The 56,265-nt window shown below is 60.7% G+C and carries 56 protein-coding genes and 2 pseudogenes (1 of these 58 only partly in view); 32 read left to right on the top strand and 26 right to left on the bottom strand.

The features are described 5' to 3' along the window. The 8 genes from E1958_RS08520 to E1958_RS08485 all read left to right on the top strand — a co-directional run. Positions 1–35, top strand: the 3' portion of a protein-coding gene (locus E1958_RS08520; RefSeq protein WP_133511507.1) for a DUF4351 domain-containing protein. 238 nt of this gene lie to the left of the window's left edge; only the last 35 of its 273 coding nucleotides appear in the window; its start codon lies off the left edge, out of view; its stop codon occupies positions 33–35. 2 nt (positions 36–37) lie between these two features. Further along, positions 38–1,231 (top strand): 1-deoxy-D-xylulose-5-phosphate reductoisomerase, encoded by a 1,194-nt coding sequence (ispC, locus tag E1958_RS08515; protein ID WP_133511506.1) that lies wholly within the window; start codon positions 38–40, stop codon positions 1,229–1,231. A 4-nt stretch (positions 1,232–1,235) separates the two neighbouring features. Then, positions 1,236–2,600, top strand: coding sequence for an RIP metalloprotease RseP (gene rseP, locus E1958_RS08510; RefSeq protein WP_133511505.1), 1,365 nt, complete (start codon positions 1,236–1,238; stop codon positions 2,598–2,600). A gap of 155 nt (positions 2,601–2,755) precedes the next feature. Further along, the gene (locus E1958_RS08505) at positions 2,756–3,475 is read left to right on the top strand and encodes an HAD family hydrolase (protein WP_133511504.1); all 720 of its coding nucleotides are present in this window, start codon (positions 2,756–2,758) and stop codon (positions 3,473–3,475) included. Next, positions 3,465–4,568, top strand: coding sequence for a tRNA guanosine(34) transglycosylase Tgt (tgt, locus tag E1958_RS08500; protein WP_133511503.1), 1,104 nt, complete (start codon positions 3,465–3,467; stop codon positions 4,566–4,568). The genes E1958_RS08505 and tgt overlap by 11 nt, the downstream gene beginning before the upstream one ends. A gap of 476 nt (positions 4,569–5,044) precedes the next feature. Beyond that, the gene (locus E1958_RS08495) at positions 5,045–7,144 is read left to right on the top strand and encodes a tetratricopeptide repeat protein (protein ID WP_133511502.1); all 2,100 of its coding nucleotides are present in this window, start codon (positions 5,045–5,047) and stop codon (positions 7,142–7,144) included. Between the two features lie 712 nt (positions 7,145–7,856). Further along, the gene (locus E1958_RS08490; protein ID WP_133511501.1) at positions 7,857–8,150 is read left to right on the top strand and encodes a type II toxin-antitoxin system RelE/ParE family toxin; all 294 of its coding nucleotides are present in this window, start codon (positions 7,857–7,859) and stop codon (positions 8,148–8,150) included. Further along, the gene (locus E1958_RS08485; RefSeq protein ID WP_089724995.1) at positions 8,116–8,508 is read left to right on the top strand and encodes a HigA family addiction module antitoxin; all 393 of its coding nucleotides are present in this window, start codon (positions 8,116–8,118) and stop codon (positions 8,506–8,508) included. Before E1958_RS08490 ends, E1958_RS08485 begins: the two co-directional genes overlap by 35 nt. Positions 8,509–8,832: 324 nt before the next feature. On the opposite strand, the gene E1958_RS08480 is transcribed toward E1958_RS08485, so the two are convergent. Next, positions 8,833–9,930 carry an AAA family ATPase gene (locus E1958_RS08480; protein WP_207787594.1) on the bottom strand — a complete coding sequence of 366 codons (1,098 nt, stop codon included), beginning with the start codon at positions 9,928–9,930 and terminating at the stop codon, positions 8,833–8,835. A 334-nt stretch (positions 9,931–10,264) separates the two neighbouring features. On the opposite strand from E1958_RS08480, the gene nifE reads away from it, so the two are divergent. The 4 genes from nifE to E1958_RS08460 all read left to right on the top strand — a co-directional run bounded on the left by nifE (position 10,265) and on the right by E1958_RS08460 (position 15,802). After that, entirely contained in the window at positions 10,265–13,126 is a 2,862-nt protein-coding gene (nifE, locus tag E1958_RS21970; RefSeq protein ID WP_424945073.1) for a nitrogenase iron-molybdenum cofactor biosynthesis protein NifE, read from the top strand. Between the two features lie 420 nt (positions 13,127–13,546). After that, on the top strand, positions 13,547–13,864 hold the full coding sequence (gene fdxB, locus E1958_RS08470) for a ferredoxin III, nif-specific (protein WP_133511499.1): 318 nt from the start codon (positions 13,547–13,549) through the stop codon (positions 13,862–13,864). Positions 13,865–14,087: 223 nt separating this feature from the next. Next, complete coding sequence (gene nifV / locus E1958_RS08465; RefSeq protein WP_133511498.1) at positions 14,088–15,242, top strand: homocitrate synthase; 1,155 nt, start codon at positions 14,088–14,090, stop codon at positions 15,240–15,242. Between the two features lie 62 nt (positions 15,243–15,304). Then, on the top strand, positions 15,305–15,802 hold the full coding sequence (locus tag E1958_RS08460) for a hypothetical protein (protein ID WP_133511497.1): 498 nt from the start codon (positions 15,305–15,307) through the stop codon (positions 15,800–15,802). A gap of 414 nt (positions 15,803–16,216) precedes the next feature. Here the strand turns inward: E1958_RS08460 and E1958_RS08455 are convergent, their stop codons facing one another. Next, positions 16,217–17,347 carry a transposase gene (locus E1958_RS08455; protein ID WP_133511496.1) on the bottom strand — a complete coding sequence of 377 codons (1,131 nt, stop codon included), beginning with the start codon at positions 17,345–17,347 and terminating at the stop codon, positions 16,217–16,219. A gap of 164 nt (positions 17,348–17,511) precedes the next feature. Here E1958_RS08455 and E1958_RS08450 point away from each other — a divergent pair, with 164 nt between their 5' ends. Both E1958_RS08450 and E1958_RS08445 read left to right on the top strand, forming a co-directional pair. Beyond that, positions 17,512–17,763, top strand: coding sequence for a type II toxin-antitoxin system Phd/YefM family antitoxin (locus tag E1958_RS08450; protein ID WP_089729635.1), 252 nt, complete (start codon positions 17,512–17,514; stop codon positions 17,761–17,763). Then, positions 17,760–18,020: a Txe/YoeB family addiction module toxin gene (locus E1958_RS08445; protein WP_133511495.1), complete on the top strand. Its 261-nt coding sequence runs from the start codon at positions 17,760–17,762 to the stop codon at positions 18,018–18,020. Before E1958_RS08450 ends, E1958_RS08445 begins: the two co-directional genes overlap by 4 nt. 27 nt (positions 18,021–18,047) lie before the next feature. Here the strand turns inward: E1958_RS08445 and E1958_RS21965 are convergent, their stop codons facing one another. Next, complete coding sequence (locus E1958_RS21965) at positions 18,048–18,275, bottom strand: transposase (RefSeq protein WP_424945072.1); 228 nt, start codon at positions 18,273–18,275, stop codon at positions 18,048–18,050. Positions 18,276–18,335: 60 nt separating this feature from the next. Between E1958_RS21965 and E1958_RS08435 the strand changes: the two genes are divergently transcribed. Beyond that, positions 18,336–18,758, top strand: coding sequence for a helix-turn-helix domain-containing protein (locus E1958_RS08435; protein ID WP_089729630.1), 423 nt, complete (start codon positions 18,336–18,338; stop codon positions 18,756–18,758). A 45-nt stretch (positions 18,759–18,803) separates the two neighbouring features. Here E1958_RS08435 and E1958_RS08430 read toward each other — a convergent pair whose 3' ends face one another. Together E1958_RS08430 and E1958_RS08425 are read right to left on the bottom strand one after the other, a co-directional pair. After that, the gene (locus E1958_RS08430) at positions 18,804–19,067 is read right to left on the bottom strand and encodes an RnfH family protein (RefSeq protein WP_133511494.1); all 264 of its coding nucleotides are present in this window, start codon (positions 19,065–19,067) and stop codon (positions 18,804–18,806) included. 207 nt (positions 19,068–19,274) lie between these two features. Beyond that, positions 19,275–19,937, bottom strand: a complete 663-nt coding sequence (locus tag E1958_RS08425) for an electron transport complex subunit E (protein ID WP_133511493.1) — start codon at positions 19,935–19,937, stop codon at positions 19,275–19,277. Between the two features lie 25 nt (positions 19,938–19,962). Between E1958_RS08425 and E1958_RS08420 the strand changes: the two genes are divergently transcribed. Continuing rightward, complete coding sequence (locus E1958_RS08420; protein ID WP_133511492.1) at positions 19,963–20,325, top strand: four helix bundle protein; 363 nt, start codon at positions 19,963–19,965, stop codon at positions 20,323–20,325. Positions 20,326–20,495: 170 nt separating this feature from the next. On the opposite strand, the gene rsxG is transcribed toward E1958_RS08420, so the two are convergent. From rsxG to rsxA, 5 genes are all read right to left on the bottom strand, one after another. Next, positions 20,496–21,134: an electron transport complex subunit RsxG gene (rsxG, locus tag E1958_RS08415; protein WP_133511491.1), complete on the bottom strand. Its 639-nt coding sequence runs from the start codon at positions 21,132–21,134 to the stop codon at positions 20,496–20,498. Next, on the bottom strand, positions 21,131–22,228 hold the full coding sequence (locus E1958_RS08410) for an RnfABCDGE type electron transport complex subunit D (protein ID WP_243725249.1): 1,098 nt from the start codon (positions 22,226–22,228) through the stop codon (positions 21,131–21,133). The genes rsxG and E1958_RS08410 overlap by 4 nt, the downstream gene beginning before the upstream one ends. Before the next feature lie 606 nt (positions 22,229–22,834). After that, positions 22,835–24,301, bottom strand: a complete 1,467-nt coding sequence (gene rsxC, locus E1958_RS08405; protein WP_133511490.1) for an electron transport complex subunit RsxC — start codon at positions 24,299–24,301, stop codon at positions 22,835–22,837. Between the two features lie 140 nt (positions 24,302–24,441). Further along, on the bottom strand, positions 24,442–24,972 hold the full coding sequence (locus E1958_RS08400; RefSeq protein WP_133511489.1) for an RnfABCDGE type electron transport complex subunit B: 531 nt from the start codon (positions 24,970–24,972) through the stop codon (positions 24,442–24,444). Between the two features lie 293 nt (positions 24,973–25,265). Continuing rightward, positions 25,266–25,847, bottom strand: a complete 582-nt coding sequence (rsxA, locus tag E1958_RS08395; protein WP_133511488.1) for an electron transport complex subunit RsxA — start codon at positions 25,845–25,847, stop codon at positions 25,266–25,268. Between the two features lie 255 nt (positions 25,848–26,102). Between rsxA and E1958_RS08390 the strand changes: the two genes are divergently transcribed. The 4 genes from E1958_RS08390 (at position 26,103) to nifA (ending at position 30,941) form a co-directional block, all read left to right on the top strand. Next, complete coding sequence (locus tag E1958_RS08390) at positions 26,103–27,434, top strand: AAA family ATPase (protein WP_208108581.1); 1,332 nt, start codon at positions 26,103–26,105, stop codon at positions 27,432–27,434. Beyond that, positions 27,431–27,892, top strand: a complete 462-nt coding sequence (locus E1958_RS08385) for a hypothetical protein (RefSeq protein ID WP_207787611.1) — start codon at positions 27,431–27,433, stop codon at positions 27,890–27,892. The genes E1958_RS08390 and E1958_RS08385 overlap by 4 nt, the downstream gene beginning before the upstream one ends. A gap of 180 nt (positions 27,893–28,072) precedes the next feature. Further along, complete coding sequence (gene nifL, locus E1958_RS08380; protein WP_243725248.1) at positions 28,073–29,350, top strand: nitrogen fixation negative regulator NifL; 1,278 nt, start codon at positions 28,073–28,075, stop codon at positions 29,348–29,350. A gap of 16 nt (positions 29,351–29,366) precedes the next feature. Then, positions 29,367–30,941 carry a nif-specific transcriptional activator NifA gene (gene nifA, locus E1958_RS08375; protein ID WP_133511485.1) on the top strand — a complete coding sequence of 525 codons (1,575 nt, stop codon included), beginning with the start codon at positions 29,367–29,369 and terminating at the stop codon, positions 30,939–30,941. A 406-nt stretch (positions 30,942–31,347) separates the two neighbouring features. Here nifA and E1958_RS08370 read toward each other — a convergent pair whose 3' ends face one another. The 3 genes from E1958_RS08370 to E1958_RS08360 all read right to left on the bottom strand — a co-directional run bounded on the left by E1958_RS08370 (position 31,348) and on the right by E1958_RS08360 (position 32,930). Next, a complete protein-coding gene (locus tag E1958_RS08370) occupies positions 31,348–31,728 on the bottom strand; it encodes a clan AA aspartic protease (protein ID WP_133511484.1) in 381 nt (126 codons plus the stop codon). Between the two features lie 608 nt (positions 31,729–32,336). Continuing rightward, the gene (locus tag E1958_RS08365; protein WP_089729597.1) at positions 32,337–32,669 is read right to left on the bottom strand and encodes a type II toxin-antitoxin system PemK/MazF family toxin; all 333 of its coding nucleotides are present in this window, start codon (positions 32,667–32,669) and stop codon (positions 32,337–32,339) included. Then, entirely contained in the window at positions 32,670–32,930 is a 261-nt protein-coding gene (locus tag E1958_RS08360; protein ID WP_089729595.1) for an AbrB/MazE/SpoVT family DNA-binding domain-containing protein, read from the bottom strand. It lies immediately after the preceding gene. Positions 32,931–33,528: 598 nt separating this feature from the next. Between E1958_RS08360 and nifB the strand changes: the two are divergent. The 4 genes and pseudogenes from nifB to E1958_RS08340 all read left to right on the top strand — a co-directional run. Continuing rightward, positions 33,529–34,575 (top strand): annotated as a pseudogene (gene nifB, locus E1958_RS08355) (nitrogenase cofactor biosynthesis protein NifB); the annotation flags it as partial. Positions 34,576–34,779: 204 nt separating this feature from the next. After that, positions 34,780–35,064, top strand: a complete 285-nt coding sequence (locus tag E1958_RS08350; RefSeq protein WP_133511483.1) for a 2Fe-2S iron-sulfur cluster-binding protein — start codon at positions 34,780–34,782, stop codon at positions 35,062–35,064. Positions 35,065–35,092: 28 nt separating this feature from the next. Then, on the top strand, positions 35,093–35,440 hold the full coding sequence (locus E1958_RS08345; RefSeq protein ID WP_133511482.1) for a 2Fe-2S iron-sulfur cluster-binding protein: 348 nt from the start codon (positions 35,093–35,095) through the stop codon (positions 35,438–35,440). Between the two features lie 2 nt (positions 35,441–35,442). After that, entirely contained in the window at positions 35,443–36,021 is a 579-nt protein-coding gene (locus tag E1958_RS08340; RefSeq protein ID WP_133511481.1) for a nitrogen fixation protein NifQ, read from the top strand. A 190-nt stretch (positions 36,022–36,211) separates the two neighbouring features. Here the strand turns inward: E1958_RS08340 and E1958_RS08335 are convergent, their stop codons facing one another. The 3 genes from E1958_RS08335 to E1958_RS08325 all read right to left on the bottom strand — a co-directional run bounded on the left by E1958_RS08335 (position 36,212) and on the right by E1958_RS08325 (position 38,081). Continuing rightward, positions 36,212–36,511 carry a HigA family addiction module antitoxin gene (locus E1958_RS08335; RefSeq protein ID WP_089729600.1) on the bottom strand — a complete coding sequence of 100 codons (300 nt, stop codon included), beginning with the start codon at positions 36,509–36,511 and terminating at the stop codon, positions 36,212–36,214. A 9-nt stretch (positions 36,512–36,520) separates the two neighbouring features. After that, positions 36,521–36,802, bottom strand: a complete 282-nt coding sequence (locus tag E1958_RS08330; protein ID WP_133511480.1) for a type II toxin-antitoxin system RelE/ParE family toxin — start codon at positions 36,800–36,802, stop codon at positions 36,521–36,523. A gap of 340 nt (positions 36,803–37,142) precedes the next feature. Continuing rightward, positions 37,143–38,081 (bottom strand): Rpn family recombination-promoting nuclease/putative transposase, encoded by a 939-nt coding sequence (locus E1958_RS08325; RefSeq protein ID WP_133511479.1) that lies wholly within the window; start codon positions 38,079–38,081, stop codon positions 37,143–37,145. Positions 38,082–38,324: 243 nt separating this feature from the next. Here E1958_RS08325 and nifH point away from each other — a divergent pair, with 243 nt between their 5' ends. Further along, a complete protein-coding gene (gene nifH / locus E1958_RS08320) occupies positions 38,325–39,206 on the top strand; it encodes a nitrogenase iron protein (RefSeq protein WP_089729585.1) in 882 nt (293 codons plus the stop codon). Positions 39,207–39,705: 499 nt separating this feature from the next. Continuing rightward, the gene (nifD, locus tag E1958_RS08315; protein WP_133511478.1) at positions 39,706–41,157 is read left to right on the top strand and encodes a nitrogenase molybdenum-iron protein alpha chain; all 1,452 of its coding nucleotides are present in this window, start codon (positions 39,706–39,708) and stop codon (positions 41,155–41,157) included. Between the two features lie 50 nt (positions 41,158–41,207). Here nifD and E1958_RS08310 read toward each other — a convergent pair whose 3' ends face one another. Continuing rightward, positions 41,208–41,390: a hypothetical protein gene (locus E1958_RS08310; RefSeq protein ID WP_133511477.1), complete on the bottom strand. Its 183-nt coding sequence runs from the start codon at positions 41,388–41,390 to the stop codon at positions 41,208–41,210. An 83-nt stretch (positions 41,391–41,473) separates the two neighbouring features. Here E1958_RS08310 and nifK point away from each other — a divergent pair, with 83 nt between their 5' ends. The 6 genes from nifK (at position 41,474) to E1958_RS08280 (ending at position 46,927) form a co-directional block, all read left to right on the top strand. Continuing rightward, positions 41,474–43,045: a nitrogenase molybdenum-iron protein subunit beta gene (gene nifK, locus E1958_RS08305; protein ID WP_133511476.1), complete on the top strand. Its 1,572-nt coding sequence runs from the start codon at positions 41,474–41,476 to the stop codon at positions 43,043–43,045. Between the two features lie 46 nt (positions 43,046–43,091). After that, a complete protein-coding gene (nifT, locus tag E1958_RS08300) occupies positions 43,092–43,307 on the top strand; it encodes a putative nitrogen fixation protein NifT (RefSeq protein ID WP_133511475.1) in 216 nt (71 codons plus the stop codon). A gap of 112 nt (positions 43,308–43,419) precedes the next feature. Beyond that, positions 43,420–43,614 carry a 4Fe-4S binding protein gene (locus E1958_RS08295; RefSeq protein WP_133511474.1) on the top strand — a complete coding sequence of 65 codons (195 nt, stop codon included), beginning with the start codon at positions 43,420–43,422 and terminating at the stop codon, positions 43,612–43,614. Positions 43,615–44,168: 554 nt separating this feature from the next. After that, a complete protein-coding gene (locus tag E1958_RS08290; protein ID WP_133511473.1) occupies positions 44,169–44,891 on the top strand; it encodes a NifB/NifX family molybdenum-iron cluster-binding protein in 723 nt (240 codons plus the stop codon). Positions 44,892–44,971: 80 nt separating this feature from the next. After that, positions 44,972–45,937, top strand: a complete 966-nt coding sequence (locus E1958_RS08285; RefSeq protein WP_243448321.1) for a hypothetical protein — start codon at positions 44,972–44,974, stop codon at positions 45,935–45,937. 51 nt (positions 45,938–45,988) lie between these two features. Then, positions 45,989–46,927: an RpnC/YadD family protein gene (locus E1958_RS08280; RefSeq protein WP_133511472.1), complete on the top strand. Its 939-nt coding sequence runs from the start codon at positions 45,989–45,991 to the stop codon at positions 46,925–46,927. Here E1958_RS08280 and E1958_RS08275 read toward each other — a convergent pair. The 9 genes and pseudogenes from E1958_RS08275 to E1958_RS08235 form a co-directional block, all read right to left on the bottom strand. Then, positions 46,917–48,881 (bottom strand): RecQ family ATP-dependent DNA helicase, encoded by a 1,965-nt coding sequence (locus E1958_RS08275; protein WP_133511471.1) that lies wholly within the window; start codon positions 48,879–48,881, stop codon positions 46,917–46,919. The genes E1958_RS08280 and E1958_RS08275 overlap by 11 nt on opposite strands. 75 nt (positions 48,882–48,956) lie before the next feature. After that, positions 48,957–49,754 carry an amino acid kinase family protein gene (locus E1958_RS08270; RefSeq protein ID WP_165741619.1) on the bottom strand — a complete coding sequence of 266 codons (798 nt, stop codon included), beginning with the start codon at positions 49,752–49,754 and terminating at the stop codon, positions 48,957–48,959. A gap of 284 nt (positions 49,755–50,038) precedes the next feature. Next, positions 50,039–51,346 carry a tRNA (N(6)-L-threonylcarbamoyladenosine(37)-C(2))-methylthiotransferase MtaB gene (mtaB, locus tag E1958_RS08265; protein ID WP_133511469.1) on the bottom strand — a complete coding sequence of 436 codons (1,308 nt, stop codon included), beginning with the start codon at positions 51,344–51,346 and terminating at the stop codon, positions 50,039–50,041. A 156-nt stretch (positions 51,347–51,502) separates the two neighbouring features. Beyond that, a complete protein-coding gene (ilvD, locus tag E1958_RS08260; protein ID WP_133511468.1) occupies positions 51,503–53,350 on the bottom strand; it encodes a dihydroxy-acid dehydratase in 1,848 nt (615 codons plus the stop codon). A 581-nt stretch (positions 53,351–53,931) separates the two neighbouring features. Next, positions 53,932–54,141, bottom strand: coding sequence for a hypothetical protein (locus E1958_RS08255; RefSeq protein ID WP_207787609.1), 210 nt, complete (start codon positions 54,139–54,141; stop codon positions 53,932–53,934). A gap of 19 nt (positions 54,142–54,160) precedes the next feature. Then, positions 54,161–54,397 (bottom strand): type II toxin-antitoxin system MqsA family antitoxin, encoded by a 237-nt coding sequence (locus tag E1958_RS08250; protein ID WP_208108580.1) that lies wholly within the window; start codon positions 54,395–54,397, stop codon positions 54,161–54,163. Positions 54,398–54,408: 11 nt separating this feature from the next. Continuing rightward, positions 54,409–54,621: a DUF4258 domain-containing protein gene (locus tag E1958_RS08245; protein ID WP_208108579.1), complete on the bottom strand. Its 213-nt coding sequence runs from the start codon at positions 54,619–54,621 to the stop codon at positions 54,409–54,411. 239 nt (positions 54,622–54,860) lie between these two features. Beyond that, positions 54,861–55,326: pseudogene (locus E1958_RS21230) on the bottom strand (REP-associated tyrosine transposase). Positions 55,327–55,592: 266 nt separating this feature from the next. Then, entirely contained in the window at positions 55,593–56,108 is a 516-nt protein-coding gene (locus E1958_RS08235) for an SLATT domain-containing protein (RefSeq protein ID WP_133511467.1), read from the bottom strand. Positions 56,109–56,265: the final 157 nt, after the last annotated feature.

The following is a 56,265-nucleotide window of genomic DNA, read 5'->3' as shown; positions in this document are numbered from 1 at the left end:
TCACTGCCAACCGTCTTGACGAAGTTCTCCACTGAGGATGATCGGCATCACCCTGCTTGGTTCCACCGGTTCTATCGGCGTCAGTACCCTGGATGTGGTCGAGCGCCATCGGGAGCAATTTCGCATCGTCGCCTTGACCGCCAACCGAGATGCCGAAGGCATGGCCCTGCAGTGTCGCCGTCACCGACCCGAGTACGCGGTTATGGCGGACCCGGTGGCGGCGGGCAAGCTCCGGTTGCTGCTGTCGGGCATGGCGAAGCCGCCGGAGGTGCTCGCGGGGACAGCGGCCTTGGAGTCCGTAGCGGCCTTACCCCAGGTCGACTGTGTAATGGCAGCGATTGTCGGCGCCGCCGGCCTTTTGCCCACCCTGGCGGCCGCACGCGCGGGCAAGCGTCTGCTGTTGGCCAACAAGGAGGCCCTGGTGGTCGCGGGCTCGCTCCTGATGCGGGCCGTCGCGGACAATGGTGCCAGGATTTTGCCCATCGACAGCGAGCACAATGCCGTGTTTCAGTGTCTTCCCGGGGATTTCCACGGTGGAGGCGATATTGAACACTTGGGCGTGGACCAGATTCTGCTGACCGCTTCCGGCGGGCCCTTCCGGGACATGCCTCTGGAGGAGTTGGCAGAGGTCACGCCCGAGGCGGCCTGTGCCCACCCGAACTGGGACATGGGACGCAAGATTTCGGTGGACTCGGCGACTATGATGAACAAGGGTTTGGAGCTCATCGAGGCCTGCTGGCTATTCGGCACCAATCCCAGCCGGGTCCGGATCCTGGTGCATCCCCAGAGTGTGATCCATTCCCTGGTGCAGTACCGGGATGGCTCGGTGCTGGCACAGCTCGGGAATCCGGACATGCGCACCCCCATCGCCCACGCCCTGGCATGGCCTGACCGGATCGATTCCGGCGTTGCCGCGCTCGATCTACTCGAGGTCCAAAGGCTCGACTTCCGTCCGGCAGATCCCAAGCGTTTTCCCTGTCTGGCATTCGCATACAGCGCGGCAGCTCAGGGTGGCACTTATCCTGTCATTCTCAACGCGGCCAATGAGGTGGCGGTAGACGCATTCTTGAAGCGGCGGATCGGATTCATGGACATCCCGGCCGTGGTCGAAAAGACCCTGCAACAGCTCCCGCGGGAGGGGGTCGAGGGCTGGGAGGTCGAACAGCTGTTGGACGCGGACCAGCGAGCGCGGCGGGTCGCGGAACAAAATCTCGGCGGAGTTGCCGAATAGATCCATGTTGGAACTACTCTACACGGTCGGTTGGTTCATCGTCGCCTTGGCAATCCTCATCGCGGTCCACGAGTTCGGGCATTTCTGGGCTGCCCGCAAGCTCGGGGTCAAGGTGCTGCGTTTTTCCATCGGTTTCGGCAGACCCCTGCTGCGCTATGTCAGCCCCCGCGACGGGACCGAATACGTGCTGGCCGCCATTCCCCTCGGCGGCTATGTCAAGATGCTGGATGAGCAGGAAGGATCAGTCCCCGAGGCAGAGCAGCACCTGGCCTTCAACCGCCAGCTGCTCTGGAAGCGCTTCGTCATCGTAACTGCAGGACCTTTCTTCAACTTCTTGTTTGCCGTTCTCGCCTACTGGGCCATTTTCGTCGCGGGTGACGTGGGCACGCGGGCGGTGGTGGGGACGGTCGCCCCGGGGTCCATCGCAGCTGAGGCCCGTTTCGCCCCTGGGGATGAGCTGCTGGCGGTTGCCAACCGGCCGACGCTGACCTGGGAAGCGGCGGTCTTTGCCCTAATGGCGGAGGTCCTGAATGGCGAGGATCTTGCGGTTCGCGTGCGCGATGAGAGCGGTCTGGAGCTGGTGCGGGTGCTGAACGGCGATGCGCTGGCCGGGTTGCCCGATGACCCGGCGTTGCTCTCGAATCTGGGATTGTCGCCGATGCGACCCCTCTTGCCGGCCCGCATCGGTGAGCTTACCCCAGGCGATCCGGCCGCGCAGGCAGGGCTGCGCCCCGGCGACCAGGTCCGCCGCGTCAATGGCGAGTCGATCGCCCACTGGGGCGATCTGGTCGAGGCAGTGCAGGCACATCCCGGTCAGCCGTTGCGGCTGGAAGTCGAACGTGGCTCCGAACGGCATGAACTCCTGGTGATCCCCCGTGCCGTACAGCTGGATGGCCGGGAGATCGGACGCATCGGCGCCGCAGCGCAAATCTCGCCCCATCTGTTCGACGAGTACCGGACGGAGGTGCGACTGGGGCCCGTCGCGGCACTGAGTGCGGCTATCGGCAAGACCGCAGATATGAGTCTGCTCATGCTGCGTGTGATCGGGCGCATGCTGAGCGGTAAGGCGTCGGTCGAGAATCTGGGCGGGCCGATCTCCATCGCCGAGACCGCGGGCAAGACCGCGAGCTACGGCCTGGGTTACTTCATCAAGTTTCTAGCGGTGGTCAGCGTCAGTCTCGGCGTACTCAATCTGTTGCCCATCCCCCTCCTGGACGGGGGACACCTGCTCTATTTCGCCATCGAGGCCATCAAGGGCAGCCCGCTCTCCGAGCAGGCGCAATTACAGGGGCAGCGGGTCGGACTCGCCCTGTTGGCGGCGCTCATGACCCTCGCCTTCTACGTCGACATCTCACGCTTGTTGGGTTAGCAATCCAAAAAAAAGCGCGACGGAAGTGTCGCGCTTAGGATTACCACCAAAGGAGGATGGAAGAACGCACCGAAATGCCGTGTAGTGTTTCAGTGCATCAGTATCTTCTTAAATTCCGAACTAGCTGTCAAGCCTTATCGGCTGCAAACGACTGGATGGACAAGCTGCCAACCGAGCGTGCCTTCAGGCTCCTGACCATCGACCTCGATGATACCCTCTGGCCCTGCGCACCGACCATTGAGCGGGCGGAAGCGGTGCTCTATGCCTGGCTGGAGCGAACTGCGCCGCGGCTGACGGAGGTCTATGATCAGGAAGCCATGCGCCGCCATCGTCGAGTGCTGATGATGAGCCGGCCCGAGATCGCCCATGATCTCACGGCGGTGCGCCGACACTCCCTACGCGGCCTGCTCTCGGCCTACGGCTATGATATGGCCTTGGCCGATGCTGCCGTGGCCCTGTTCCTGGAGCACCGCAACCGGGTCATACCCTACGCGGACGTGCTTCCCGCCTTGCAGGCCCTGGGCGCCGAATACCCATTGGTGTCGGTCACCAACGGCAACGCCGAGGTAGCCCGCACGCCCTTGCGCGGTCTGTTCGGGCGGTCCCTGACCGCCGCCGATGTGGGGGCCCGGAAGCCGGCGCCGAATCTCTTTCTCGGCGCCCTCCAATGGGGTCGCGTGCCCCCGGAACGGGCCCTGCATCTGGGGGACGATCCCTACCGGGACGTGGAGGCGGCCCGGCGCTTAGGCATGGCAGCGGTCTGGATCAACCGGGGGGACACTCCCTGGCCCCATGAGCTGAAACCGCCTGCTGGTGAGGTAGCGGATCTCGGGCAGCTGCGATGTTGGCTGGAAGACCGTCAGCGTGCGCTTTGAGGTCCTGGCGCAGGATGGGGCGGCAAGGCGTGGGCGTCTGACCTTCGACCGCGGCAGCGTCGAGACCCCCGCCTTCATGCCCGTGGGTACCTACGGCACCGTCAAGGCCATGACGCCGGAGGAGCTGACCGGTCTGGGGGCCCAGCTCATCCTCGGCAACAGCTTTCACCTGATGCTGCGGCCCGGGGTAGAGGTCATCCGCCGCCACGGTGGTCTGCACCGCTTCATGCACTGGGAGGGTCCGATCCTCACCGATTCCGGCGGATTTCAGGTCTTCAGCCTTGGAGACCTGCGCCGGATCACGGAAGAGGGTGTGCACTTCAAGAGTCCGGTAGACGGCAGCCCGGTCTTCCTGATGCCCGAGGACGCCATGGTGGTACAGCGGGCGCTGGGCTCGGACATTGTCATGATCTTCGACGACTGCACCCCCTTCCCGGCGGACGAAGACCGCGTGCGGGACTCTATGCTGCTCTCCCTGCGCTGGGCCGCGCGCAGTCGCGAGGCCCACGGGGACCATCCGGCGGCCCTGTTCGGCATCGTCCAGGGGGGGATGTACGAACATCTGCGCGCGGTCTCCCTGGCGGGTTTGCTGGACCTGGGATTCGACGGCTATGCGGTGGGTGGCCTGTCGGTAGGAGAGCCGCAGGCGGATCGGCTGCGCATCCTGGACTTCCTGTCCGGGCGCCTGCCGGCGGACAGACCGCGGTACCTGATGGGCGTCGGCACCCCGGAGGATATGGTCGCGGCGGTGCGGCGGGGTATCGACATGTTCGACTGCGTCCTGCCGACCCGCAACGCCCGCAACGGCTTTCTGTTTACCGCCGGCGGCGTCGTCAGGATCCGCAACGCCCGCTACCGGACCGACGAGGGGCCGTTGGACCCGCTTTGCGACTGCGCTGCTTGCAGGCATTACAGCCGGGCCTATCTGCATCACCTGGACAAATGTAAAGAGATCCTGGGCGCCCGGCTCAATACCATCCACAACCTGCACTATTATCAAGGGCTCATGCGCGCCCTGCGCGATGCGATCGCGGCGAAGAGACTGGATGCCTTCAGCCATGAGCTCCGAGTCTTGCAGGCCAAAAGCCCCTGACACACCATTTCTCCTTAATTTTCTGTTTATGGTATCTCCTGTAGGGAACGGCCGATCTGCCGTTCTGCAGGCCGTTCGGAACGACGGGTCGGGCGTTCCCCACGAGAGTTGAGGTGAAACGGGGTACACGGGGTTTTTACGACGATGTTGGGGTTCGTTCCTCACCCCCACCTACCGGCAATGTCGAACGTGGTGGCGGACGGGCAGCGGCGGCGTACAGCGGCGTGGACAAAGAAGCAGCCGTAGATTAACCTTTGAAAATACCCACATGATCAAAGTCTGCCATCCAAGCAGAACGGATACCGGCCCAACAGAATTTTTTGCGGGACCTTACCGGAGCACTTCTATCGGGCTGGCATCATTGCCGAGCCGGTGACCATGCCCCTCGACCGAGCGCGCGGCTTTCATTTGCCCTGGGTCCGGCTCTACGCGGACCGCGACGACTTCGGCGCTGACCTCTTCGGCGAGGATGGGCAATGAACGCACCTCCCGTCAGCCCGGCCGTCCAACGCTGGCAGGCGCGCTTTGTCGCCGAGCCCGTCCAGGCCATCGGTGATCTGCTGGCCAACCGTATTTTCCTCGGCCCCTTCGCGCGGGCGCGTCCCTCCGAGGCCCTGGTCCAAATCCTGACACCGGAACAGATCCCGCCGGCGGACCGGGCAATGCGTGAGTGGCTCGGGGCGGTACTCGACGCACCGGCGCGGACGGACCTTCCAGGCAAGCGGTTCGCCGATGCCCTGATCGATGCCTTCCGCGCCGTGCTCCTGGTGCCCCTGCCGGAATCCCGGGCCTGGTGCGCCCATAACCAGGGCCGGCTGCGTGCTTGGCTGCGCGGCTTCTACTTCGGCCGTTCTCGGGACCCGGAGGCGGCACTGCTCGCCGCCCTCACCCAGAATCAAACGGACCGCCGCTTGCTCGGTCTGTGGCTCGGACTCACCCGGCTTGCCGGAGGCGTCCACGAGGACTATGCACGCATCGGCATCACCGGCCTGCGCCTGCTGCCGGCGGACGATGAAGGAACCGTGGAGCGTTCGGTACCGCGGGCCATGCTGCGCGGCGTACTGGACTACGGTGAGGTCCTGGCCCGCCGGGGCGACCTGAAAGGAACCCCCTGGTTCGCCGAGCTGGACTATCTGGCGGGCGTCTACCCCATGAGTGCCGACCAGTGGGGACGGCGCTTTCGTGACCTGATCCAGGCGCGGGACGTCTCCAGCCCGGTGCGCAAGTGGCTGAACCGGCGCTACCCGTCTGCCCTGGAGCCGTCCGATCCACGGCAGACGAAGGGCCTCCTGCAGTCGCCATATCCAGATGAGCTGCGGCCGCTGCTGCGGCAGTTGCCGGAGAATCTCGCGGCCATCAAGTCACAGCTCGAGGCACATTTCGACCAACATCGCCAGTATTGCCGCGAGACCGGGGACAGCTTCTATCTGGTGCGCACTTTCTGCAACCTCGGGGATCGGCTCCTGGGGCCGGACCCGATCTGGGCGCGGGCGCTGGCCCATGAGGCCGCCCGTTGGAATCCGCAGAATCCCTATGCCTGGTCCCTGCTCGCCCGCGCCCTGGAGGCGGAAGGCGACTGGCACCGGGCCCAGGCGGTCTACTGGCACGCCCGCCGGCGCTTTCCGCATGACGAGCAATCTCACAACCAGCTTGCCCATGCCCTGGTCCTGCACGGCGATGTGGAGCTCGGCGAGGCGGTCTATCGGGCGGCCATCCGCTTGTTCCCGGACAACCCCGTTTGCCGCGCCGACCTCGCCCACACCCTGCGTATCACCGACCGCCGGGACCAGGCGGTGGCGGTCTACCGGGAGGCCCAGCAGCAATTCCCACGCGATCCCGCGACCATCTGCGGCCTGGCGGATACCCTGATCGACCTGGCGCGGTTGGACGAGGCAGAGGAAGTCCTGGACCGGGCCGACCAACTCGACTTCGATGAGAAAAGCGCCGCCAAGCTGGACCAGATCCGCCGTCGCCTGCAAGGGGCGCTGGCCGGCGAGCCGGTTCGGCCCGCGCAACCGCGGTCCCCCCACGCGGGTCCCGCCGGCGATCTGGCCGATCTGGCCGACATCACCGGCGAGGACCTCTCCCACGACCCCGCCTTTGGCCGCGCCGTCTTGCTGCGGCGGAGTGGCAACAGCGGTAACGGGGCGCTCGACCGCGCAAAATCGGAGATCGAGACCCTGCCCCCCGGCAGTGTCCAGATCATCGAGACCGGCCTCTGGTATGCCCGGACCGAGGGCTGGCCCGTAGCCGCAGACTGGTTCGATCGCAACTGGGAGCAGTACCCCGGCGACGGTGTGCTGCGCGTACACCGCAACCGCGCCCAGGCCCGCGCCGGGAAGCAGGTGGACTGGACCCTGGAGCAGGCGCGCTATCCCTATCTTGCGACCGTGATCGAGACGGAAATCAACCACGCGCCCCCCGCCCGCATCAAGCATCTGGATGCGGACGCCGAAGACCTCACCGAGGAACAGCGTCAGGATGTCTGGTTCCTGGGCCTGACGGAACGGGGCGATGCCGAGCTACGCGACAGCGCCGAGGAAGACCTGCTCGCCGCCCGGCACCTGGTGGGCTGATGGGTCCTTTTGGCGTGCGGCGGCAGGTATTGTTTTAACTACGAATCACACGAATCGACGCGAATATTCCCAAGGGTGCAAACCTTCCAATTCGCGCAGATTCGCGTGATTCGTAGTTTATGACTAACGCAACTAAGCGTCGTAGCGTTTAAGAGGCTGTCTAAAAAAAGGGCCGTAGCCCAGAGTAGGCGGTAGGCTGGGTTGAGGAACGAAACCCAGCTTTTACGGGCAGGTTTGGTTCGCTGGGTCTCGTCCCTCGACCCAGCCTACCGATTTATACTGCCACACGGCACAATCCGAGCTTTTGAATTTCCCCCTCACCCCGGCCCTCTCCCGGAGGGAGAGGGAGTGAAATGCGCAGATTGTGCCGTGTGGCAGTATAAAATCAATGTGTTAGTTTTTAGACAGCCTCTAAGCGGGATTGGTGCGACGTCCCTTACAGTGTTTGACCACCTTGCTTGACCGCGGGAAGAGAGCGGTAGGTTGGGCAAAGCCGCAGGGACGCGGCGTGCCCAACATTCTGTGTTGGGCACGGACCAGGTCCCCTCCTTCGTCGGGACAAGCCGACCCTTTGCCCAACCTACGAGCTACCTGATCACGGACGATCAGCGCCTAAAGGCGGGATGCGCTGCGCTTTCCTGCCCTACGCGGGTTGCGACGGCAGCAAGTGAGCGAGTTAACGGTTATATTGGTATTCGTTATAATATGATATATGATCCGTTCATTTCAGGATCCTGGTACCGAGGACATCTTCAATGGCTCCAACACGCGGGCCGCGCGGAGGGCTTGTTCCAAGACCCTATGGTCGGTGGCCCGACGCAGGTTAGATCAAATCAATCGCGTCCGCGACGTCCGAGAGCTGGCAATACCTTCGGGGAACCGCCTTGAGCGTTTGTGCGGAGACCGGAGCGGACAGTACAGCATTCGGATTAACGACCAATATCGCATCTGCTTTCGCTGGGAGCGTGGCTATGCGGACGAAGTCGAAATCACCGACTACCACTAAACGGAACAAGACGACCATGAGGCAAAATCGCGGACAGGGGCCTGTGGCGAGGCGGTTGCCTAGTGAGAGGCCCCCAACACATCCCGGAGAGATGCTGTCGGAGGAATTCCTGAAGCCACTGGGGATCAGTCAGTCCGCCCTTGCGATTCGCTTGGGGGTTTCATTCCCCCGGCTGAACGAAATCATTCGTGGAAAACGCGCGGTGACACCAGACACGGCATTGCGATTGGCCCGCGTGTTGGGAATGTCAGCGGACTTTTGGCTTGGGCTCCAGCAGGACTGGGACCTCTGGCATGCCATGCGAAGCGACAAGGCCGTTGAGATTGACAAGTTGGAACCGCTAGGTCGCACTGCATAGTACCCTGTTTTCAAAAACGCAAAAAAAGGACAATTTAGGACAAAAAAAGGACACCCATTTTGTTTGGCCTTCCGAAGAATGCACCCGCTTCGAGGAGCACGAGCTGTGATTTCTCCCCAACGGTCCGAACCAGTGACGGGGGTCGTAAAACAGGTATGCGCTGCGCTTTCCCGCCCTACACGGGCTTATGCAGGACTACGTAGCAAATCGATCGAACGCTTCAGTGTCCTAAGTTGCGTGCTACGCTGATTCTCCCACAATCAACACGGTTGTTTGTGCCTGGCGAACCTTCCGGACCTGTTTACCGCGGCCTCTCGTCACGACTCAGACCCGCGGCACCGCACCGTAAGCGCCGGCCATGTACTTCGCGTAGAGATTGTCGTCCTTGCGTACCCCCTTCATGGAATCGAGGCGCCAGGCCTCGCTACGGCCCCGCTCATCCTTCTCTACCAGCATGACCTGCGGCTTTTGCAACAGGTTCAAGACCTCGGCTGCATGGCAAGTGAAGATGATCTGTGCGTCACGCGGATTGGTGCTCGGACTCAGAAACAGATCCATGATCGGTGAGAGCATGTGTGGGTGCAGATCCGCCTCGAGCTCGTCGATGACCGCCACGCCACCCCTAGCCAGCACGGGCAGCAGGTATGAGAGTAGAACATAGGCCCCCTGAGTGCCGCTCGATTCGAGCGTAAACATTCTCTTGGCCTCCCGGTCATCTACCTTATGCATGCCGAAAGGCATGTGGTACTTAGTTATCTCGGCGCTACCCGGGTTCGTGAACGACGTTTCTTCGATCACGACATCGGACAGTCCGAAATCCCACTCCCGTAATAGAGACACCGCCTGCTCCCACAGTGGAGCCTGCTCGCGGAAGACATTGGTTGCATTGATGATGCGATGAAAATCGTGTTCGCGGCCGGCCCAGACGACGTTCGAAAAGACCGACAGCTTGACCATAGTGCTGGCAAGCTGCACACCGTATTGCGCGGCGGTGGAGATGAGTGAAGCATTCTGCCGCACCTTCTTTGCCTCCGCAGGGGCCATACCGAAGCCCTGCTGCTTGACGACATAAATGCCGTTTCGCCAATCACGCTCGAACACGTAGCTGAAATACCGATTTGTCTTGCGGCGCAGGGATTCATGCAGGACGCGCTCGGGAGTCAGTTCCAGGGCATACCGCCACAGCTCACCTGCAAGCGCGAGCTCGACCTCGAACGAGCCGCGCTGGTCTGCGGAAAAGAAATGCGTCTCGAATGGGATGCCTCCACCCGGAGGTGCCTGAAACGAGCTGCTGATAAACCAGTGAGCGAACGCTAACGGTTTGATCAGATTCGTCTTACCACTACCGTTGGCACCAACGATAGCCATTACTTTCGACAACCGGCCATCGGTAACGCCCGGACCTCGCAGCGTCTTCGGCATACGAAAATCAACTGTGGTCTCGTCTGGGAACGAGAAAAAGTTGCGGAATCTATAGTGGTGCAGCATACCCGGGTCCACGTATTTTTTGGTCTTGATAGACAAAAAATAACATAATTTTGTGATTTTTTATCATTCTTTGAAAAATAGATGGGATTTTGGGTACGAGATTAAGGTGTGGTCGAGGACGTGGATTCCCTACACTAACCACAGTTTCGGGTCCCTTTGGTACAAAGGCTACATTTCCTTGCCCTTTCTTATCCTGAGAAATCAATCGGCTAGCGGTTGGCACGGGCCCTGCATGAATGCCCCCGAAGCATGCAGCCGAGGGGCCTCCATGAAGCGGAAAGACATCGCCATACTGCTCGACGAGCCGGCCCGCACCCACCCTAAGCCGGGAAAGTCCGGCTGCGCCAAGCCAAAGCCGGGGGCCACCGCCGGCGGGTGTGCCTTCGATGGCGCTCAGATCGCCTTGCTGCCCATCGCCGATGTAGCCCATATCGTCCACGGCTCTATCGCCTGCGCCGGTAACTCCTGGGACAACCGGGGGACCCGATCCTCCGGACCCTCGCTGTACCGGATCGGCATGACCACGGACCTGACCGAGCAGGACGTGGTCATGGGGCGGAGCGAGCAGCGGCTTCTACACGCCATCCGACAGGCCATCGACAGCTACCACCCGGCGGCGGTCTTCGTCTACAACACCTGCGTCCCGGCCCTGATCGGTGATGACCTGGAAGCGGTGTGCAAGGAGGCGCAAGGCCGCTGGGGTACGCCGGTGGTGCCCGTGGACGGCGCCGGCTTCTACGGCACCAAGAACCTGGGCAACCGCATCGCCGGGGACACCATGGTCAAGTATGTGTGCGGCGGCCGGGAGCCGGACCCACTGCCGGCGGGTAGCGAACGGCCGGGCTTCAAGGTCCACGACGTAGCCCTGGTGGGTGAGTACAACATCGCCGGCGAGCTCTGGCATGTGCTGCCCCTGCTCGACGAGCTGGGGCTGCGGGTGCTATGCGCATTGTCAGGCGATGCCCGCTTTCGGGAGGTGCAGACCATGCATCGCTCGGAGGTCAATATGATGGTCTGCTCCAAGGCCATGCTCAATGTGGCGCGCAAGCTGGAGGCGGCCTTCGGCACCCCCTGGTTCGAGGGCAGCTTCTATGGGGTTAAGGACGTCTCCCAAGCCCTGCGGGATTTCGCCCGTCTGATCGGCGACCCGGATCTGACCAAGCGCACCGAGCGGCTGATCGCCCGTGAGGAGGCCCGCATCGACGACGAGCTCGTCCCCTGGCGGGAGCGACTTGCCGGACGCAAGGCGCTGCTCTATACGGGGGGCGTGAAGTCCTGGTCCATCGTGGCTGCGCTGCAGGACCTGGGAATGGAGGTCGTCGCCACCGGGACCAAGAAGTCCACGGGGGACGACAAGGCCCGCATCCAGGCACTCATGGGGCGGGACGCGATGATGATCGAGGACGGCAATCCCCGCGTCCTGCTCGAGATCGTGCGTGAGCACCAGGTTGACGTACTGATTGCCGGCGGACGCAACATGTACACGGCGCTTAAGGCGCGCCTCCCCTTCTTAGACGTCAACCAGGAGCGCGACTTCGGCTATGCGGGATACACCGGCATGCTGGAATTGGCCCGCCAGCTGTGCCTGACCATCGAGAGCCCGGTATGGGCGGCGATCCGCCAGCCAGCGCCCTGGGCTCGAGGGTCCGCACCAGAGCATGGGGTCGCAACGGCGCCGCACCCCGTTCAGGACGCCCCCAGGGCCGAGATCGTCAAGCGCAGAAAGGCCCTGTCCGTCAACCCGCTGAAGGCGAGTCCCACCATTGGGGCCGCCCTGGCCTTCCTCGGCTTCCGCCGTTGCATCCCCATGCTGCACGGCTCCCAGGGCTGCGCGGCCTTCGGCAAAGTCTTCTTCGTGCGCCATTTCCGCGAGCCCATCCCCCTCCAGACCACTGCCATGGACCAGGGCAGCGCCGTGATGGGTGCGAACGAGAACCTGGTGGAGGGACTCAAGACCCTGTGCCAGAAACATGCCCCAGAGCTCATCGGCGTACCCACCACGGGACTTGTGGAGACCCAGGGCACCGACATCCGCATGGCCGTGCGCATGTTCCGGGACCAGTATCCCCAGCTCGACGCCATCCCGGTGGTGCCGGTGGCGACGCCGGATTTCACCGGCTCCCTGGAATCCGGCTATGCCCTGGCGGTCGCGGCCGTCATCGGGCAGCTGGTCCCCCGGGCGGATGCTGCCGGGACCCGGCCGGGGCGACGCCCGCGCCAGGTCAACCTGCTGGTGGGTGCCCACTTGACCCCCGGCGACCTGGAGTACCTCAAGGACCTGATCGAGCGCTTCGGTCTGCACCCGATTGTGCTGCCGGACCTGTCCGATTCCCTGGACGGCCACCTGACCGAGCAGGATTTCAGCCCCTTGACGATGGGCGGCGCCCAGGTAGCGGACCTGGCGGTCCTGGGTGATTCAGCGGCGACGCTCGTGGTCGGTGCCTCCCTGGACGCCGCTGCGGATCTGCTGGCCGAGCGCACCGGCGTGCCGGACGCCCGCTTCCCCCACTTGATGGGGCTCGCGGCCGTGGACGCCCTCGTGACCGAGCTGGCACGGATCTCCGCCACACCCGTGCCGGCACAGGTCGAGCGCCAACGCAGCCAGCTCCAAGACGCCATGCTGGACACCCATTTCATGCTCGGTAGATCCCGCTTCGCCCTAGCCGCCGACGCGGACCTGTTGGTCGGCTTCAGCGACCTGTTGGCCTCCCTGGGGGCGGAAACGGTCGCCGCCGTAGCCCCCACCAATACGCCCGCCCTGGAGCGAGTCCGTACCACTAAGGTCGAGATTGGGGACCTGGAAGACCTCGAGCGCACCGCCCGCGAACGCGGTGCCGAGGTACTGATCGGCAACTCCCACGCCGCTCCCACGGCGGAGCGTTCAGGTTTGCCCCTGCTGCGCGCCGGCTTTCCACTCTACGACCAGGTGGGCGGCTATCAGCGCCTCTGGATCGGCTACCCGGGGACCCGCCGGACCCTGTTCGATCTGGCCAATATCCTGCTGTCCCTGGAGAGGGGTGAAATCCGCCCCTATCACTCGCGCCTGTCCCCAAAATCGGAGAAGGGGTGGAGGGAAGGGGACACACAGGTGACCTGCAACTTGGAAGCCGTCGCAAAGGAAGCGGCCTAGGGGGTGTTCTCAATTAAAACAGAGGGTCTCTCGTTCCCACGCGCCGCGTGGGAACGCGGAAGCTCCGCGCCGCGGAGTGCCTCGGAAACTCGTAGCCGCTGCTGCATGGGCCTGATGTGCTTGATTTTCATGAGGATTCAGCTCAATTGAGAACGCCCCCTAGGATCCCTTGAGGGACCCGAGTCTTTACAAATGAGTCAAGTTTGTGCGCTGCATAAAAAATTCCGGTTGTCATTTCGAGCGCAGCGAGAAATCCTTGTCCCGACGGAGGAGGGATCTTGTGCGCCGGGAGCTTCTGCAAGCTAAGAAGATCCCTCGCTACGCTCGGGATGACAATTCCCTTCGGTCGAGATGACAGCTCCCTTGAGTTGTTCACGCCTCGTCGGTCTGAGGCGATGCCTCGTTAGGAGTGGAACAGCCATGAATACCATAACCGGTGTCACCCACGGCGGGGCGGAATGGATCCCTGCCTTCATTACCGATCTTAACCAGGCCAACTGCATCGGCTGCGGACGCTGCTTTAAGGTGTGTCCCCGGGACGTCTTCGAGCTCCTGGATCGGGACGACCTCGATTTGGATTTGGATGCAGGCGACGATGACGACTACGACGACTTCTCCGACGATACCAGTATGGTCATGGGTTTGAAGGACCCCATGGACTGTATCGGCTGCCAGGCCTGCTCCCGGGTGTGCCCGAAGAAATGTCTCAGTCACGCGCCCCAACCGGTCGCCGCCTAGTACGGCAGTGCCGATAACATGGAATCGTTTTTTGCCGCAAATGAACGCGAATAAACGCAAAGTGGTCGCAAAAGATCAGATTGTCTTTTCTATCCGCAGATTACGCAGATTCTCACAGATTGTTTCGTTTTTAATCTGCGAGAATCTGCGTAATCTGCGGATAGATTGAAGCGATCGACTCTTTTTTCCCATACTCAATCAGGGCCTCGGCGGTTCCGCAGTAATGCAGCACAAATCCGCACAAGTCACCATCAACGACACCACCCTCCGGGATGGTGAGCAGTCGGCCGGCGTGGCCTTCTCACTCGCCGAGAAGCTCGCCATCGCCCGTGGCCTAGCCGGTCGCGGCGTTCCCGAGCTGGAGATAGGCATCCCCGCGATGGGCGCGGACGAGCGCGCGGGTATTCGCGCGCTCGTGGAGCTGGGACTTTCGGCCCGCTTGATGGTCTGGGCGCGGATGTCGTCCGGGGACATCGACCAGTGCCGTGACCTCGGGGTCGATCTGGTCGACCTCTCGCTGCCGGTGTCGGATCAGCACCTCAGCCGCAAGCTCGGCAGGGACCGGCCCTGGGCTCTGGAACAGATCCGGCGCCTGGTACCGGCGGCCCGGGAATTGGGGCTAGCCGTCTGTGTCGGTGCCGAGGATGCATCCCGGTCGGACCCCGGATTTCTCCGGCAGGTGGCTGCGACGGCCCAGGAGGCGGGTGCCCAGCGGTTTCGGTTCGCGGACACCATCGGCCTGCTGGACCCCTTTTCCACCTGCGCCCGTATCCGCGACCTGGCCGGAGCCTGCGATCTCGAGATCGAGATGCACGCCCACGACGACCTGGGGCTCGCCACGGCCAACACCCTGGCGGCGGTGCGCGGCGGCGCTACCCATGTGAACACCACGGTCCACGGCCTCGGAGAACGGGCCGGAAACGCCGCCCTGGAAGAAGTGGTGATGGGTCTGAAACACCTGCACGGAGTGGCCTCTGGCGTAAACCTCTCGGGCTTCGACGAGCTGTCACGCTTGGTTGCCACCGCCTCGGGCCGACCGGTCGCCTGGCACAAGAGCCTGGTCGGGGGCGGTGCCTTCACCCACGAGGCCGGGATCCACGTGGACGGCCTGCTCAAGGATCCCCGCAACTACCAGGGCATCGACCCGGCCGAGCTGGGTCGCAAACACCGCCTAGTGTTGGGCAAGCATTCGGGCAAGGGGGCCGTGCGCCGGGTCTATGCAGAGCTGCTGGACTTGGAGCTGGAGCCGGAGCAGGCCGAGCAAGTGCTGTCCCTGGTCCGCCGCTTCGTCACCGGGACCAAGCGCACCCCCCACCTCCTCGACCTGCAACGCTTCCTCGCGGAAATCAATCACCCCCAGGTAGCCCACTGCCATTAACCTAGCGAGGCTTTGCCTTGGACCGACGAAAAATGGACTTTTTGCCGCAATAGGCACAGATTATGGATCTACTGGATTTCGATGGCGAGGCGCTCTATTTCGAACAGCCGCTGAGTCAGCAGGTCAAGCAGCTGCTCGCACAAGCGGCACTACAATACGGCGAGGCAGCGGCGGAGCACAGCCTGTTGCAGGCCTATTTCCTGGAACCCGAGCACCTGACCGTACTCGTTGCCCTCTACCGCTACTTCTTCTATGGCCACCGCTACTCGGAGGCCCTCATGGTTGCCGATCGAGCCATCGCCGTGACGGCAACCCAACTGGGGTTGTCCACCGATTGGCGTACCCTATCCAGGGACGATCTCGAGCGTGCCGTACCAGTATCCATGACCCTGACCCGCTTCTTGCTCTGGGCGCTGAAAGGCTCGGGATACCTCAAGCTGCGTCTGGACGACGCCCAGGGAGCCCTGGAACGGTTCGAGAAGGTAGTGGAAATGGACACCAGCGATCGTCTCGGCATGGAGGCATTACTCAGGCTCGCGCGCGAGAAGGCTAGTACCTAGTTTCGACTGATATTGCAGATTCATTCCCAATACTGGAAACAAAAACCACGAATGGACACGAATATTTCCATCGGCCCTAATAGCCCCTCTCCCACCGAGAGAGTGTCGCAAAAGTCCCTCTCCCGGCCAGGAGAGGTGTTGGGGAGAGGGGATTAAAACAGGAAATCCCTCCCCTTTGGAGGGTGTTGTAAAAGGGTAGGGCGGGAAAACATAGCGCATCTTTGTTAATCATCTCGATTTGTTGCCTGCTCCATTGAAAACATAACGGCATGGCTAGCCGGTCCAATACCGCGTGTGCTGATGACTTGAGCCAAGCTCCTGAGCTCAATGCGCGGCACTGGGTCGGGCTGAGCCATTTGTTAGCCGACGGTTTTCATTGTCTTACGACGAACGCTCCGCTAGCCACCCTTCCAACTAAGCTTGGTTCAGTCGGGGAACTTGAATGGACGCGCCGGCTGAACCACACGAGGCGCGTGCAGCCTGGATACCACGCAGATATTTGGTCTGGCACCGGGCACAGAGATTCACGAGTGATGCCGGTGCGCCGACTGCCGTTCCAAACGCCTTGAGAAGACGCTCGGAATAGCCGATAAACCGCTCCCCGTCGATACCCAGCCGGACGAGAATCTTGGGCTCTCGTGCCTCAATGTATCCAGGCTTATCCGCGCGTAACGCCCGGCCTGTCCAATCGACCAGCTCCAGGTAATCCTCGAAGGCAAAGGGTACCGCCCAAGGGGTCTGCGCCGTGGCATCGAAGGGCATCAGTGGGGCCGGGGGTAAGACCTGCGTCTCGGCCTCCGATCGTAACCGCTCCCCATCGAGTGTTGCGAGTGTTGTGTTGGGATCTGAATCTTTAACGGTTACGGTCTCCTGCGAGCCGGCTTCGGACCCAGCTTCTTTCGGCAACCCGCCGACACGCTCCTGAATCGAAGTGTAGTCCGAAGCCTCCGGCGTCTCGGCCAGCCCCGCCCGCACCGGATTCAGATCCACATAGGCCATCGCCGCCAGCAGCGCCTGCTCATCGAGCAGCGCCTGACTCTTGAAGCGACCCTCCCAGAAACGCCCCTTCACCCCATCCTCGGCATTGGCCCGGCGGGCGATGTGCTCGTTGAGCGTGCGCATGAACCAAGACAGATCGTGCAGCCGAGCCCGATAGACCGCGACCAGCGCCTCGACCTCGGCGATCTCCACTTGGCTCATCTCTACTCGTGACGCCGAGAGATAACGGGTCACCAACAGCGGCCCGGTGAAGAGTGCCGTCCAGCGCCGCAGCACCTCCTCGATCGACCACCCCAAGGCCCGTTCGCGGTCAATGCGCACCACGATGTGATAGTGGTTACTCATTACCACATAGGCAGCTACATCGATGGCAAACAGAGTGGCAAGCTGCTGCATGCGTTCGACGATCCAGCCGCGACGATGGTCGAAATTCAAACCCGAAAACGGGTCCTCACCACACAGGAAGGCACGGCGCACGCAACGGCATACACAGTGATACCAAGGAGTGTCCTCAAGGGAGACGAGGACTGAGCGGGGAGCGGTCATGATCGGACTCCTGGTTGAGTGCTAGCTCAGTGGGAAAATTGGGTCAAACAAAATGGGTGTCCTTTTCTTCTTTTCTTAAAAATGTGTCCGAGTTGACGGTCTTGTTGTGTGCTGCTACATTTCCTGTACAATATCGCGTACCCATTGATGCAAGAGAGGTTACTATGGATACCATAAGTTACACCGCAGCACGCGCTAACCTAGCGAAAACTATGGAAAAAGTGTGCAATGACCACGATCCCGTGATTATCACTCGAAAGAGAGAATCCCCTGTCGTGATGGTTTCTTTAAAAGACTTCCAGGCTATGGAAGAAACTGCATACTTACTCCGGTCTCCTGCAAATGCTCGCCATTTGCTAGAGTCGATTGCGGAGCTTGAGGCAGGGAAGGGTACTGAGCATGAGTTAATAGAATGAAACTCACTTTTTCCAGTAAAGCTTGGGAGAACTACCTGTACTGGCAAAAAACCGATAAAGCCATACTTAAACGGATTAATGCCCTGATTAAGGATATTCAGCGTGAGTCTTTTGAAGGCATTGGTAAGCCTGAACCTTTAAAGCATGGTTTGTCGGGCTATTGGTCTCGACGCATTAATGATGAACATAGGCTTGTATATAAAGTTTTAAATGACCACATTTTTATCGCCCAGCTTCGCTATCACTACGAGTATTAATGCACATTAACGGCTTGGCTCAGGCGCCTAATACCGTGGGGCACTGAGCTTGAAAGTTGATGAGGAGCTGGATTGCGGCATCGGTTCGCCTGCAGGCGAATGATCTGTGAAAAACGATCCATCAATTGAGCCTGGCCCCTTTCCTGTTAGGTACTTTCCCTTGAGATACTGGACTGCCCTCGACACCGACAGCTGCGGAGGGATTCCGATCAGCATGTGAACATGGTCGCGATTAATTGATCCTGCATAGATCACCTTTTTCGGAACGCACAAGCAATACGACGATATTGATGCACAAACGATCTGAGGTGATCTATGGAAATTCGTCCTATCAAGTCCAAAGCTGATTATCAGGCCACGCTCAAGGAAATTGAATCGCTCATGTCTGCTGAAGCTGACACGCCTCAAGGTGATCGTTTGGACGTCTTGGTTACGCTGGTTGAAGCCTATGAGCGGATTCATTATCCGGTTGCCTTTCCAGACCCCGTTGAAGCCATCAAATTTCGCATGGAACAGCAAGGCCTTACCGTTGATGATCTCGTGCCGGTCATCGGTCGAAAAAACCGCGTATACGAAATTCTGACCCGCAAGCGTCCGCTGACCCTCCGAATGATCGAGAGGCTGCATGAGACCTTCTCAATCCCGGCAGAAAGTTTGTTGAAACACAGTTCTCAGAGTAAGGGTATGCCACATAAATTCGGGAAATATCGCCTAACAAAAAATACAGCTGACACTTGAAGGTGATCGGAAGGGCCAGCAGTGGAACCAAATTCAGTGTGACGATTATTCCGAATCCCGCCGCTCCACGGTCTCCGGGTCGGCCGTGATCGGGCAATAGATCTCGATCCGGTCGCCTTCCGCAACCTTGGTGGTCAGCTTGGAGAGCTTGCCGAAGATGCCGACGCGCTGGGTGTCCAGGTCGATCTGAGGAAACCGGGCCAATAATCCGGAGTGCTCGATGGCTTGTTGCACGGTGCTGCCGTCGGGGACCTCCAGCTTCAACCACACTTTTTCAAACTTGTCGGCGTAGGCGACACCCACGTTCATCGTTGTAACTCCAGTTCGTAGGCTGGGTTGAGGAACGAAACCCAGCTTTGCTGGCTCCCACGCTCCAGCGTCGACAAGCAGCTAGTACCCAGTTTCGACCGCTGTTGCAAGTTCATAGTATCTGCTTGCTCACACGCTTGGTTCACACGCTCCAGTGCGGAGACTAGCAATATCGAGCGAAACTATGTACTAGTCCCTCAAGGGATCTTAACCACTCCCCTTTCCCGTCGCCTTCAGGCTTCCTCGCTCCAACATGCGCTTGCCCGCGAGGAGGAAGCCCAGGGCGATAAATCCGCCCGGTGGCAGGATGGCGAGGAGGAAGCCGTGATAATCCGGGATCAGGGTCAGCTCGAGAAACGCCAGGGCGTCGCCCAGCATCAGCGCGGCACTTTGAAACAGGGTGCCGTTTCCAATCAGCTCCCGCACCGCCCCCAGGACCACCAGGACTAGGGTAAAACCGATTCCCATCATGAGGCCGTCGACCAGGGCCGGCAGCACTCGGTTGCGGGAGGCGAAGGCCTCCGCGCGCCCTAGGATGGCGCAGTTGGTGACGATTAGGGGGATGAAGAGCCCCAGGACCCGGTGCAGATCATGGACCCAGGCGTTCATACCCAGGTCCACCAGGGTCACCAGGACGGCGACGATGAGTACGAAGATGGGGATGCGCACCTCGGGGGTGATGAGGCCGCGGATCAGGGCCACCAGGACGCCGGAGGCGACCAGGACAAAGGTGGACGCGAGCCCCAGGCCCAGGCCGTTGGTCGCGGTCCCTGTCACCGCGAGCAGTGGACAGAGCGCCAGGGATTGGACGAGGACGACGTTGTTGTCCCAGAGACCGGCGCGGGCGATGCGGCCATAATCGGTGCTCATGGTCGGGCTCCTGGAATGATGAGTGATGAATGAAAAGCAAGGTATTCTTGAACGAACCAAGGCATTTGCGCTGAGAATTATCCGGCTTTACTCGTCTTTACCGAAGACGGTAGAGGCACAGGTGATTGGAAAACAAGTTCTTCGTTCCGGCACATCAGTGGGCGTACAGGTTCGGGAAGGTAAAAGGAGTAGGTCGGATGCCGAAATGATCAGTAAGACCGAAGGTGCACTTCAGGAATTGGAAGAAACAATATATTGGCTCGAACTCCTCGTGGACTCTGGCATCATCAAGGCCGAATTGCTTGCCGCCTTGATGGCAGAGGCCGACGAATTAACGGCAATATTGGTTACAAGCGCCAAAACAATCAAGAACCGAAAGCGCAAATGACTCATTCCTCCATCCCAATGTCGTTAAGTTAAGCCGTCATTCTGCCAGGGAGTGGCGGAATCCAGTCACAGGGATGTGAAAATTCTCCTGATTTTCAGAGCCTTTCGGTTTCGGTAATCCCGGTCGAATTGGCAGCATTGCCTTAACTTAATGGCATTGTCCCCCATCCCTCACTCATCATTCATAACTCCGCCGACCAACAGGGTATCTCGGTGATCGCGAAAGAATCGCAGGCCGTCCTTGACGGCGCCGACGACCGCCCGGGGGGTGATGGTGGCGCCGCTGAATTGATCGAAGTCGCCGCCGTCCTTTTTCACCGCCCACCGCTCTGCGGGCGGGTTGCCCAGGGAGCGACCGTTGAAGCCGAGGGTCCAGTCGTCCCGCTGCACCTCAATCTTGTCCCCCAACCCCGGGGTCTCGGCATGTGCCAATACCCTGACGCCCAGGATCTCGCCCTGGGTATCGAGTCCTAGGATCAGCTCGATGGGGCCGGCGTAGCCCGATCTGCTGACACGGAAGGCGACTCCCGTTACCAGGCGGCCACGTCGGGCACGATAGACGGTAACCTCCTCGCCCGTTGCTCGGGTGAGGGTCAGGGGATGGGCGAGGAGGTCGTTGTCGTGCATCCCGGCCGGGATCACCTGACCGAGCGAAGTCAACAGGTCCTCTGCCCGGCGTTGCTCGATGGCGTCTCTGGTGGCGAGGTTCCCGATGACCAGAAGCACGGCGGCGAGCATGGCGGCCACGCCCAACAGACCGGCCTGGTAGGCGAGCGGTTTGGGGGCGCTCGGTGCGGCGAGGGTGCTCATCGGACCCGCTCCGCGTCGTCGCCGGGTTCCAACGGGGCCCCCTTGCGATCACGCCCGTAGATGCGGGGCCGCACCCAGTGGTCGATCAGCGGCGTACAGGCGTTCATCAACATGACCGCGAAGGCCACGCCTTCCGGATAACCGGACCAGGTGCGGATGATGAAGACCAACAGGCCGCAGCCGGCACCGAAGAGGAGCTGTCCCCGGACCGATAGGGGCGAGGTCACCAGATCGGTGGCGATGAAGAAGGCCCCCAACAGGGTGGCCCCTGAAACCAGGTGCAGGACGGGATCGGCGAAGCGGCTGGGATCGAGCAGGTGCAGCAGGCCCGCCGGCAGGGCGATGGCGCCCAGCATGGCGACCGGGATGTGCCAGGTGATGACGCGCATGGCGAGCAGAAACAGGCCGCCCAGGAGGATCAGCAGCGCCGAGGTCTCACCCAGACTGCCGGGGACGGTGCCGATCGTCCCGCTCAAGGCGCTGTAGTCAGCCGGCAGGCCCTGGGGCAGGCTCAGGCCCTGCCCGAGCTCGTTGCGGATATGTCCTAGAACAGAGGCACTGGTGACGGCGTCGAACCGGGCCTGGGATTCCGCGGCGCCGAAGGTGATGTCCAGGCCCGCCGCGAAATCGGGGGCCGCGGCCGAAAGGAGCGGGGTAGGGGCAACGAAGGTCGTCATCTCCAACGGAAACGAGATCAGCAAGGCCACCCGTGCCACCATGGCGGGGTTGAATAGGTTCTGGCCGATCCCGCCGAAGATCTGTTTGGCGACCACGATGGCGATCAGGCTGCCCACCAGGCCGATCCACCAGGGCGCCCAGGGCGGCAGCGTCAGGGCCAGCAGCCAACCGCTCAGCAACGCGGAGCCGTCCGTCAAAAAAGGCCGTACCGGCTTACCGGCGATCCGCAGACAGACGGCCTCGGCAATGACGGCCGCCGCGATCGTGACCAGGAACAGAAAGATGGCGGGCCAGCCGAACTGCCAGAGGCCGAATAGGGTCGCCGGCACCAGGGCCAGCATGACCAGGCCCATGGTCCGGGAGACGCTCGCGCCAGCGTGGGCATAAGGCCCGGCGACTAGATAATGGTCGCTCACGCCGCCGACTCCTCGCCGGCCGGCTCCACCGCGGCCTGTGCCCTAGTACCTAGTTTTGACCGATGTTGCAAGTTCATAGTATCTGCTGGCTCACACGCTTGGCTCACATGCTCCAGTGTGTGGAGTAGGGGGTGTTGACAGTCCGAAGGTCCGCGCAGCGGACCCTACGCTGACCAGCTGATTATGTGTCGGGTCCGCGGTGCGGACGGCTGGAATGTTGCGGCCATCTAGCCTGTGAAAACCATTGGTTAGTGCAGATAACAACCGGAAAGCGAACCACGGATGAACACCGATCGACACGGATGGAGACCAATCCGTGTCGATCCGTGTCTATCCGTGGTTCGAGATAGCGAGGATTAGATCGTTTGTTAATTGCGAACACCCCCTAGCAATATCGATCGAAACTAGGTACTAGTCCAGTGATGCCGAAGTACCGATAACATGGGAATCATTTTTTCCGCCAATGAACGCCAATAAACGCAAATCGGTTGCAAAAGATCAGATTCTTCTTTTATCCGCAGATTGCGCAGATTATTTCGTTTTTCATCTGCGGAAATCTGTGTAATCTGCGGATAGATTGAAACCACCGGCTTATTTTTCCCATACTCAATCTGTATTAGTCGCTTGCGATTTCTGGGTGGCCGCCGCGCGCTTGCGTTGCGCCATGGCCTCCCGTTTGGCGCGCTGGATCGCCGCCATCCGTTGCGCGCGCTGTTCGGCCAGGCGTTTGGTCTCGATCCGTTTCTGCTTGATCCGCCCGCGGGCGGCCAGCTCTCCCTTGGCGTAGTTGAAATACTGCACCAAGGGGATATGGGACGGGCAAACATAGGCACAGGAGCCGCAGCCGATACAGTCCATCAACCCCAAGTCCGCGACCCTCTCCAGGTCGCCGGTCCGGGCGTGGGCGGCCATCTCCAGGGGCAGCAGGCCACAGGGGCAGGCCCGCACACAACCGGCGCAGCGGATGCACGGCATGGTCGCGCGTCGCCTCGACTCCTCCGCGGTTAGGGCCAACAGGCCGTTGCTGCCCTTGACCGCCGGTACCCGCGTGCTCGGGAGGGGCTGTCCCATCATAGGGCCACCGCTGATCAGCCGGGCGGGCTCGACCTCGAATCCGCCGCAGTGATCGACGAGATATTGCAGCGGCGCGCCCAGGGGGACCCGTAGATTGCCGGGTCGGCGGATGGCACCGCCGCTAACCGTCATGACGCGCGACACCAGCGGGCGGCCGTAACGCAGGGCCTCGTGCACCGCGAAGGCCGTGGCCGGGTTGTGGACCACGACGCCCACGTCGGCAGTCAGTCCGCGCGCCGGGGTTTCATGGCCGATCAGGGTCTGTACCAGGTGCTTCTCCGAGCCCATGGGGTAGCGAGTCGGCAGATGGACGACCCGAATCCGGTCGTCGAGTCGCGCCGCCTGCTCCATCGCCGCCTGCGCGTCCGGCTTGTTGTTCTCGATGCCGATCAGGATGCGGGTAACGCCCAGGGCGTGGGCCATGATCCGAACCCCGTCGACCACCGCCGCGGCCTGCTCGCGCATCAGGCGGTCATCACAGGTGAGATAGGGCTCGCACTCCGCGCCGTTGATAACCAGGGTATGCAGCCGGTAACGCTCCCGTAGGTTGAGCTTGACCGCGGAGGGGAAGGTGGCGCCGCCCATGCCGACGATACCAGCGGCGGAGACCCGGGCGGCGATCTCCGCCGGGGCGAGGGCAAAGGGATCGGCGATCCCCTCGATGGCGTTGGACCACCGGTCCTCGCCATCCGGCTGCAACGAGATGGTGCGCACATTGAGCCCCGAGGCATGGTGCGCCGGGAAGCTCCCGATTCCCACGATACGACCGGAAGTCGGCGCGTGTACGGGGGCGGATAGCTGACCCTGGTTGGGGGCCAGGAGCTGCCCCTTGGCGACCTGCTCACCCCGGCGCACCGCCGGCGTCGCGGGTGCGCCGATGTGCTGTTGCAGGGGGATGTGCAGCAGCGGGGGCAAGGGTAGGTCCGCAATCGGCTCCGCGGCGGAAAGCAGCTTGCGGTCTTCCGGATGCACGCCGCCGCGGATCTTGAATAGCCTCATCTGGCTCGGAACCTCGGGTTGCGAACAGGAGCCGTAGGGTGGGCTGTGCCCACCAATATTGGGCTGTGCCCACCGGGTAGGTGCCGCATCGGTGGGCACAGTCCACCCTACCTTGGGTTGAGTTGCGGATAAGGCTTCTTTCAGCCGGCCAATGCTGGTTGCGGCCAATACCAGGTCTGGAGAGTGGCCTCGATGGGGCGCATCTCGATGCCCTCGGTGGGGCAGACCTCGAAGCACTTTTGGCAGCCGATGCAGGCGTCTGCAAATACCGCATGGATCATCTTGGGGCCGCCGAGGATGGCATCGGTCGGACAGCGCTTGAAGCACCTGGTGCAGCCGACACACAGCTGCTCATAGATGTGGGCGATGGTGGGTGCTTGGTCCGCGACGGCCGACAGATCGGCACTGGCGCCCAACAGCTGCGCCAACTCCTCCGCCAGGGCGCGGTCTACCGCCGGGCACAGGGTCACGGGGGCCTGGCCGTCCACCATCGCTTGAGCAGCCGCGCCGCAGCCGGGGAAGCCGCATTGGCCGCACTGGGAGCCCGGCAGCAGGGCCTCCACCTGCTCGACCAGCGGGTTGCCTTCCACCTTCAGGTAGCGGGCGGCGAGCCCGAGGAGCCACCCGAGGGTTACGCCCAGAAGGGTAAGACTGGCAATTGCGACAAGCATGCTTGAGTCCTCTCTGATAGGGATGATCTCAACTACCGATGGATCAAGAACCATCGGTGATGCCGAACCGAGGTTAAAATTGAGCATAGGAAAATTATCCGATAGCTTTAATCTATCCGCAGATTACGCAGATTCCCGCAGATTAAAAACGAAACAATCTGCGTGATCTGCGGATAGAAGAGATAATCTGATCTTTGGTCACCGATTTGTGTTGATTCGCGTTCATTGGCGGAAAAAACGGTTCCCATGTTATTTGTACTTCGGCACTGCTGGGTTATTCTCGGCAGCCGGTATTAGCCCCCGGCGATACCGGCAAAACCCATGAAGGCAAGGGACAAGAGCCCGGCGGTCACCAAGGCGATCGGGGTGCCGGCAAAGGTAGCGGGGACCTGCATCAGGGCCAGGCGCTCGCGCATCCCAGCAAACATCACCATGACCAGCGTAAAGCCTAGCGCGGACCCGAACCCGTAGGCGAGGCTTGCCAAAAAGCTGGATTCCTCCCGGCTATTCAGCAGAGCGACTCCCAGCACGGCACAGTTGGTCGTAATCAGGGGGAGAAAGATCCCGAGCACCTGATACAGGGTCGGTGAGAGCCGGCGTACCATCATCTCGGTGAATTGGACTACCGCGGCAATGACCAGGATAAAGGTCAGGATGCGTAAATAACCCAGATCCAGCGGACCGAGCAGAAAATACTCCAGCAGCCAACCGGCTACCGCGGCCAGGGTCAGCACAAAGGTCGTAGCCAGACCCATACCCAGCGCGGAGTCCAGCTTATTGGATACCCCCATGAAGGGACACAGCCCTAGGAACCTGACCAGGACCACGTTGTTCACCAGCGCGGTACCCAAAACAATCATCACATAGTCGCCCATGTCGGCCCGATCCCAACCGCGTGCGGTGGCTTGCCATTGCTTGTCATTAGCTATAGCAAATTGGATGCCAGGGTTATGGAGGCGGGCGCCCTTGCTGTCCTGCGGCGCGGCGTAGACGCACCCCGAACGGTCATCACAACGACCGATCCTGTGGATTAGGTCCGCAGCTGCTCGTCTGGTGACCGAAGCCCTTCGTGTCTCGTTCCATCCAAGTTTTGTAGGAAACGCCACAGAAGGGGTATAAGGTAGGTTTTCGTGTCTACCCGCACCAACGTCATGATCAGCAGCATTTCTTTCAAGCAATTTAAGAGCTACCAGGACGCCAGGCTCCCGCTGGCCCCCCTATCGCTGCTAATTGGCGCCAATGCCTCGGGCAAGAGCAATGCGGTGGAAGGGATGCGCTTCCTGTCCTGGTTCGCGGAGGGACGCCGGCTGGACGATCTCACGCGCGCCGTGCAGGCGGGGGATCGACAAGTGCGAGGTACGGTCTGGGATTTGGTCTACCAGGCAGATGATGGCACCGACAAGCCCGATGACACCTTTGGATTCGATTGCGCCGTATCGTCTGGGGATAAGTTTCAGATTCGCCTGCAAGTGACTAGGGAAGGTATGCGCGTGATTTCCGAGTCCATGAAAGAACTTGATGAACGTGTCCCATTGTATGAGGTCGTTTCTCCGGGCACACAGTCCTACCCTGTGGTGTGGGTGCGCTACAACAATTTCGCCCGTGGTGGGAAAAAGCCCCAAATCTCTTGCAGTGACCAACAGGGGATTTTCACTCAGTTAGACACCCCGGCTCGATTCAGCACCAAGAAGGCACAAGAGCGGATTCCACAAGTAGTCCGTAGGTTTCGCCGATCCCTTGAGCGGATTCTGTTTCTCGACCCAAGTCCGCGTGCGATGAGGCAGTACAGCTTCATCGTCGAGAAGCGCCTCGAAGGCGATGGATCGAATCTATCGAGTGTGTTGTACGACCTGTGCGAAGCAAGAGGCCAAAAAGGGCAGGTCCTCGACTTTATTCGGTCGTTGCCGGAGCAGGATATCCGCGACATCGGTTTTCTGGAGACGCCGCGTCAGGAGGTGATGCTTACCCTCACCGAATCCTTTGCGGATCGGGCAAAGATATGGGACGCCGGAATTCTATCCGATGGAACCCTGCGCATACTCGCTGTGGCCGCCGCGCTCTTGTCCGCCCCCGAGGGGTCCCTAGTCATCGTCGAGGAGGTCGATAACGGTGTGCATCCGAGTCGGGTCGGAACCCTGTTAGAGAAGATCCGGAACCTTGCCCGTGAGCGCAAGGTGCGTGTGTTGGTGACCACGCACAATCCGGCCTTGTTGGATACCCTGCCTGCCGAAGCCATCCCGGATGTGGTGTGCTGTTATCGTGACCCGGACGTGGGAGACAGTAGGCTGGTCCGGCTCGAAGACCTGGAGGCCTACCCGGAGTTGATCGCCGAAGGCCCCCTCGGTCAGCTTATGACCACAGGTATTCTCGATCGCTATCTGAAAGATCGCACCAGCGCGGAACAGCGGCGTGCCCAAGCCATGGAGTGGATCAAGACGCTCAGGGGAGGGGAGACGGCTTGACCATCTGCATCCTGGACACTTCGGTCTTCTGCAACCTCCTCGATGTGCCCGCCTTCAACCAAGACAGGGAAGACACACTGTCCAAGCTGGAGGACTATCTGGAGGAGGGGTATACGCTGCTATTACCCCTTGCGGCCATCTACGAAACAGGCAACCACATCGCCCATGTTGCGAATGGTAGGGCGCGTCGTGAGGCTGCTAAGCGGTTTGTTGGTGAGGTCGCGCAGGCCATTGCAGGCCAAGTTCCGTGGAGGCCCACACCGTTTCCCGACAGGAGACTGTTAACGGCTTGGCTCGCGGAGTTCCCGGATTGCGCGATGCGTAAAGTCGGGCTCGCGGACCTTTCGATTATCAGGGAGTTTGAGCGCCAGTGCAAGCTTCACAGGATGCGGCGGGTGTTGGTCTGGTCCTACGACTATCACCTTCAGGGCTACGACCGCAAGGTCGGGTCGGGCTGAATAATTCAGGATTGCTATTCGCTCCCAGGGGCTTTGTCGCGAACGCGACAAGGTAACCGGAAGCCTCCCGGTCGATGTCCCGCGAGCAGGTGCGGGTCCGCGTGCCGGTTCGAATCACAGGGGCGACGAAGCGGAACGGATCTTGCAGCTTTCTCTACAGGTGCACCAGGAGGACCGCGCGTGGCCACTCGAAGCCTTTCCGATCGCAGCCTATCCGATCACGGCCTATCCAGCGCCGCAGATGCCGTGGGCCGGTTTTTGGCGGACCCGCCGGCCGGGACCCCGCACGAGGTCATCGAGCGTTTGCAGGCGACGGCCGGCGACCCGGCCGCGTCCTTACCGCCGAGAATCTGCTTCGAGACAGTGCTCGAGGCGGTGCCGGTGCTCGTGGTGTCCCTCGACGAATCCGGCCAGGTGTGTCTCGATAACCACGAGTACCGGCAACTGCTGGATGCTCTGCACGGACAGGAGCCCATCGCGGTCCTGCGTCAGGCACTCCGGGAGCAAGCGGGCTTCGATCCCCTGGAGGCACTGCGAGCGGGGCGCAGCTTCAAGGACGTGGAGGTCAACCTCGAGCTCCCCGGCGGTGGCCCCCGCTGGTTTGCCTGCTCCGGTACCCTGACCGGCGAGACGGACGCAGGTGTGCACGGCGATTTCAGTCGCCACCGGAGCGGCGGACGGCACCTGCTCCTGCTTGCCAACGACATTACTATCCGGCGCCGCGAGGTCGAGCGGGCACACCTCGAGAACCTGCGCGCACGTCTGGCGGAGCAACAGATGATGGACGGGATGCGGGAGGCGCTGTCGGCGGCCTGCTACCAGATGCAGGGCCCGCTGAATGTCATCCAGGCCGCGATCGGCATGCTGGAGCGGGGCAAGGGCGAGCCGGCGACCCTCGCCGCCATGCTGGCCCAGATCAGCGCCTCCGGGCACCGGGCCAAGGCGACCTTGCAGGCGGCCTTGCCCGAGGAGCCCAAGGAGGCCGGGACCCCGGTCAATGTCAATGAGCTGTTGCGTCAAGTGCTGGAGATCGAGACGGATCGCCTGCTGGCCACCGGCATCGTCGTGGAATGGCAGCCGACCCCGGTATTGCCCCGGCTCACAGGACACCAGAATCAGCTCAGATCCCTGTTTAAGCACCTGATCGACAACGCCATTTTGGCGCTGAACGAGACCGGCAAGACACACCGGGTGCTGCGTCTGATGACCCGGGCGCTCGCCACCGGCGTGGAGGTGACGATTCAAGACAATGGTCCGGGCATCGCGCAAGACCTGCGCCTGCGGGTATTCGAGCCCTTCTTCATCGGTTGGCGTAACCGCCGTGGCCGCGCGGGGGTGGGACTTACCTTGGCCCAGGAGATCGTCAATCAGCACGGCGGCTGCATCGAAATCGACTCGGGGCTCGCCGCGGGTTGCCGGGTCCGGCTTTCCCTGACCGCGGTCCCGGTGGACGAATAAGTCCCCGCAGCCGGCTATGACGGCAAAAAATGACAGGCGCGGCGGCGAGGTCGGGCATCGCCAGGAGCTGTTCGAGGCCCAGCTCGCCACCTTGTTCGAGGTGAGCTCGGTGCTGAGCCGTTCACTCGATCTGAGTCAAACGCTGCGGGCGGTGCTGGAGGTCCTACATCGACGGGGGCGCATGCGTAAGGGCATGGTCAGCCTGGTGGACCAGGATACCGGCGAGCTGATGGTCAGTGCCCTCCACGCGGGAGATGCCGCCCCCTTCGCGGCGGTCCGCTACCAGTCAGGCGAGGGAGTGATTGGAAGTATTCTCGAACGCAATCGGCCCTGGATCGTCTCCCGGGTCGCCGACGAGCCTCGTTTCCTCAACAAGCTCGGCGTCTACGATCCGCAGCTGCCCTTCATCGGGGTACCGATCCGCATCGGTACGGAGGGAGCCGTGGGCGTCTTCGCAGCGCAGCCGCCCGCGGTGGATGATCTGCTGCCGCAACATGCCCGGTTTTTGGAGATGGTTGCCAACCTGATCGGTCAGGCGGTGCGTCTGTCTCACATGGTCGATGCGGAGCGCCGGGTATTGCAGGATGAGCGTGACACACTACGGCGGCAGGTGCGGGGGGAGCATGGGTTCGCCGGTATTATCGGCCACTCCCAAGGCATGCAGCTGGTCTTCGACCAGGTGCGGCAGGTGGCCAAATGGAATACCACGGTTCTCATCCGCGGCGACTCGGGTACCGGCAAGGAGCTGATCGCCAACGCCATCCACTACAACTCCCCGCGGGCGCGCAACGCCTTCGTCAAGCTCAACTGCGCCGCCTTACCGGACAATCTGTTGGAGTCCGAGCTGTTCGGACACGAAAAGGGGGCCTTCACCGGCGCGAGTACCCAACGCAAGGGGCGCTTCGAACAGGCCGCCGGCGGCACCCTGTTCCTCGACGAGATCGGTGAGATCAGCCGGGTCTTTCAGGTCAAGCTGCTGCGCGTGCTCCAGGAAGGCGAATTCGAGCGGGTCGGCGGTACCCGCACCCTGAAGGTCGATGTTCGCATCATCGCCGCCACCAATCGGGACCTGGAGTCCGGGGTCAAGGCCGGAGAGTTCCGGGAGGATCTGTACTACCGGCTCAATGTCATGCCCATCTATATGCCCGCCTTGCGGGAGCGCAGCGAAGACGTGCCGGAGCTGGCGCGCTTTCTGATCGCCAAGATCGGTAAGGCGCAAGGTCGGGGGCTCAGAATCACCGACAGCGCCCTGCGGGTCCTGATCCGCCACGACTGGCCGGGCAATGTGCGGGAGCTGGAGAACTGTCTGGAACGCTCTGCGGTTATGAGCGAACAGGGCGTGATCGACCGGGAGGTGATCAGTCTGGCCGGACTCGACACAGGCGTGGCGGATCATGACCAGGCGCCGCCCGCCGCCCCCGCCCCGACGGTCGATCCGGACGACTCGAACCTCGACGAGCGCGAACGGGTCATCGTCGCCTTGGAAGCGGCCGGCTGGGTCCAAGCCAAGGCCGCCCGGCTACTCGGCATGACCCCGCGGCAGATCGCCTATCGCATCCGGACCTTGAATATCAAAGTGCGGCAGTTCTAAGAAGCGGCACGTAAATCATTCCGGCCATCGGTGGCCAAGCGTTGAGCGCCTTGTTAACTTCGATATTTTGCATACCTACTCCTTAGAGGCTGTCTAAAAATTAAGATACTGATTTTAGGGAATAAAATCTGCAAATTTCACGCTCGTTCCCACGCTCCAGCGTGGGAACGGCAGCTTGTCCGCTCCAGCGGACGCGGCTCTTCTGTGCTGATCGGCGTTGGCGGTTAGCCTACCGAGGCGCTTAATCGACGCTGGAGCGTCGGGATCTGCTCCCACGCTGGAGCGTGGGGAGCCAGCCGAAAATCAATGCCAGTAGAAAATCAATAGGTTAGTTTTTAGACAGCCTCTTAGGCACTTTTTCGCTGCGACTTGATATCGGCGATTATGTCTTTCGCGGATAGGCAAGTCATTTAACAAGTGCATGAGGAAAATTCGGGCTTTCTGGATTAACCACTAGTTTTCCATGGCTTGGAGATATAATCAAATCCATATCCTCCATTGGAACAGCACCCAACAGTACCTCATCTCCCATAACTAATGCACCTACGAAACAATTACGATTTTCAAAAATAACCTCTATGGGGCCAACATAAGATACCTTGTGACGACTCCCATCAGCAGTTGTCACTTCACGTTTTCTATTTTCTTCCAGCTCCAATTGGAGAGCCACATGCTCAGGTATACAAAGCATCAGCGCCCCTGTATCGACCATTGCCTTTGTTACCAAAGACTTTAATTGTGGAAGCCGTGGGTTTTTCAACTCAATTTCCGCATGAACGTATCCCATAAGATTTCCCCTAATTCGTTACCAACTATGAAGCCCGGTTCAGCCGACGCCATGCGTGACCGGGGCCACCTTCGTTGAAGACTGCACGGAACTTGAATAGACGCGCCGGCTGAACTACACAATGCCCAAATGACCTTTCCCGCAGGCTACTACCTCCTCTGCTTGCACCGCATCGCCAACACTCACAACTTCTGGCGGCTGGAACGACAGCGGAGCAATGGTCCGGTGGAGCGCCTCGTTATGGATTCCGGACTGCTTTGGAGTGCGCCGGCAAAGCGGCGCGACCGCATCGAACCTCAGCCACGGGGGATACCAGCGGCGTTGGCCGGGAATCCGGGCCCTTCGGTTCCACCCGCGCCGCGGCGACGGCGCTTTCCTCTGGCCACAACACCTTGGCCGGGAACGGATACCTCGCCACATCCAAAGCGGCGGCAGGATGGTGCCACTTGGCCGATCCCCGGCTTATGCCTCGCGCTGTCGGTTCCGGTAAGCAGCGGGGTGAAGTTGCCGCCGCACTCCAAAACGTCCAGTGGAACCCTTCTATGATCGTTGGCAGTCCGGAATCCATAAAGAGCCTTCTCACTTTCATCGCAGTGGCGATTATCGAGTCAGGAGACAAGAGACCTTACTTTCGCCATTACATCTTGTAACACGGTATTCGCGGCGACATCGATCTTCCGTACCCCGCGGGCGCGGTAGTCGATCATCTTGATCTGGTGACAAAGGACAACTCCGGTGGTCCTACTACCTTGGAGCGGAACCTCAAAGGCGTGACCCCGGACACGGCTCGTAATCGGCGCTACGAGCGCAAGTCCAACCTTCTTGTTAAAGGTCCGTGGCGTAAGGACCAGGGCGGGGCGCTTCATTGCCTGCTCATGCCCGCGCGCCGGATCGAAATCCGTGAATAGGATTTCTCCTCGGTCCGGCACGTAACTAGGCATTTACAAAGGGTCCTCACGGCCTATCGGGGGTGCGTCGAGCCATTCTCGATCATCGTCCTCGAGCGCAAACTGGTCAGCGGTCGATGCTTCGAGCAAAGACTCGAGCCCGTACTCCGGTGTTTGGATGGGTTCGATGACAATACAATTATCTTTCAAGTGCATATCTACCAGGCTATCTACGGATAGTCCCAAAGCCCGAATCAATTGCGCGGGGAGCCGAATAGCTGCGCTATTGCCCCATCGCTTGATCTCTGCGTTCATAAGTGTATCTCCTCAAGTATCTACATGACTGAGTTTGAAGTAATTTCATAAGGATTGTCAACTAGTACCTTATTGCAATCGATATTGCGTGTGTAGGGAACGGCCTCCGTGCCGTTCCGCAAGCTGCTCGGAACGCCACGGAGGGCGTTCCCTACAGCAAAATCATGCGAAATGGGGTACTAGGGGGCGTTCTCAATTGAGCCAACTCATCACGAAAATCAGGCCCATAGGTCGGGTCAGGCTAGGGATGGCTGCCACCCGACGGAGGTGGCTGGCATACGGCGGATGGCGCAAGCTTATCCGCCCTACGCGAGCTCGTAACGGGTTGTTATCCTTAGATAATTTGTTAATTAAGAACGCCCCCTAGGCGAGCGTCTCCGGCATCAGGCACCAGGTGTCCTGTCCGTCTTCCGACACCGGAGCCACCCGCCGCTTGTTGCAAACCCGACAAGTGAGGCCCTACGCGCGGCTCAATGCCTTGAAAATCAATCCGGAATGCGCGCGTTTCGGATTAGGCATGGCATTTGCTTGGAAAGTATCCGAAGCGATCTCGAATCACGCGAGCGACGGCGCCCGCGACTTTTCCGGAGACCAGCCGATGGAGCTGAAAATCCTGGGGCAAGGCACGCCGGCGGTATCGACGGGGCGCATCGGCTGCGCCGCGAGCGGCCACGGCGGTGGGGACCCACTCTCCCGGCTGCCCGCAGAGGTCCGGGCGCAGATACGGGACCACCCGTGCTATTCGGAAGCGGCGCACCATCACTATGCCCGGATGCATGTGGCCGTGGCGCCTGCGTGCAACATTCAGTGCCACTACTGCAATCGCAAGTATGACTGTGCCAACGAGTCGCGCCCGGGCGTGGTGTCCGAGCTCTTGAGCCCGGATCAGGCGGTGAAGAAGGTCCTGGCCGTGGCCGCCGCTATCCCCCAGCTGGCAGTGGTCGGCATCGCCGGTCCCGGCGATCCGCTTGCCAATCCCGAACGCACCTTTGCAACCTTCCGCAAGCTCTCGGAACAGGCGCCGGACCTCAAACTGTGCCTGTCTACCAACGGGCTGGCGTTGCCCGAGCTGGTCGATGTGCTCTGCGCGCACCGGGTCAGCCATGTGACCATCACCATCAACTGTATCGATCCGGCAGTGGGGGTCAAGATCTATCCCTGGATCTTCTGGAACCAGCACCGGATCGAGGGAGCCGAGGCCGCGGCGATCCTCATCGAGCAGCAGCGGAAGGGTCTGAAGATGCTGGTCGAGCGGGGGGTCCTGGTCAAGATCAACTCGGTGGTGATCCCCGGCGTGAACGACGTACACCTGAGAGCGGTCGCGCAGTACGTCAAGGCCAAAGGGGCCTTCCTGCATAACCTGATGCCGCTCATCGCCGACGCCAAGCACGGCACCTTTTTCGGGGTCACGGGACAGCGCGGCCCGACCCGTGAGGAGCTGCGGGTGCTGCGGGACGCCTGCGCCGGCGACATGAACATCATGCGTCATTGCCGTCAGTGCCGCGCCGATGCCGTGGGTCTGCTCGGCGAGGATCGGTGCCGGGAGTTCACCCTGGACAAGATCGAACACCGGGAGGTCGATTACGACCAGGCCATGGCGGTGCGGCGGCGGGTCCATGCGACCATCGAGGCCGACCGCGCGGCGTGCCAGCAATCGCCCGAGCCCGGATAACCGTCAACAGGGCCTTAGAGACTGTCTAAGAACTTGCCCGGTTGGCTCCCTCGCCCCCTGGGGGGAGGGGGCTGGGGAGAGGGGGGATCAAGGGCTTTATTTCGATCGGATTGGTCACGCCATATCAAGCAACATCAATGGGTTAGTTTTTAGACAGCCTCTTAGGAGTCCGACGCTATGCCGAAAGCGAAAATTACATTCGACGATATCGAGCAAACCGTCAATGTCCCCGCGGGTACGCGCGTCATCGAGATTTCCGAGCAGGTGGGGGCCGGCATCATCTACGGTTGCCGCGAGGGTGACTGCGGAACTTGCATGATGCATGTCACCGCGGGTTGGAACAACCTCACCGCGCCTTCGGTGCTAGAGGAGAAGATCCTGCGCGAGAACCTGGCCGGTCGCCACGACCGGCTGGCCTGCCAGGCGCAGATCCTCGGCGATTGCCAGGTCAAGCCCGCCTGACCATCAACACCCAACCCGGAGCGCTATTATGGGCCTGGTTACCTTTTCGAATCCCGAATTCAAGGACAAGACCGTCTATGCAGTAGCAGGCAGCCACACCGAAACCATCCTCAAGCTCGCCAAGGAGCACCGGGTGCCCGTCCAGTTCGACTGTCAGGATGGCGAGTGCGGAAGCTGCCTGGTGCACGTGACCAGCATCGACGGCAAGGATCGTATGGGCGGTCCCCTGACGGAGAAGGAGAAGAACGTCCTGCACGAGCTGGGCAAGCTGACCAAAGAAGAGATCGAGCAAATGCTCGTCGACGATTTGCCGAGCGAGTGGCGCCTGGCGTGCCAGATGATCGTTCGCGACGAAGACCTGTTGGTAGAGTTCTGAAGATGTCCGGCGCGCTCCCTGTCACCATCGATCATGCGGTGCGGATCTACGGCCTGCTGATAGCGCGGGCCACCGGGATCGGTAACGACCATGCATTGGCCTGTATGATCGCCAGCGCGTGGACGGGGAGGGGTTCCCTGCCGGCTTGGCTCGGGCTGTCACCCGCCGCCTTCCATTGCCTGGTGGGGCATCACTTTCCCGGAGCAACCTTGCCTGCTCCCGCCTTCCCGGGTCTGGCGGCTCCGGAACCACGGCCCGACGAGCTGGCCGACCTGGTGCGGCTGATGTTGATCGACAAGGCTGGTGTATCGCCGTCCGAGGTCTGGATGGCCCATATCGTGGCAGCGGGTTGCATGGCCTCCGACCATCTATGGAGTGACCTCGGTCTCTGGTCCCGAACGGATTTGACGGCCTTGATGCGCCGCAACTTCCCGGCCCTCGCGGCGCGCAACGTCAGAGACATGAGATGGAAGCGCTTTCTCTACAAGCAGCTGTGCGAGACGGAGGGGGTCTACACCTGCCGCGCGCCCTCCTGCGAGGTCTGCGTCGACTATCCGGGCTGTTTTGGACCCGAAGCCTGAGCCGAAGTTGTTTCCGGCGATACCCGTTACCCACGAATGGGTTCGGTGCCATACAGGTCGTTTCTTAAACCGCAAAGGCGCAAAGAGTGGGAGATAGTGAACACAGCAAGCCGCATCGTTTTTCGCTCGCAGCAAAGCGAGCGCGGCTGCGAATTCCACCAGGACGACAATCCTCGGTGAGATATGCGGGTTAGGCCATGTGTACACAGACTTCTTGGTCGAGCCTATCGGCCATGGCTTCGCGTGTGGTCTCAAGATCGTACCGGGTTTGGAGATTCATCCAGAATTGGGCCTCCATTCCGAAAAAGCGTCCCAGTCGTAAGGCAGTATCCGCGGTGATACCCCGTTTCCCATGGACAATCTCATTAATATGACGTGGCCACACCCCAACCGCTTGGGCCAAATGATACTGGCTTATCTGCATCGGCTTTAAAAAATCCTCAAGCAGAATTTCCCCAGGATGAATCGGCGAAAAGTCACGCTTCGTCATCATTTTCCCTCAATGATAGTCCACAATTTCTACGTCATAGGCGTCACCGTCACGCCATACAAAGCACACGCGCCACTGATCGTTCACACGGATGCTATGCTGTCCTTGGCGATCGTGGGTCAATGCCTCCAGTCGATTGCCAGGCGGCACGCGTAAGGTCTCCAGCACCGTGGCCGCATGGAGTTGTTCCAGCTTGCGTGCGGCTACCCGCTGTATATCCTGCGGCAATCTGCGCGAGAATTGTCCACGGAAAATCTTTTCGGTTTCCTCTCTCTTAAACGATTTAATCATGCAGAGAGCATAACATTTTTCGTTTGCCAGGCGTTCTTGCTATACGTGCATTTCTCCGGTTTCACTTTTACCTGGTTCCGTGAACTAAATGAGCCATTCAGGGTGTCGCAAAAGATGACGCCCTCCTCCGGAGGGTGTTGTAAAAGCTGGTAAGTCCGCACCCAAAACGGCATCGGGTCCGTGAAGACCTACGACTTGGCATCTCACCATCGTTCCGGGTAGCCCGTAGGTCGGGTTAGGCCAGGGATGGCCGCCACCCGACGGAGATGGCTAGCATCCGGCGGATGGCGCAAGCTTATCCGCCCTACGCGGGCTCGAATTTCTGTTTCTTATCGTGATTTCATTCGTCATTGAGCAACCGGCGTATCGCTGGTTCGGAAAGTCCCATGGATGCGGCAATAGTTTCAACGGTCATTCCATTGTTATACAGCGACTTGACGAGGATTTTCCGCTCTTCCTCGCGTCCTTTTGCAAGTCCTTCCTCACGCCCTTCCGCAAGCCCTTCCTCAAACCCTTCCTGTCTGGCCTCCTCGGCTTCCCATTTGGCATGCTCGATCACTCCCCACTCGGAGCGGACAGCATCGATATGCTTGTCGAACCTGCGCCGCTCCCGTTCATCCAGCTTCAGATAATCGAGCTTGTCCTTCAAGGCGCTGATACCGGGGGCGGTGAATTCGTCCAGCACCTCGTTGTTCTTGAAGGCATAGACCCACTGATCCAGGTCGTCCCGAACCACGTCCGTAAAGCGTTTCAGGGGAATCAGATAGTACTCGGGAAAGACATTGGTCTCTCCGATGCGAATCTGATCGCCGACCAGGGATCTCTTCAGGGTCACGGGATGATGGGTATGCAGGCCCGTGAATTCGGTCTTGCCATGGTAGATGTAGTCGTCACCATCATGGCTGACGTCGAAATGGAGGAGGCTGATGGAGTAGACCTTTTTGAGATTGGCGTAGGGCTCGCCCAGCTTCAGGGTCTCGACGATGGTCTTGGCCGTGCCATAGGCTAGACGCTTGAGGTAGGCCATTTCCGAGAGGTATTGCACCTCGATGATGATCCGCTCGCCGTCTTCGGTCTTAGCCAGGAGATCCACGTGGTTGTACTTATCGGCTTCATCGGTCCGGTTGCCCTCGCTCTCCAGCAGGTCAAGGATGACCACCGGTCGTCTGAACAGGGCCGTCAGAAAACCCTCCAGGACATCGAAATTGGCCTTGTCCCGCAGAACGGTCTTGATGGCCCAGTCGAAGGTGATGATCTGGCGGCCGGTTGCTTTTTTCATGCGGGTGTTCCTCCGCAAAAGGGTTCCCGTTCGATTTGTCTGTGCTTATCCGGACATCCGGCCCGGCTTTGTCGCCTATGCTACCACCTGCCTGCTACCAGCCGCCCGATTGCTCAAGGAAATGCTCGCTATATCAAGCCATTGACCGCCGTTTCGGCGATTGGTACGGGGCTTGCAACAAGGAGAGGGAACGCGCTTTTGTTCCACCCGCTGCGAACAGCGAGTCAATCGGGAGATCCCACCATGGCACTGCGTCAATGCGCCATCTACGGCAAGGGCGGCATCGGTAAGTCGACGACGACCCAAAACCTGGTCGCGGGGCTGGCCGAGATCGGCCAGAAGGTCATGATCGTCGGTTGCGACCCCAAGGCCGACTCCACCCGCCTGATCCTGCACTCCAAGGCCCAGGAGACCATCATGCACCTGGCCGCCGAGTCGGGTTCCGTGGAGGACCTGGAGCTCGAGGACGTGCTGCGGATGGGTTACTCCAATATCAAGTGCGTCGAGTCCGGCGGTCCCGAGCCCGGGGTTGGTTGCGCTGGTCGCGGCGTCATCACGGCCATCAATTTCCTCGAGGAGGAGGGCGCCTATGACGAAGATTTGAACTTTGTCTTCTATGACGTGCTCGGCGACGTGGTGTGCGGCGGCTTCGCCATGCCGATCCGCGAGAACAAGGCCCAGGAGATCTACATCGTGGTCTCCGGCGAGATGATGGCGATGTACGCGGCCAACAACATCTCCAAGGGGATCGTGAAGTACGCGAACTCCGGCGGCGTGCGTCTCGGTGGCCTGATCTGCAACAGCCGCAATACCGACCGTGAGAACGAGCTGATCCAGGCCCTGGCCAAGAAGCTGGGGACCCAGATGATCCACTTCGTGCCCCGGGATAACGTGGTGCAACGCGCCGAGATTCGCCGCATGACGGTCATCGAGTATGACCCCAAGCACTCCCAGGCCGAGGAATATCGGGAGCTGGCCCAAAAGATCGTCGATAACAAGAATCTGGTCGTCCCCACGCCCATCAGCATGGATGAGTTGGAGGACCTGCTGATGGAGTTTGGGGTCCTGGAAGAGGAAGACGAGTCCATTATCGGTCAGACCGCCGCGGCCGCGGCGGCCGCCTGATGCATGAGACAGGTCCATTCATACAACCGGGCGACCGACGGCGGGGCCGCCGCGGCGCCCGAACAGGGGAGCCTTGCTGGCTCCCACGCTCCAGCGTGGGAGCAAATCCCGACGCTCCAGCGCCGCCAAGCGATCAGCGTAGCGCAGGTCACTAAGAGGCTGTCTAAAAACTAAGCCATCGATTTTAAATCGGTAGGCTGGGGTAAGGAACGAACCCCAGCTTGGGTTATTGCTGGGTTTTGGCCGTCCCTGGCCGCAACCCAGCCTACGGCCTGCGGTCCCTTTTTAGACAGTCTCTAAGGCTAAAACATATCAGCACAGAAAGGCACGGTCCGCTGGAGCGGACAAAACGGCGTTCCCACCTGTCTGCGTGCAGGGACGCACAGGCAGGCGCTGGAACGTGGGAACGAGCGTGAAACCCACTAGGTGAGAGGTCCATTCATACAACCGGGCGACCGACGGCGGAGCCGCCGCGGCGCCCGAACAGGAGAGCCTCGCTATGGCAGCATCGACACACGAACCGATCCAGGCCCTCATTCAGGAGGTCCTGGAGGTCTACCCGGACCGGGCCAGGAAGGATCGCGCCAAGCATCTGACGACTAACGATCGGTCCGTTGAGCAATCCAAGCAATGCATTACCTCTAACCGTAAGTCCCTGCCCGGCGTCATGACCGTTCGCGGTTGCGCCTATGCCGGCTCCAAGGGCGTGGTCTGGGGTCCGATCAAGGATCTGATCCATGTCTCCCACGGCCCGGTGGGCTGTGGCCAGTACTCCCGCGCCGGGCGACGCAATTACTACGTCGGTATGACCGGCGTGAACACCTTCGGCACCATGAACTTTACCTCGGACTTCCAGGAGAAGGACATCGTGTTCGGCGGCGACAAGAAGCTCGATAAGATCGTTACCGAGATCGAGCAGCTGTTCCCGCTCCACAAGGGGGTAACCGTCCAGTCCGAGTGTCCGATCGGCCTGATCGGCGACGACATCGAGGCGGTAGCTAAGAAAAAGGCCAAGGAGACCGGCAAGCCGGTGGTGCCGGTGCGTTGCGAGGGCTTCCGCGGGGTATCCCAGTCCCTGGGCCATCACATCGCCAACGATTCGATCCGCGATTGGGTCATCGGCAACCGTGACGGCGACGACAGCTTCGCGACCACACCCTATGACGTGGCCATCATCGGCGACTACAACATCGGCGGCGATGCCTGGGCCTCGCGCATCCTGCTGGAAGAGATGGGCCTGCGCGTCGTCGCCCAATGGTCCGGCGACGGCAGTCTGTCCGAGATCGAGCTGACCCCGAAGGTCAAGCTCAACCTGATCCACTGCTACCGCTCGATGAACTACCTCAGCCGGCACCTGGAGGAGAAGTACGGCATTCCCTGGATCGAGTACAACTTCTTCGGTCCCACCAAGATCGCCGAGTCCCTGCGCGCGATCGCTACCCGCTTCGACGACACCATCCAGGCCAACGCCGAGCAGGTCATCGCCAAGTACCAGGCCCAATCCGAAGCGGTCATTGAAAAGTACCGGCCACGTCTGGAAGGGAAAAAGGTGATGCTCTATGTCGGCGGTCTGCGCCCGCGGCACGTGGTCGGCGCCTATGAGGACCTGGGGATGGAGGTGGTGGGCACGGGTTATGAGTTTGCCCATAACGACGACTACGACCGCACCATCAAGGAGATGGGTGACGCGATCCTGCTCTACGACGACCTCACCGCCTACGAATTCGAGGTGTTCGCCGATAAGCTCAGGCCCGACCTGATCGGCTCCGGCATCAAAGAGAAGTACATCTTCCAGAAGATGGGCATCCCCTTTCGGCAGATGCACTCCTGGGATTACTCCGGTCCCTATCACGGCTACGACGGCTTTGCCATCTTCGCCCGCGATATGGATATGACCATCAACAATCCCTGCTGGAAGGAGCTGCAAGCGCCTTGGCTGAGTGATGAATGATGAATGATGAATGAGAGATAACCTCATACTCACCACTCACCACTCACCACTCACCACTCACCACTCACAACTTGACACTCACGGGAGAGGAGATCGAAAAAGAGATAGACCCGTAGGATGGGCAAAGCAAGCGACGGCTCGTTCCCACGCTCCAGCGTGGGAACGCAACCATAGCCGCTCCAGCGGCCAAGATCCTTCCTCCGTCGGGACAAGGTTTCATGACGCTGGAGCATCAGAACTTGCTCCCACGCTGGAGCGTGGGAGCCAGAGATGTTGCCGTCCGTCCGCGGATCAGCGGCGCGGCAGGAGACCACGCATGAGCCAGACAGTCGAAGACATCAAGCCGAGCTACCCTTTGTTTCGTACGGATGACTATCAGGAGGACCTCGCCAAAAAGCGGGCCCGCGTCGAGGAATGCTACGACCCGGAGCGGATGGAGGAGGTGTTCCAGTGGACCACGACCGAGGAATACCAGGCGCTCAACTTCCAACGCCAGGCCCTGACTATCAACCCGGCCAAGGCCTGCCAGCCCCTGGGCGCCGTGCTCTGTGCCCTCGGTTTCGAGAAGACCCTGCCCTATGTGCACGGCTCCCAGGGCTGCGTAGCCTACTTCCGTACCTACTTCAACCGTCACTTCAAGGAGCCGGTGGCCTGCGTGTCCGACTCCATGACCGAAGACGCGGCGGTCTTCGGCGGCCAGAAGAACATGTTCGAGGGTCTGAAGAATGCCAAGGCGCTCTATAAGCCGGAGATGATGGCGGTCTCGACCACCTGCATGGCCGAGGTCATCGGCGATGATCTCAACGCCTTCATCAACAACGCCAAGCAAGAGGGCCATATCGAGCCGGAATTCCCGATCCCCTTCGCCCACACCCCGAGCTTCGTCGGCAGCCACACCACCGGCTGGGACAATATGTTCGAGGGGTTCCAGCGTTACTTCACGCTCAACGCCATGGACGACAAGGCGGTGGGGTCCAACGGCAAGCTCAACCTGGTTCCCGGCTTCGAGACCTATCTCGGCAACTACCGGGTCATCCACCGCATGCTGCGGGAAATGGGCGTCGACTACAGCCTGCTGTGCGACCCCAGCGAGGTGCTGGATACGCCGGCAGACGGCAAGTACCGCATGTACGACGGTGGTACCAGCCAAGACGAGATGAAGGATGCGCCCAATGCCATCGATACCCTGTTTCTCCAGCCCTGGCAGTCCGTGAAGTCCCGGAAGTTCGTCAAGGGCACCTGGCGGCAGCCCGCCACCGATCTCAAGATCCCGATGGGCCTGGCCTGGACCGACGCCTTCCTGATGCAGGTCTCCGCGCTCACGGGCAAGCCGATCCCCGCCTCCCTGACCAAGGAACGGGGTCGCTTGGTAGACATGATGACCGATAGCCACGCCTGGCTGCACGGTAAGAAGTTCGCGCTCTATGGCGATGCCGATTTCGTCCTGGGGATGACCAAGTTCCTGCTGGAGCTGGGGGCCGAGCCGACCCATGTGTTGGTCCAACACGCCAACAAGCGCTACAAGAAGGCCCTGGAACAGCTGTGTGCCGAGTCCCCCTACGGCTGGAACACCCAAACCCATATCGGCAAGGACTTATGGCACTTTCGCTCCCTGATGTTCACCGACAAGCCGGATTTCATGATCGGCAACTCCTACGGCAAGTTCATCCAGCGTGACACCCTGCACAAAGGCAAGGCACACGAGGTCCCGCTGATCCGCATCGGGTTTCCGATCTTCGACCGTCACCACCTGCACCGGATGACCACCCTGGGTTACGAAGGCGCCATGTACCTGTTGACCACCCTGGTCAATGCCGTGCTGGACCGGCTCGATGAAGAGACCCGGGAGATGGGCGTCACCGACTACAACTACGACCTGATTCGATGAGCGTCGGCAACTGCCGGCAGCCCGGAGACAGATGGGAGTTTGTCATATGCCCAATGTAATGATCAGGACCAACGACGCCGGAGACCTACTCTTCTATGTCGCCAAGAAGGACCTGGAAGGGACCATCGCCGCGGTAGAGGTGGATACGGCATCTGCCTGGGGCGGGACGGTGGAGCTCACGGACGGCTCCAAGTGGTACATCGACCCGGTGCGCCCGCGGCCCGAGTTTCCGGCTACCCTGCGCTTCAAACGGGGGGATTAGGGTGTGTTGACCTTTAGAAGGTCCGCGCAGCGGACCCTACAGCCAATCAGGTGGTCAGCGTAGGGTCCGCTGTGCGGACCGCGGGGCTGCCAATCAAACCAGGAGACCCATCATGGCCTTACAGATCGTGCGCGATGTCTGCACCGCCTGTGGCGACTGCGAGCCGCTGTGTCCGACCAAGTCCATCACCCCCTTCAAGGGCGTCTACAAGGTCAATGCCGAGACCTGCACCGAGTGCGAGGGCGAGTCCGATATGCCCCAGTGTGTCAGCGTCTGTATGGAAGACGCTTGCATCATCGGGGCGTGACCCGGACCCTGGGGCGCGAAGGATCGTGACGTAGGGTGGTGTGCCCGCCGGGTAGTGCATCTGCGTACAAAAACGGGAACGAGAACCACGAATGCACACGAATGGACACGAATCCTTGCATCGGCCCAAAAAGCCCCTCCCCTAGTAAGGGTGTCGCAAAAGGGTAGGGCGGGAAAGCGTAGCGCATCCCGCCGTTAGGATGCTCACCGGATAGGCTGTATTGGTGGGCACAGCCCACTAGGGGTTCTTGGGTCCGCACAGCGGACCCTACGCTAACCACTTGGTTGACCTTCTGGCTCCCACGCTCCAGCGTGGGAGCAGGTCTCGACGCTCTAGCGTCGAGAAGCGCGGGATCTGCTCGTGGGCTAGCGGGTACGCGAAAGCCAAGGTCTTCTTACCTCCCAGGTTCCAGCGTGGGAGCAAGCTTGTCCCGACGGAGGAGGAATCTTGACGCTCCAGCGTCATGAAACCTTGTCCCGATAAGGGATCTTGGCCGCTGGAGCGACCACACATGCGTTCCCACGCTGGAGCGTGGGAACGAGACGAATGAAGAAATGACGCAAGCTACTCTTTCCGACGACGTCGCCCGGCGCATCGCCCTGGTCGCCCGCCTCCTGCCACATCTGGGGATGGCGCGTTTGATCCAAGTCATCGAGGATGCGATCGGACTTCCGCCAACGGCCCGCGGACTCGAAGGGCTCGAGATACCGGATCTGAAGGCGGCGCTCGGCGATGAGCTCGCGGATCTCGATGAGCAGACCTTGCAAGAGGCGTTGGCCATCCTCAGGGGCGAACCGGGTACGCTTGCGGACCCGGACCTGCCGCCGGTGGAGCCTTACGCGGAAGGGGACATGCCGGATTCGATCCGCGTCGCCTGCGCGTCGGACACCGGCGACCTGCTCGACGGGCACTTCGGCCAGGCCAGGCGTTTCCTGATCTATCAGGTATCGGCCCAGGAAGACCGGCTGATCGCTATGCGCGTCCCTGAGGATGCGCATGGCGACAACACGCAGGCCGGGGACAAGACTGCCGATCGGGTGAGGCTGATCCAGGATTGTCAGCTCCTCTACATCGCCTCCATCGGCGGTCCGGCGGCGGCCCAGGTGGTCAAGGCCAACGTCCACCCCATCAAGGACACGCAAGGTGGCCCCGCCCACGACCGCATCATCGCCCTGCGCCAGGTGTTGGCGTCGAAGGTGCCGCCGTGGCTGGCCAAGCTCATGGGACGGCCCCTCGAGGAACGCATCCGTTTCGAGTCCCAAGGGCACGAGCCGTGATCCCGCATTCGGGACCAAGCACGAAAAATGCATACCTCGTCGGTCTGAGGCAAAACCTCGCTAGTCCTCGGAGTCGAGCCATGACGACGCGCACCCCGACGGCCAGTGCCGGTAGCGGCGATATGTCACTGCAAGCGCGCATCGCCGATGCCTGCAATGGGGAGCCGGCATCCGTCTCGCCGCCGGCCATCCTGGCCCGGCTGCAGGAGCAGGTCCCGGAGCTGCGACTAGGCTACGCCATGACCCGCACCGGCTGGCATCGCCTCGGCGGCGTCGTGGACGCGGACCATCGACCCGTGGCCCAGCACCTCGCTGCCTGGGCGCAAGCGCAGTCCGGCGGCGACCTGGAGCGGCTGCTGGACACATGCGCCGCGAGCGGCGGCTTCGTGACCAGGCTGGAAGGCCGTACCCACTATCTCACGGCGGTCACTGGAGAGCGGGCGCGGGATTACATCCAAATCGAGATCGAGCAGGTCCAGGAGGTCATCGAGCGTCCCCTGTGGACCCCGGACTGGATGCCGGACGATCTCGAAGACTTCATCGATCCCCTGGATTGCCCGCGCCTGGCCCCCGAGCCGGTGGCGCCGCCGCGCCTGCTGTTTCGCCGCCTGGTGCGCGTGGCGGAGCTCATCGAGTCGGAGGACGCGAGCGCCAACATCAATCGCTTCTTGAGCGATTGGGATCGGAGCAGCGCCGCCGCATCCGCCTGTTTCTGCGATCATTGGATTTTAGGTCTCCGCGACTATCGAGACCTCCAGGGTGACGATCGGCTGAGCGCCAAGCCGGTTCTGGTACCGAGCGAAGAGGTCCCGGACCTGCCCGACGCACGCGTCACCCGCGGTGCGGGCCTGGCCAACCTGATCCATGGGTTCGATCGGCGCATCGGATACCACTTCGCCTGGTACTTCCACATGCTGACCCGGCGTCAGGTCTCCTACAAATTGGCCGAGGCGGTACACGCGGACCTGATGGACGACTACGACTATCTGCCGGCGCAGGATGTTGCGGTGCTGCGGGATTGGTGCGACGCCCCTTACAGCGTTTGACCGCCTATCGGGCCACCGAAGCTAAGAGGAAGGAAATGATAAGATTAACCCATGAATCACGATCAAAACTTCAAAAACCTCATCCTGGATTATCCCCACCAAGCCCTGGCCTTTTTCGCGACTGAGGAAGCCACGGACCAAGTGTCCGACGCCGAGGTGATCCCGGTACGTCAAGAACAGCTCAAAGACCGGCTCGGCGACCGTTTCCGGGAGCTCGATATTCCGCTAATGGTCAAATGGCCCGACGGTCGGCGCGAAGCCCTGTTGTTCGTCCTCGAAGAGGAAAGCGACCCGCGGCGCTTCTCTATACACCGCCTAGTGCACTACTGTCTGGATCTCGGCGTGCTGTGCAAAACTGACCGGGTGGTGCCGGTGGTGATCTTCCTGCGCGGACAGGCGCCCCGGCGGGAGCTGGTGTTCGGCACCGAGCGGCGTACCTATCTAAGCTTCAACTTCATCGTCTGCGAGTTGGACACCATCGCCTACGAGCGTTTTCGCGACAGTGACAATATCGTCGCGCGGCTCAATCTGCCGAACATGCGCTATGCGCCGGGGCGTAAGCTGGATGCCTATGCCCAGGCCGTGAGCGGGTTGGCGAACCTCGAAGACGACCCGAAAAAGCAACTGAAATACATTGACTTCATCGACACCTACGGAGATCTGGACGAGAATGAGCGGGCCAGCTACAAACGAGAGTATCCCCAAGAGGCCAAGATCATGATGAGTTTTTCCGAACGCTTCATCGAGCAGGGCAGGCAGGAAGCTCGCCGAGAAATGGAGGGTTTTACCGAACGCTTCATCGAGCAGGGCAGATTGGAAGGCAAGCAGGAAGGTGAGGCTATGATCCTGATGCGGTTGTTGCAGCTGAAATTCGGGAGCGTGCCCGAGGCGGTACACCGCAAGATCGAACGTGCCGACCCGCAGATGCTACTGGCGTGGTCGGAGCGGGTATTGACCGCTGCCGGCATTGAGCAGGTCATCAGCGATTGACAAGCCCATTTCCAGTGTTGTGCGGCCGACCAGCACTCGCCCACTCCAGGACGGTGCGGAAAGGGACGCGGGTCAAGGTCCCCGCAAGCGGATGTTTACCCAATGGCTGTTTACCCAGCTTGACCCGGCTGAGGCGGGGGGAAGAGACACCGCACAGGAAGCGGGCGAGGGATCCGGGCTCGTCGAGCGCGCCGCCGGCGGTGGAGACCAGTCGGTCCACCTGATCCCGGAGGCCTGGTGGTATCCCCGGCGAGTCGCGTTCCGGGAGCTCAGTTCCGCCTGAGCGACACCAGCTACAGTGGCCGCACGCTTGTTCCAGGCGCTCGCCGAAGTGGGCGGCGAGGGCGGCGGTCTGGCAACCATCCCTGCTTGCCAGCTCTAGTACCTGCCGGAGTCGCTCGAGCTCCGCCGCCTCCCGTTTCAGGCCGTACTGGTGCAGCTCGTCCGCCAGCGCGGCGGGGTCCGCGGGAGACTGGAGCCGTCGGTAGCGGTGACCTAGCCCTCTGGCCTCGACCCGCAGCATTTGATGTTCCCCCAGCCAATCCAGGGCCCGGATGATCCGCTCCCGATCGGTCCCCAGCACCATCGCGGCAGCGCCGGGATCGATATGGAACCAGGACCGGGCCGGGCGGGCCTGGCGGAACAGATCGGCGAGGAAAGTGCGGCGCGCCCCCTCGAAGCGCGCCAGTATCTCCCGCGAGGTCAGCAAGGGCTGGAAGCGGTATTGCCCATATAAGGGCGTGCCCCCCGCGAGAAATCCCTTAAGCTCCAGATAGGTGAGCAGGGTACGCAACACCAGCGGCCGGATATCGTGCTCGAACGCAAGCTCGTAGAGGCTGAGCTCGAATTCGCTCCCGCGCGCGAAGATATCCCTGATCAGGCCCCTGACGGCATGCGGGTGCGGGGTGTCGCCGTAGACGAAATTCTCAAGCACGTTCAGGTCGTCCGGGCAGACCAGCAGGTGGCAGATGGCCGGCTCGCCGTCGCGGCCGGCGCGCCCGATCTCCTGGGAATAGTTCTCCAGGCTCTTGGGCAGGTTGTAGTGATAGACATAGCGGATATTCGCCTTGTCGATGCCCATGCCGAAGGCGATGGTAGCAACCACGATGGCCTGGTCCGAGGCCATGAACCAGTCCTGAATCTCGGCCCGCAGCACGTCCTGCATCCCCGCGTGGTAGGCGCGGGCCTCGCAGCCTGCCGCGACGAGACGTTCCGCCAGTTCCTCGGCGGTGCGCTGCAGGGTGACATAGACGATGGTGGGACCCGGCGGGTTGGCCCGCAGGGCAGTGAGCAAGCTCCCGTCACGCTCCGCGGCGGACACGGGGGTCATGGTCAGGGAGAGATTAGGTCGGTAGAAACCGGTGCGCACGGCCCGCTCGGCGTCGATCGCCAGGCCGTCACAGATATCGGCGAGCACCCGTTCCGTGGCGGTGGCGGTCAGGGCGAGGACTCGCTCGGCGCCGCACGCGCGTGCGAATCCCGCGAGCTTCAGGTAGTCGGGACGGAAGTTATGACCCCACTCGGAGATGCAGTGGGCTTCGTCCACGGCGAACAAGGAGATCCGCACGGGGGTGATGGCCTCCCGAAAGCGCTCGTTGTTGAACCGCTCCGGCGCCACATAGAGCAATCGCAAGGTACCTTTGCGTACCTGCTCCATCACCGTCCGGTGGGCCGCGGCGTCCAGGGTGGAGTCCAGGCGGGCGGCGGCGATACCGCGGCGGGTGAGGGCATCGATCTGATCCTTCATCAGGGCAATCAGCGGCGAGACGACCAGGGTCAGGCCGGGCAACAGCAAGGCCGGGAGCTGATAGCACAGGGATTTACCGCCGCCGGTGGGAAACACGGCTGCGGCGGAATGGCCGGCCATGAGGTGTGCGACCACGGCTTCCTGCCCAGGGCGAAAGGTCTCGAAGCCGAAGTGACGTTTCAGTGCGGCTTGGACATCGGCCGACATACTTGTTCTCCCCTTAAGGAAAGGCGCCTGTATTTTCCCCAAGCATGTAATTGATCCAAGGGCTGCCAGCGAACATTATCGAGGCCGAATCCGGGTCCCCGACAGGGGACGACCACAGAGCGTTGCCTCGATATTTCCAGGGACCCTGCCATCAATGATGAAGGTCGCTATACCTCGCTTCGAGGCTCGCAGACCGGCACGCACCTTAGCCGGCATACCTCCGGTGACATCTCGCTCGGCACCGTCCTGGAACTTCGAATCAAGGAGGGAATCACCGTCGACCTCGGCATAAATGCGATCATCGGTACCGAATGCCTGGTATACACCACTTGCACGCGTGGCGAAGATTAGCCAGTCAGCGTGGATGGCCTGCGCGAGGTCCGAAGCCACATCGTCACTGGAACAAACCCCAAATCCGGTTGGCGTGGTGACAAAGCCACCCCCAACGACCAGGGTAACACCATGCCGGAGCAGATCTTGGATCGGTTCCGAGTTGGCAAGACGGCATCCCACGGATGTCCCACGCATCAGCATAGCCGTCGAGATGCGAAATGGACAGAGGCCCCCGTCCAATAGGTGTTCTATAAGGCGGGATTCGTACCTGCCGAGGTGGGCTGCCACTTCCGCAACCACAGCGCGACGCTCGGCATCAAGGTACCCCTGGAGGAAGGCATATCGCTCCGCCGGTGGTTTTCCAAAGGCCCCCGTTCCGTGAACCAGGACCAGCGGCCGCTTCAGGGCGGAGAGTTCACGCGCAAGGTCAATGACCAACCCCGCCTCAAGCCAGGGACCGGTCCCGGTATCTCGGGTAATGAGGCTTCCCCCCAACTTGACGACGACACCTCCTTGGGAGGTACCTGCTCGGGTAGCCATGGGTCCGGTCTCCCTAGCCCTCTCCCGGCGGGAGGGTGTCGCAAAAGTCATTTCGAACCACAGAGAACGCAGAGAACACGAAGACAAGGAATCGGCCGATTCTCTGCGTTCTCTGTGTCCTCTGTGGTTTAAATTTCACAAACTGGCAGCTGACGCCACCGTTTTTGTGACACCCTCGGCGGGAGAGGGGGCGCAGCCCGTAGGGGGCGCAGCTCGTAGGTTGGGCAAAGCTGCCAGGGATGGCGGCGTGCCCAATACACAACTTAAAATTTAACCACTACCACCTAATATGCGTTCTCTACCTGGCCTGACAGGTTTCCAATCAAGTGCGCTCCGTCTTCGTGTACTGCCTCCAGCCTCAGGTCCAGGATTCGGTTGGTCGGGTCTTCCGTTTCACCGGCACCTACTCTGACCGGAAGATAATTCGGCGTATAACCGAACCATTCGCCTTGCGGCGAGTCGCCATAGGGGCCTTCCACCAGAATCGGCAGACGCCGGCCCACAAAACGGGCCAGGGTTTCACGTTTCATCCGGCGTCCCAGCGCGCGTATTTGGCGGCTACGGTCCTGCTTCATCCGGTCATGGACCTGTCCCGGTAGGGTTGCGGCCTTGGTGCCTGCGCGCGGTGAGTAGGGAAAGACGTGAAGGTGGCCGCAGCCCAGTGACGCCACGAAGGACAGGGTCTGTTGCCACTCGGCTTGGGTCTCGCTGGGAAAGCCGACGATGATATCGGTGGTCAGATTGAAGTCCGCCACCTGGCTCCGGGCTGTCTCGGTCAGGCGCGCAAAGTCCAGGGTCCTACAGCGTCGGGCCATGCGACGCAGCACCGCATCCGATCCGCTCTGCAAGGGTAAATGCAGATGAGGCATCAGACGCCGGTCCGCGAACAACCCCCAGAATCCTGCGGGCAGGTCCCAGGGTTCCAGGGATCCTAGGCGGACCCGGGGCACATGGGTGTCGGCAAGGACCGCACGGATCAAGGCCGATAGGTCGCCCCGGCCGTCGCTTCCGTAACCTCCGAGATGGACGCCGGTGAGTACGACCTCCTTGACCCCTTCCGTGCCCAGCCGGTTGATCTCCTCCACCACCTCGGCAATCGGACGACTGCGTTCCTCACCCCGGGCGCGGGTTACGATACAGAAGGTGCAGCGGTGGCGGCAGCCGTCCTGTACCTTGACGAAGGCCCGTTGGCGGCCACGGACGAACAAGGGGTTGGTCGCTTGCTCCACGGCGTCGTGGGTCATGGAATCCAGGTCGAACGCCCGTGCGGTAATCTCCACCAGACGATCCTTGTCCTGGTTGAGCACCAGCAGGTCGATGCCCTGCTCACGGGCCAATGCGTCTCCATCCAGTGAGGCGAAGCAGCCGCTGACCACCAGCTTGGCCCGGGGATTGACACGCTGGGCGCGGCGCAGCAGCTTGCGGGATTTGCGTACCGCCTCGGCGGTTACCGCACAGGTGTTGACCACCACCAGGTCGGCCGCTTCCGGATCGGCGGTAACCGGATGGCCCTGCCGTTGGAACTGCCGGGCCCAGGTCTGAAGCTCCGCCTCGTTGAGTCTACAGCCCAGTGCCTGAAGGTTTACACGCATAATGGTACAGGATTAACAGGATTTTCGGGATTAACAGGATTATTTTCCTGAATAATGACTTATAACATCCTGTTAATCCTGGAAACCCCGTGAATCTTGTCCTATTAGCGGTTGGCACTTACGGGGCTGACGGGCACGCCGCCTGCACCATGCCGTTCACTTGAGTTGCGAGAGATCCCTGACGGCACCACGCGCCGCACTCGTCGCGAGCGCGGCGTAGGCCCGTAATGCCGTGGTCAGGGGGCGGTCCCGGTGTTCCGGCCGCCATGCGGCGGTATCCTTGGCCTCCATGTCCCGGCGGCGCGTTGCGAGCTCATCCTCCGAGACCAGGAGCTCGATCCTGCGCTGCGGGATGTCGATCTCGATTCGGTCGCCCTCCCGCACCAGCCCGATGGTTCCGCCTGCAGCGGCCTCCGGCGACACATGGCCGATGGACAGCCCGGAGGTCCCGCCCGAGAAGCGGCCGTCGGTGACGAGGGCACAGGTCTGACCCAACCCCTTCGACTTCAGATAGCTGGTAGGATAGAGCATCTCCTGCATTCCGGGCCCCCCTTTGGGACCCTCGTAACGAATGACCACCACCTCGCCCGCCTTGACCTGGTCGCCGAGGATGGCCGCCACTGCCGCCTCCTGGCTCTCGTAGATCCTGGCCGGTCCGGAGAAGGTGAGGTTCGATGCGTCCACGCCGGCGGTCTTCACGATACAGCCCTGCTCCGCCAGATTGCCGTACAGGACGGCCAGCCCGCCGTCGCGGCTGTAGGCGTGCGCCACATCCCGGATGCACCCGTTGGCGCGGTCCAGATCCAAGTCGGGCCAGCGGTTGTCCTGACTGAAGGCGACCTGGGTCGGCCGACCGCCGGGGGCCGCGCGATACCGGGAATGCACCTGTTCCGCCCGGGTCTGCACCGGGTCCCACGCGGCCAGCGCCGCGCCCAGCGAGCTGCTGAAGACAGTCGGCGGGTCGCGATGGATCAACCCTGCGCGGTCGAGCTCGGCCAGGATGCCCATCACGCCTCCGGCCCGGTGCACATCCTCCATGTGGTAACGCCGGGTCGCCGGTGCCACCTTGCACAGATTCGGGATCTTGCGGCTCAGACGGTCGATATCGGCCATGGTGAAATCCAGCTTCGCTTCATGGGCAGCGGCGAGCAAGTGCAGCACCGTGTTGGTCGAGCCGCCCATGGCGATGTCCAGGCTCATGGCATTCTCGAAGGCATCGAAGCACGCGATGGAGCGTGGCAGCACGCTCGCATCGTCTCCGTCGTAATAGCGCCTCGCGAGCTGAACGATCAGTCTCCCGGCTTCGAGAAAGAGGGCACGACGATCGGCATGGGTCGCCAACAGAGAGCCGTTGCCCGGAAGGCTCAAGCCCAGCGCCTCGGTCAGACAGTTCATCGAGTTGGCCGTAAACATCCCGGAACAGGAGCCGCAGGTCGGACAGGCGGAGCGCTCGTACTCGGCCACCTCCGCGTCGGCCTTATCGGGGTCCGCCGCCACGACCATGGCGTCGACCAGATCCAGGTGGACCTCCCTGCCGCCGCGGACCAGCTTGCCCGCCTCCATGGGACCGCCGGAAACGAAGACCGTAGGAATATCGAGACGCAGAGCGGCCATCAGCATTCCGGGCGTGATCTTGTCGCAGTTCGAGATACAGACCAAGGCGTCCGCGCAGTGCGCATTGACCATATACTCCACGGAGTCGGCGATCAGGTCCCGCGAAGGCAGCGAGTAGAGCATGCCGCCATGCCCCATGGCGATGCCATCATCCACGGCGATGGTATTGAACTCCTTGGCCACCCCGCCCGCCCGCTCGATCTCCCCCGCCACCAGTTGGCCCAGGTCCTGGAGGTGAATGTGGCCCGGGACGAATTGGGTAAAGGAGTTGGCAATGGCGACGATGGGCTTCTCGAAGTCCGCGTCCTGCATCCCGGTGGCCCGCCAGAGGGCACGGGCACCTGCCATGTTGCGGCCTTGGGTCGTGGTGCGGGAACGGAAACAGGGCATGGTGATCTCCGAATGGGAAGAACGGGGGGCGCTGATGCACTGCACCTCACAGCAGTGATTGTACCGAATCCTTGCAGGTCCGCAGCCTCCCCAACTATCTGGAGCAGGGCTACCGAATAATAATCACTGCTGAAGCCCGGCTCGGAATCCGCCGAGCCACACCTCGTCCGGGGCGTTCAGGGCCGTTCATACCCAATGCCATTAAGTTAAGTTTTGTAGGTTGGGTTAGGCGCGCCTTGCGATGCGGGTGTGGGCAACCGAGGTTGAACGCGCCGTAACCCGACATCCCAGGTTGGCTCGCAGCATCGTCTGTCGGGTTACGGCGCGCCCCAATCCTGTGGCCCAACCGAACACCGAAGCACGCGCCTAACCCGACCTACCACGATCAGCGGCTGGCAGCTAACTTAATGGCATTGATTTGCAATATCAGTCGAAACGAGGTATTCGTGCATCTGTCTTGTTAGGTGGCCTGCTTGGAGATTGAGCCTGGCCCCTTTCCCTTTTCCGTTATACGATTTTCCGTTATACGATATTGCGTTTTTGCCGGATAGAACAGGCTTGTTCCAGGATCCATTTGTGGATTAAATCAGTAACTTCGATACCTTGGAATTTGGCGATTTTCTAACCGTCTCGGCTTCATCAGATGAGAGATGAATTTCCATTACCGTATCTCTTCCGGTAAATACCGGTTCAGTTACCTCCTCAAGTTCACCAAGAAAATCGGTGAGATCATGGGTATCCCAAAACTCGGCAAGTTTCTGAATAGAGTCTGTTTTCGGGATAGTGTTCATCGTGTTTTCCATTATCACGCTACGCGAATTTCGCCACCGGCACTGGACGCTCAACAGCGAAATTATTCCGATGCATTTTTATTCTCTCTATTTCATGCATGGTTTCTGCTGTCAGGTAACTTTCTCCACAATGCGGACAATTTATGATCGGTATGTTTTCAATGACAAGAAGGTTGCTTTTCTTTCCATAACTTCGTGTGATACGGCGAACGCGAACACCTTCTTTGCCACAAATATCGCACATCAATTTTATCATATTATTCATCTCTATAAAATAGTGATAATCACCATTTTGTTTGTTTGACTCAGCTTTGCTACGATTGTTACTACTGATCCATCAAGCGTTTGCCCCCTAACCACATACTTCCATTCTCCTATTTCTTTATCTTTTTGTCTCTCTATTATTGTTCCGGTTAGGATCGCGCTCTCGACATCAAAAACTGAGAGCCCATCCTCATCCATTTCTTCTTCTCCATGCAAGGTGACAATGTATCTGTTTTTTTTCCCGAACACATTCCTTGAATTTGCCGAGAACTACTGAAAACAATCTATTCACTCCACATGACCGTGATTCTTATCAGCTAACGTCACCCATAAGCCGAGCCATACTGTGCCATGAAAACGTTTCAGGATTGAGCCCGTGTAGGGCGGGATAGCGCAGCGTATCCCGCCTTCCGTGATCATTCGAGCTCATCTGCTTGCACTTCCATCGAAGCCGCTCAATCGATCGGATAGATGCCTGCCGCCACATATCGGCGAAAGCTGCTGTAAGGCCAGTCGGCTGCGCACCGTACATGGCCATGTTTGACCGGATTATAGTGAATGTAATCTACCTGCCGGGCAAAATCAGTTTCATCCCGAATGGTGTGCTCCCAAAACCGGCGTTGCCAAATTCCCCGTTCGCCTTTGCTCAAGCGCCTGGAGCTTAAGCGTTCGCCTCCAGGGATAGCGCGGGAAAATCGCCATTTAATACCATGCCATCGGGTGGAGAAGTCTCCATCGCCATCCGGTAAAGTCCAGATGCAATGTAGATGGTCCGGAAGTACGATGGCAGCATCCAATGGTAAAGGGTCGCTTCTTGCGTACCTCAGCAAAGGCATGACGCAGGATACCAACCTGTTCGGTTAGCAAACGACGGCGCCGTTCCAGTAAGGCCACAGTGAAGAAGAAGATACCGCCTGGGATAAAAGCGCGAACCTAATGGGGCATGGGATAGGGGATCTCATGTGCCGCTCAGCTTAAAAGGCGGATATTACGCGGGTTGTCGGTATTTTTTACCGTCTCGTGATAACGCAGGATCTTGGCTTCGAAGCCAGAAGGCGGGATACGCTACGCTATCTCGCCCTACGCGGGCTATGAAAAACGACCCACCAATTGAGCCTGCCCCTTTTCCGCAATAGCGGAAAACGTGGTCTGTCTCCGTTTTCCCCTCAGTCGGGTGGATGGAAGTGTTATACGTTCTCAGCTAAAGAACCATATTTCTTTTCGTGCATTTCATAAGTTAAGTTAAGTTCTATTTTTTTCCATAACTTATCAGGTATATTTGGACTATCCTCCCTGAACTTTGCCCATTGAGTTTCTATTTGCTCTAATTTTGTCTTTAATTCTTCATCATTATTTGGTGGCAAGGTTGCAAGTAACTCTATTTCGTGCTTGAGGTGTGCCAATCTTGCGCCGGCAATTCTATGCTTTTCGGCTAATTCTGAGTACTGCAAAAAGGTTTGCAACCCTGTTAATACAGCTGATGTTACACTAAAAAGACCAACTATAATAACTATTATTTCATTAGATTCAGCAGACTTAGATAGTGAACCAAATACAGATGTACCTACAATGACACTTAGCACAACAGCGGGGATGCCTAAACGTAAGTGTCTATTATTATAAAGCCGCGTTGCATCATAATGTGCCAATTGCACTCTATGAACTCTAAATCTCCAGTGTTTTACCAAATCTTGTTTGTTCATGTTTTTCCTTTTAATGCATAACAAGTAGTAGACGGCGACAGGATAGCCGCTATTCCGTTAGGTTAGGCTTCGTAAGTGTAGAATCCATGAAAAGAGTGGAAGCGAGAAATCTTGAGCGACGAGGAACGGATAACCCAATCGGTCCTCACAGCGGACT

Source organism: Candidatus Thiosymbion oneisti (assembly GCF_004359955.1).
GTDB classification, from domain to species: domain Bacteria; phylum Pseudomonadota; class Gammaproteobacteria; order Chromatiales; family Chromatiaceae; genus Thiosymbion; species Thiosymbion oneisti.
This window is presented reverse-complemented; position numbering and strand designations above follow the sequence as displayed.

Bases quoted from the DNA above. Each gene is read 5' to 3' on its own strand.
- ispC (WP_133511506.1), top strand. From the start codon at position 38: ATGATCGGCATCACCCTGCTTGGTTCCACCGGTTCTATCGGCGTCAGT.
- rseP (WP_133511505.1), top strand. From the start codon at position 1,236: ATGTTGGAACTACTCTACACGGTCGGTTGGTTCATCGTCGCCTTGGCA.
- E1958_RS08505 (WP_133511504.1), top strand. From the start codon at position 2,756: ATGGACAAGCTGCCAACCGAGCGTGCCTTCAGGCTCCTGACCATCGAC.
- E1958_RS08495 (WP_133511502.1), top strand. From the start codon at position 5,045: ATGAACGCACCTCCCGTCAGCCCGGCCGTCCAACGCTGGCAGGCGCGC.
- E1958_RS08490 (WP_133511501.1), top strand. From the start codon at position 7,857: ATGATCCGTTCATTTCAGGATCCTGGTACCGAGGACATCTTCAATGGC.
- E1958_RS08485 (WP_089724995.1), top strand. From the start codon at position 8,116: ATGCGGACGAAGTCGAAATCACCGACTACCACTAAACGGAACAAGACG.
- E1958_RS08480 (WP_207787594.1), bottom strand. From the start codon at position 9,930: ATGCCGAAGACGCTGCGAGGTCCGGGCGTTACCGATGGCCGGTTGTCG.
- nifE (WP_424945073.1), top strand. From the start codon at position 10,265: ATGAAGCGGAAAGACATCGCCATACTGCTCGACGAGCCGGCCCGCACC.
- fdxB (WP_133511499.1), top strand. From the start codon at position 13,547: ATGAATACCATAACCGGTGTCACCCACGGCGGGGCGGAATGGATCCCT.
- nifV (WP_133511498.1), top strand. From the start codon at position 14,088: ATGCAGCACAAATCCGCACAAGTCACCATCAACGACACCACCCTCCGG.
- E1958_RS08460 (WP_133511497.1), top strand. From the start codon at position 15,305: ATGGATCTACTGGATTTCGATGGCGAGGCGCTCTATTTCGAACAGCCG.
- E1958_RS08455 (WP_133511496.1), bottom strand. From the start codon at position 17,347: ATGACCGCTCCCCGCTCAGTCCTCGTCTCCCTTGAGGACACTCCTTGG.
- E1958_RS08450 (WP_089729635.1), top strand. From the start codon at position 17,512: ATGGATACCATAAGTTACACCGCAGCACGCGCTAACCTAGCGAAAACT.
- E1958_RS08445 (WP_133511495.1), top strand. From the start codon at position 17,760: ATGAAACTCACTTTTTCCAGTAAAGCTTGGGAGAACTACCTGTACTGG.
- E1958_RS08435 (WP_089729630.1), top strand. From the start codon at position 18,336: ATGGAAATTCGTCCTATCAAGTCCAAAGCTGATTATCAGGCCACGCTC.
- E1958_RS08430 (WP_133511494.1), bottom strand. From the start codon at position 19,067: ATGAACGTGGGTGTCGCCTACGCCGACAAGTTTGAAAAAGTGTGGTTG.
- E1958_RS08425 (WP_133511493.1), bottom strand. From the start codon at position 19,937: ATGAGCACCGATTATGGCCGCATCGCCCGCGCCGGTCTCTGGGACAAC.
- E1958_RS08420 (WP_133511492.1), top strand. From the start codon at position 19,963: ATGAATGAAAAGCAAGGTATTCTTGAACGAACCAAGGCATTTGCGCTG.
- rsxG (WP_133511491.1), bottom strand. From the start codon at position 21,134: ATGAGCACCCTCGCCGCACCGAGCGCCCCCAAACCGCTCGCCTACCAG.
- rsxC (WP_133511490.1), bottom strand. From the start codon at position 24,301: ATGAGGCTATTCAAGATCCGCGGCGGCGTGCATCCGGAAGACCGCAAG.
- E1958_RS08400 (WP_133511489.1), bottom strand. From the start codon at position 24,972: ATGCTTGTCGCAATTGCCAGTCTTACCCTTCTGGGCGTAACCCTCGGG.
- rsxA (WP_133511488.1), bottom strand. From the start codon at position 25,847: ATGGGCGACTATGTGATGATTGTTTTGGGTACCGCGCTGGTGAACAAC.
- nifA (WP_133511485.1), top strand. From the start codon at position 29,367: ATGACGGCAAAAAATGACAGGCGCGGCGGCGAGGTCGGGCATCGCCAG.
- E1958_RS08370 (WP_133511484.1), bottom strand. From the start codon at position 31,728: ATGGGATACGTTCATGCGGAAATTGAGTTGAAAAACCCACGGCTTCCA.
- E1958_RS08365 (WP_089729597.1), bottom strand. From the start codon at position 32,669: ATGCCTAGTTACGTGCCGGACCGAGGAGAAATCCTATTCACGGATTTC.
- E1958_RS08360 (WP_089729595.1), bottom strand. From the start codon at position 32,930: ATGAACGCAGAGATCAAGCGATGGGGCAATAGCGCAGCTATTCGGCTC.
- E1958_RS08350 (WP_133511483.1), top strand. From the start codon at position 34,780: ATGCCGAAAGCGAAAATTACATTCGACGATATCGAGCAAACCGTCAAT.
- E1958_RS08345 (WP_133511482.1), top strand. From the start codon at position 35,093: ATGGGCCTGGTTACCTTTTCGAATCCCGAATTCAAGGACAAGACCGTC.
- E1958_RS08340 (WP_133511481.1), top strand. From the start codon at position 35,443: ATGTCCGGCGCGCTCCCTGTCACCATCGATCATGCGGTGCGGATCTAC.
- E1958_RS08335 (WP_089729600.1), bottom strand. From the start codon at position 36,511: ATGACGAAGCGTGACTTTTCGCCGATTCATCCTGGGGAAATTCTGCTT.
- E1958_RS08330 (WP_133511480.1), bottom strand. From the start codon at position 36,802: ATGATTAAATCGTTTAAGAGAGAGGAAACCGAAAAGATTTTCCGTGGA.
- E1958_RS08325 (WP_133511479.1), bottom strand. From the start codon at position 38,081: ATGAAAAAAGCAACCGGCCGCCAGATCATCACCTTCGACTGGGCCATC.
- nifH (WP_089729585.1), top strand. From the start codon at position 38,325: ATGGCACTGCGTCAATGCGCCATCTACGGCAAGGGCGGCATCGGTAAG.
- nifD (WP_133511478.1), top strand. From the start codon at position 39,706: ATGGCAGCATCGACACACGAACCGATCCAGGCCCTCATTCAGGAGGTC.
- E1958_RS08310 (WP_133511477.1), bottom strand. From the start codon at position 41,390: ATGCTCCAGCGTCATGAAACCTTGTCCCGACGGAGGAAGGATCTTGGC.
- nifK (WP_133511476.1), top strand. From the start codon at position 41,474: ATGAGCCAGACAGTCGAAGACATCAAGCCGAGCTACCCTTTGTTTCGT.
- nifT (WP_133511475.1), top strand. From the start codon at position 43,092: ATGCCCAATGTAATGATCAGGACCAACGACGCCGGAGACCTACTCTTC.
- E1958_RS08295 (WP_133511474.1), top strand. From the start codon at position 43,420: ATGGCCTTACAGATCGTGCGCGATGTCTGCACCGCCTGTGGCGACTGC.
- E1958_RS08290 (WP_133511473.1), top strand. From the start codon at position 44,169: ATGACGCAAGCTACTCTTTCCGACGACGTCGCCCGGCGCATCGCCCTG.
- E1958_RS08285 (WP_243448321.1), top strand. From the start codon at position 44,972: ATGACGACGCGCACCCCGACGGCCAGTGCCGGTAGCGGCGATATGTCA.
- E1958_RS08280 (WP_133511472.1), top strand. From the start codon at position 45,989: ATGAATCACGATCAAAACTTCAAAAACCTCATCCTGGATTATCCCCAC.
- E1958_RS08275 (WP_133511471.1), bottom strand. From the start codon at position 48,881: ATGTCGGCCGATGTCCAAGCCGCACTGAAACGTCACTTCGGCTTCGAG.
- E1958_RS08270 (WP_165741619.1), bottom strand. From the start codon at position 49,754: ATGGCTACCCGAGCAGGTACCTCCCAAGGAGGTGTCGTCGTCAAGTTG.
- mtaB (WP_133511469.1), bottom strand. From the start codon at position 51,346: ATGCGTGTAAACCTTCAGGCACTGGGCTGTAGACTCAACGAGGCGGAG.
- ilvD (WP_133511468.1), bottom strand. From the start codon at position 53,350: ATGCCCTGTTTCCGTTCCCGCACCACGACCCAAGGCCGCAACATGGCA.
- E1958_RS08255 (WP_207787609.1), bottom strand. From the start codon at position 54,141: ATGAACACTATCCCGAAAACAGACTCTATTCAGAAACTTGCCGAGTTT.
- E1958_RS08250 (WP_208108580.1), bottom strand. From the start codon at position 54,397: ATGATAAAATTGATGTGCGATATTTGTGGCAAAGAAGGTGTTCGCGTT.
- E1958_RS08235 (WP_133511467.1), bottom strand. From the start codon at position 56,108: ATGAACAAACAAGATTTGGTAAAACACTGGAGATTTAGAGTTCATAGA.